The sequence below is a fragment of the Roseateles sp. GW821-FHT09G09 genome (genome assembly GCF_059415965.1).
The window spans coordinates 515,846-569,860 of sequence record NZ_JBWKOG010000005.1 but is presented as its reverse complement, the minus strand read 5'-3'; the positions used below and the strand labels follow the sequence as shown (position 1 = coordinate 569,860).

The 54,015-nt window shown below is 70.4% G+C and carries 55 protein-coding genes (2 of these 55 only partly in view); 25 read left to right on the top strand and 30 right to left on the bottom strand.

Translation table 11 applies throughout. The features are described from left to right. From AC07O8_RS16650 to fusA, 6 genes are all read right to left on the bottom strand, one after another. Nucleotides 1-75, bottom strand: the start of a protein-coding gene (locus AC07O8_RS16650; RefSeq protein ID WP_495049089.1) for a methyltransferase domain-containing protein. The gene continues 537 nt to the left of window position 1, outside the view; only the first 75 of its 612 coding nucleotides appear in the window; its start codon is at nt 73-75; its stop codon lies beyond the left edge, outside the window. A 58-nt stretch (nt 76-133) separates the two neighbouring features. After that, a complete protein-coding gene (locus tag AC07O8_RS16645; protein WP_495049088.1) occupies nt 134-946 on the bottom strand; it encodes an HDOD domain-containing protein in 813 nt (270 codons plus the stop codon). A gap of 207 nt (nt 947-1,153) precedes the next feature. Beyond that, nucleotides 1,154-1,405 (bottom strand): hypothetical protein, encoded by a 252-nt coding sequence (locus AC07O8_RS16640; RefSeq protein ID WP_495049087.1) that lies wholly within the window; start codon nt 1,403-1,405, stop codon nt 1,154-1,156. A 66-nt stretch (nt 1,406-1,471) separates the two neighbouring features. Next, nucleotides 1,472-1,657, bottom strand: coding sequence for a hypothetical protein (locus tag AC07O8_RS16635; protein ID WP_495049086.1), 186 nt, complete (start codon nt 1,655-1,657; stop codon nt 1,472-1,474). A gap of 269 nt (nt 1,658-1,926) precedes the next feature. Continuing rightward, the gene (locus tag AC07O8_RS16630; protein WP_495049085.1) at nt 1,927-2,526 is read right to left on the bottom strand and encodes a hypothetical protein; all 600 of its coding nucleotides are present in this window, start codon (nt 2,524-2,526) and stop codon (nt 1,927-1,929) included. Nucleotides 2,527-2,637: 111 nt separating this feature from the next. Further along, nucleotides 2,638-4,770 carry an elongation factor G gene (fusA, locus tag AC07O8_RS16625; protein WP_495049084.1) on the bottom strand — a complete coding sequence of 711 codons (2,133 nt, stop codon included), beginning with the start codon at nt 4,768-4,770 and terminating at the stop codon, nt 2,638-2,640. Between the two features lie 276 nt (nt 4,771-5,046). Here fusA and AC07O8_RS16620 point away from each other — a divergent pair, with 276 nt between their 5' ends. Next, nucleotides 5,047-6,219, top strand: coding sequence for a PQQ-dependent sugar dehydrogenase (locus tag AC07O8_RS16620; RefSeq protein WP_495049083.1), 1,173 nt, complete (start codon nt 5,047-5,049; stop codon nt 6,217-6,219). 19 nt (nt 6,220-6,238) lie between these two features. On the opposite strand, the gene AC07O8_RS16615 is transcribed toward AC07O8_RS16620, so the two are convergent. Together AC07O8_RS16615 and AC07O8_RS16610 are read right to left on the bottom strand one after the other, a co-directional pair. Further along, nucleotides 6,239-6,748 carry a GNAT family N-acetyltransferase gene (locus AC07O8_RS16615; RefSeq protein WP_495049082.1) on the bottom strand — a complete coding sequence of 170 codons (510 nt, stop codon included), beginning with the start codon at nt 6,746-6,748 and terminating at the stop codon, nt 6,239-6,241. Then, the gene (locus AC07O8_RS16610) at nt 6,739-7,326 is read right to left on the bottom strand and encodes a GNAT family N-acetyltransferase (RefSeq protein ID WP_495049081.1); all 588 of its coding nucleotides are present in this window, start codon (nt 7,324-7,326) and stop codon (nt 6,739-6,741) included. Before AC07O8_RS16610 ends, AC07O8_RS16615 begins: the two co-directional genes overlap by 10 nt. A gap of 49 nt (nt 7,327-7,375) precedes the next feature. On the opposite strand from AC07O8_RS16610, the gene AC07O8_RS16605 reads away from it, so the two are divergent. Further along, nucleotides 7,376-8,200, top strand: a complete 825-nt coding sequence (locus AC07O8_RS16605; RefSeq protein WP_495049080.1) for a TetR/AcrR family transcriptional regulator — start codon at nt 7,376-7,378, stop codon at nt 8,198-8,200. A gap of 79 nt (nt 8,201-8,279) precedes the next feature. Here AC07O8_RS16605 and AC07O8_RS16600 read toward each other — a convergent pair whose 3' ends face one another. Together AC07O8_RS16600 and AC07O8_RS16595 are read right to left on the bottom strand one after the other, a co-directional pair. After that, nucleotides 8,280-8,912, bottom strand: coding sequence for a GNAT family N-acetyltransferase (locus AC07O8_RS16600; RefSeq protein WP_495049079.1), 633 nt, complete (start codon nt 8,910-8,912; stop codon nt 8,280-8,282). Between the two features lie 154 nt (nt 8,913-9,066). Next, a complete protein-coding gene (locus AC07O8_RS16595; protein WP_495049078.1) occupies nt 9,067-10,248 on the bottom strand; it encodes a GGDEF domain-containing protein in 1,182 nt (393 codons plus the stop codon). A gap of 74 nt (nt 10,249-10,322) precedes the next feature. On the opposite strand from AC07O8_RS16595, the gene AC07O8_RS16590 reads away from it, so the two are divergent. Continuing rightward, entirely contained in the window at nt 10,323-11,444 is a 1,122-nt protein-coding gene (locus tag AC07O8_RS16590) for a lactonase family protein (RefSeq protein WP_495049077.1), read from the top strand. A 52-nt stretch (nt 11,445-11,496) separates the two neighbouring features. On the opposite strand, the gene ftrA is transcribed toward AC07O8_RS16590, so the two are convergent. Next, nucleotides 11,497-12,444 carry a transcriptional regulator FtrA gene (gene ftrA / locus AC07O8_RS16585; RefSeq protein WP_495049076.1) on the bottom strand — a complete coding sequence of 316 codons (948 nt, stop codon included), beginning with the start codon at nt 12,442-12,444 and terminating at the stop codon, nt 11,497-11,499. A gap of 100 nt (nt 12,445-12,544) precedes the next feature. Here ftrA and AC07O8_RS16580 point away from each other — a divergent pair, with 100 nt between their 5' ends. Beyond that, on the top strand, nt 12,545-12,997 hold the full coding sequence (locus AC07O8_RS16580) for a rhodanese-like domain-containing protein (protein ID WP_495049075.1): 453 nt from the start codon (nt 12,545-12,547) through the stop codon (nt 12,995-12,997). On the opposite strand, the gene AC07O8_RS16575 is transcribed toward AC07O8_RS16580, so the two are convergent. Together AC07O8_RS16575 and AC07O8_RS16570 are read right to left on the bottom strand one after the other, a co-directional pair. Continuing rightward, entirely contained in the window at nt 12,984-13,838 is an 855-nt protein-coding gene (locus AC07O8_RS16575) for a hypothetical protein (RefSeq protein ID WP_495049074.1), read from the bottom strand. The genes AC07O8_RS16580 and AC07O8_RS16575 overlap by 14 nt on opposite strands. A 144-nt stretch (nt 13,839-13,982) precedes the next feature. Continuing rightward, nucleotides 13,983-14,933 (bottom strand): AraC family transcriptional regulator, encoded by a 951-nt coding sequence (locus AC07O8_RS16570; RefSeq protein ID WP_495049073.1) that lies wholly within the window; start codon nt 14,931-14,933, stop codon nt 13,983-13,985. Nucleotides 14,934-15,050: 117 nt separating this feature from the next. Between AC07O8_RS16570 and AC07O8_RS16565 the strand changes: the two genes are divergently transcribed. Then, a complete protein-coding gene (locus AC07O8_RS16565; RefSeq protein ID WP_495049072.1) occupies nt 15,051-15,974 on the top strand; it encodes an oxidoreductase in 924 nt (307 codons plus the stop codon). Nucleotides 15,975-16,042: 68 nt separating this feature from the next. Here the strand turns inward: AC07O8_RS16565 and AC07O8_RS16560 are convergent, their stop codons facing one another. The 4 genes from AC07O8_RS16560 to AC07O8_RS16545 form a co-directional block, all read right to left on the bottom strand. Beyond that, a complete protein-coding gene (locus AC07O8_RS16560) occupies nt 16,043-16,585 on the bottom strand; it encodes a CreA family protein (RefSeq protein ID WP_495049071.1) in 543 nt (180 codons plus the stop codon). After that, the gene (locus tag AC07O8_RS16555) at nt 16,578-17,768 is read right to left on the bottom strand and encodes an acyltransferase family protein (protein ID WP_495049070.1); all 1,191 of its coding nucleotides are present in this window, start codon (nt 17,766-17,768) and stop codon (nt 16,578-16,580) included. The genes AC07O8_RS16560 and AC07O8_RS16555 overlap by 8 nt, the downstream gene beginning before the upstream one ends. Before the next feature lie 172 nt (nt 17,769-17,940). Further along, nucleotides 17,941-18,288: an antibiotic biosynthesis monooxygenase family protein gene (locus AC07O8_RS16550; protein ID WP_495049069.1), complete on the bottom strand. Its 348-nt coding sequence runs from the start codon at nt 18,286-18,288 to the stop codon at nt 17,941-17,943. Beyond that, nucleotides 18,285-19,271 (bottom strand): cytochrome P450 family protein, encoded by a 987-nt coding sequence (locus tag AC07O8_RS16545; RefSeq protein WP_495049068.1) that lies wholly within the window; start codon nt 19,269-19,271, stop codon nt 18,285-18,287. Before AC07O8_RS16545 ends, AC07O8_RS16550 begins: the two co-directional genes overlap by 4 nt. An 89-nt stretch (nt 19,272-19,360) precedes the next feature. Here AC07O8_RS16545 and AC07O8_RS16540 point away from each other — a divergent pair, with 89 nt between their 5' ends. The 4 genes from AC07O8_RS16540 (at nt 19,361) to AC07O8_RS16525 (ending at nt 24,031) form a co-directional block, all read left to right on the top strand. Next, nucleotides 19,361-20,068, top strand: coding sequence for an ArsR/SmtB family transcription factor (locus AC07O8_RS16540; RefSeq protein ID WP_495049067.1), 708 nt, complete (start codon nt 19,361-19,363; stop codon nt 20,066-20,068). Then, complete coding sequence (locus AC07O8_RS16535) at nt 20,065-20,862, top strand: DUF72 domain-containing protein (RefSeq protein ID WP_495049066.1); 798 nt, start codon at nt 20,065-20,067, stop codon at nt 20,860-20,862. The genes AC07O8_RS16540 and AC07O8_RS16535 overlap by 4 nt, the downstream gene beginning before the upstream one ends. A gap of 2 nt (nt 20,863-20,864) precedes the next feature. After that, entirely contained in the window at nt 20,865-22,751 is a 1,887-nt protein-coding gene (locus AC07O8_RS16530; RefSeq protein ID WP_495049065.1) for a carboxyl transferase domain-containing protein, read from the top strand. An 86-nt stretch (nt 22,752-22,837) separates the two neighbouring features. After that, nucleotides 22,838-24,031, top strand: coding sequence for a GGDEF domain-containing protein (locus AC07O8_RS16525; protein WP_495049064.1), 1,194 nt, complete (start codon nt 22,838-22,840; stop codon nt 24,029-24,031). Nucleotides 24,032-24,055: 24 nt separating this feature from the next. Here the strand turns inward: AC07O8_RS16525 and AC07O8_RS16520 are convergent, their stop codons facing one another. Continuing rightward, entirely contained in the window at nt 24,056-24,661 is a 606-nt protein-coding gene (locus AC07O8_RS16520; protein ID WP_495049063.1) for a YdeI/OmpD-associated family protein, read from the bottom strand. 57 nt (nt 24,662-24,718) lie between these two features. Between AC07O8_RS16520 and AC07O8_RS16515 the strand changes: the two genes are divergently transcribed. Further along, nucleotides 24,719-25,834, top strand: coding sequence for a calcium:cation antiporter (locus AC07O8_RS16515; protein ID WP_495049062.1), 1,116 nt, complete (start codon nt 24,719-24,721; stop codon nt 25,832-25,834). Between the two features lie 6 nt (nt 25,835-25,840). Here the strand turns inward: AC07O8_RS16515 and AC07O8_RS16510 are convergent, their stop codons facing one another. Beyond that, nucleotides 25,841-27,064 carry a serine hydrolase domain-containing protein gene (locus AC07O8_RS16510; protein WP_495049061.1) on the bottom strand — a complete coding sequence of 408 codons (1,224 nt, stop codon included), beginning with the start codon at nt 27,062-27,064 and terminating at the stop codon, nt 25,841-25,843. 24 nt (nt 27,065-27,088) lie between these two features. Here AC07O8_RS16510 and AC07O8_RS16505 point away from each other — a divergent pair, with 24 nt between their 5' ends. Then, entirely contained in the window at nt 27,089-27,772 is a 684-nt protein-coding gene (locus AC07O8_RS16505) for a glutathione S-transferase family protein (protein ID WP_495049060.1), read from the top strand. Nucleotides 27,773-27,847: 75 nt separating this feature from the next. Here AC07O8_RS16505 and AC07O8_RS16500 read toward each other — a convergent pair whose 3' ends face one another. The 7 genes from AC07O8_RS16500 to AC07O8_RS16470 are packed head-to-tail and all read right to left on the bottom strand — an operon-like array spanning nt 27,848 to nt 36,245. Next, nucleotides 27,848-28,918, bottom strand: coding sequence for an ABC transporter ATP-binding protein (locus AC07O8_RS16500; protein WP_495049059.1), 1,071 nt, complete (start codon nt 28,916-28,918; stop codon nt 27,848-27,850). Between the two features lie 55 nt (nt 28,919-28,973). Continuing rightward, on the bottom strand, nt 28,974-29,819 hold the full coding sequence (locus AC07O8_RS16495) for an ABC transporter permease subunit (RefSeq protein WP_495049058.1): 846 nt from the start codon (nt 29,817-29,819) through the stop codon (nt 28,974-28,976). Continuing rightward, nucleotides 29,816-30,649 carry a hypothetical protein gene (locus tag AC07O8_RS16490; protein ID WP_495049057.1) on the bottom strand — a complete coding sequence of 278 codons (834 nt, stop codon included), beginning with the start codon at nt 30,647-30,649 and terminating at the stop codon, nt 29,816-29,818. Before AC07O8_RS16490 ends, AC07O8_RS16495 begins: the two co-directional genes overlap by 4 nt. Further along, on the bottom strand, nt 30,646-31,650 hold the full coding sequence (locus AC07O8_RS16485) for an alkaline phosphatase family protein (RefSeq protein WP_495049056.1): 1,005 nt from the start codon (nt 31,648-31,650) through the stop codon (nt 30,646-30,648). The genes AC07O8_RS16490 and AC07O8_RS16485 overlap by 4 nt, the downstream gene beginning before the upstream one ends. Then, the gene (locus AC07O8_RS16480; RefSeq protein WP_495049055.1) at nt 31,647-32,777 is read right to left on the bottom strand and encodes an ABC transporter substrate-binding protein; all 1,131 of its coding nucleotides are present in this window, start codon (nt 32,775-32,777) and stop codon (nt 31,647-31,649) included. Before AC07O8_RS16480 ends, AC07O8_RS16485 begins: the two co-directional genes overlap by 4 nt. Further along, nucleotides 32,774-33,985, bottom strand: coding sequence for an alkaline phosphatase D family protein (locus tag AC07O8_RS16475; protein ID WP_495049054.1), 1,212 nt, complete (start codon nt 33,983-33,985; stop codon nt 32,774-32,776). Before AC07O8_RS16475 ends, AC07O8_RS16480 begins: the two co-directional genes overlap by 4 nt. A 4-nt stretch (nt 33,986-33,989) precedes the next feature. Next, the gene (locus AC07O8_RS16470; RefSeq protein ID WP_495049053.1) at nt 33,990-36,245 is read right to left on the bottom strand and encodes a TonB-dependent receptor; all 2,256 of its coding nucleotides are present in this window, start codon (nt 36,243-36,245) and stop codon (nt 33,990-33,992) included. A 212-nt stretch (nt 36,246-36,457) separates the two neighbouring features. Here AC07O8_RS16470 and AC07O8_RS16465 point away from each other — a divergent pair, with 212 nt between their 5' ends. Continuing rightward, nucleotides 36,458-37,216 (top strand): DeoR/GlpR family DNA-binding transcription regulator, encoded by a 759-nt coding sequence (locus AC07O8_RS16465; protein ID WP_495049052.1) that lies wholly within the window; start codon nt 36,458-36,460, stop codon nt 37,214-37,216. Here AC07O8_RS16465 and AC07O8_RS16460 read toward each other — a convergent pair whose 3' ends face one another. Then, nucleotides 37,217-38,185 carry a tetratricopeptide repeat protein gene (locus AC07O8_RS16460; protein WP_495049051.1) on the bottom strand — a complete coding sequence of 323 codons (969 nt, stop codon included), beginning with the start codon at nt 38,183-38,185 and terminating at the stop codon, nt 37,217-37,219. A 194-nt stretch (nt 38,186-38,379) separates the two neighbouring features. On the opposite strand from AC07O8_RS16460, the gene purE reads away from it, so the two are divergent. From purE to AC07O8_RS16400, 12 genes are all read left to right on the top strand, one after another. Then, nucleotides 38,380-38,844 carry a 5-(carboxyamino)imidazole ribonucleotide mutase gene (gene purE / locus AC07O8_RS16455; RefSeq protein WP_495049109.1) on the top strand — a complete coding sequence of 155 codons (465 nt, stop codon included), beginning with the start codon at nt 38,380-38,382 and terminating at the stop codon, nt 38,842-38,844. Further along, nucleotides 38,844-40,022, top strand: coding sequence for a 5-(carboxyamino)imidazole ribonucleotide synthase (locus tag AC07O8_RS16450; protein WP_495049050.1), 1,179 nt, complete (start codon nt 38,844-38,846; stop codon nt 40,020-40,022). The genes purE and AC07O8_RS16450 overlap by 1 nt, the downstream gene beginning before the upstream one ends. Further along, nucleotides 40,016-41,044, top strand: coding sequence for an L-threonylcarbamoyladenylate synthase (locus AC07O8_RS16445; protein ID WP_495049049.1), 1,029 nt, complete (start codon nt 40,016-40,018; stop codon nt 41,042-41,044). The genes AC07O8_RS16450 and AC07O8_RS16445 overlap by 7 nt, the downstream gene beginning before the upstream one ends. A 22-nt stretch (nt 41,045-41,066) precedes the next feature. Then, a complete protein-coding gene (locus AC07O8_RS16440; RefSeq protein ID WP_495049048.1) occupies nt 41,067-42,005 on the top strand; it encodes an SGNH/GDSL hydrolase family protein in 939 nt (312 codons plus the stop codon). Between the two features lie 255 nt (nt 42,006-42,260). Then, nucleotides 42,261-43,658 (top strand): alpha/beta hydrolase family protein, encoded by a 1,398-nt coding sequence (locus AC07O8_RS16435; protein WP_495049047.1) that lies wholly within the window; start codon nt 42,261-42,263, stop codon nt 43,656-43,658. A 30-nt stretch (nt 43,659-43,688) separates the two neighbouring features. Beyond that, a complete protein-coding gene (locus AC07O8_RS16430; RefSeq protein ID WP_495049046.1) occupies nt 43,689-44,387 on the top strand; it encodes an OmpW/AlkL family protein in 699 nt (232 codons plus the stop codon). 82 nt (nt 44,388-44,469) lie between these two features. Next, nucleotides 44,470-45,267 (top strand): tRNA (adenosine(37)-N6)-threonylcarbamoyltransferase complex dimerization subunit type 1 TsaB, encoded by a 798-nt coding sequence (tsaB, locus tag AC07O8_RS16425; protein ID WP_495049045.1) that lies wholly within the window; start codon nt 44,470-44,472, stop codon nt 45,265-45,267. After that, nucleotides 45,264-45,761 carry a ribosomal protein S18-alanine N-acetyltransferase gene (gene rimI, locus AC07O8_RS16420; RefSeq protein WP_495049044.1) on the top strand — a complete coding sequence of 166 codons (498 nt, stop codon included), beginning with the start codon at nt 45,264-45,266 and terminating at the stop codon, nt 45,759-45,761. The genes tsaB and rimI overlap by 4 nt, the downstream gene beginning before the upstream one ends. After that, nucleotides 45,758-46,726, top strand: coding sequence for a uracil-DNA glycosylase (locus AC07O8_RS16415; protein ID WP_495049043.1), 969 nt, complete (start codon nt 45,758-45,760; stop codon nt 46,724-46,726). The genes rimI and AC07O8_RS16415 overlap by 4 nt, the downstream gene beginning before the upstream one ends. Further along, nucleotides 46,727-48,832, top strand: a complete 2,106-nt coding sequence (locus AC07O8_RS16410; RefSeq protein WP_495049042.1) for a putative bifunctional diguanylate cyclase/phosphodiesterase — start codon at nt 46,727-46,729, stop codon at nt 48,830-48,832. It abuts the gene before it with no gap. Nucleotides 48,833-48,960: 128 nt separating this feature from the next. Beyond that, entirely contained in the window at nt 48,961-50,046 is a 1,086-nt protein-coding gene (locus tag AC07O8_RS16405; RefSeq protein ID WP_495049041.1) for a class I SAM-dependent methyltransferase, read from the top strand. Nucleotides 50,047-50,216: 170 nt separating this feature from the next. After that, nucleotides 50,217-51,404, top strand: coding sequence for a histidine kinase (locus AC07O8_RS16400; protein WP_495049040.1), 1,188 nt, complete (start codon nt 50,217-50,219; stop codon nt 51,402-51,404). Between the two features lie 13 nt (nt 51,405-51,417). Here AC07O8_RS16400 and AC07O8_RS16395 read toward each other — a convergent pair whose 3' ends face one another. Beyond that, entirely contained in the window at nt 51,418-52,647 is a 1,230-nt protein-coding gene (locus AC07O8_RS16395; RefSeq protein ID WP_495049039.1) for a multifunctional CCA addition/repair protein, read from the bottom strand. Between the two features lie 171 nt (nt 52,648-52,818). Between AC07O8_RS16395 and AC07O8_RS16390 the strand changes: the two genes are divergently transcribed. Next, nucleotides 52,819-53,094: a hypothetical protein gene (locus AC07O8_RS16390; protein ID WP_297530255.1), complete on the top strand. Its 276-nt coding sequence runs from the start codon at nt 52,819-52,821 to the stop codon at nt 53,092-53,094. A 69-nt stretch (nt 53,095-53,163) separates the two neighbouring features. Here the strand turns inward: AC07O8_RS16390 and AC07O8_RS16385 are convergent, their stop codons facing one another. Both AC07O8_RS16385 and AC07O8_RS16380 read right to left on the bottom strand, forming a co-directional pair. Next, nucleotides 53,164-53,865, bottom strand: coding sequence for a glutathione S-transferase family protein (locus AC07O8_RS16385; RefSeq protein ID WP_495049038.1), 702 nt, complete (start codon nt 53,863-53,865; stop codon nt 53,164-53,166). Between the two features lie 31 nt (nt 53,866-53,896). After that, nucleotides 53,897-54,015, bottom strand: partial view of a lytic transglycosylase domain-containing protein gene (locus tag AC07O8_RS16380; RefSeq protein ID WP_495049037.1) — the final stretch only. The gene runs 1,966 nt beyond the window's last position; 119 of the gene's 2,085 nt are visible here — the last part of the coding sequence; the start codon falls outside the window, past its right edge — the gene reads right to left on this strand; it ends in the stop codon at nt 53,897-53,899.

The following is a 54,015-nucleotide window of genomic DNA, read 5'->3' as shown; positions in this document are numbered from 1 at the left end:
CGGCGCGCCGCGGTCCCAGCCGGTCTGACCGGTCTCGAACCGCTGTTGCCAGAACGCTTGATCGGGGCCGGCCATGCTGTCTCCTCGCGGTGTCCGCGTCGTGTGAAGCGGACAGCGTAACGCCGCGCGCGCGTCAGACGACGCCGTCGACCTCGTGGACCAGCTTCAGCGTGTGGGCCGGAGAAAGGCTCATCAGCTCGCCGATCTCGATGAGGTCGTCCGGCACGGCCGGATTCTCCCAGCTCTGCGCGGTGTGTCGCGCCAGGCGGACCGCCAGCATCACGCTGCGGACCTGCGGGTCGTGGACCTTCTTGTCGTCGACGATGTGGGCGAGCAGTTCCGGCAGGTGCCAGGTGCGCATCAGCGCCTGTTCCAGGTCGCCGAGCTCCACGTTGAGCACCGCGCGCTGCGCCGCGACGCTGCGCAGCGCCGGATCGGCCTCCTGACGGCGCTGGATCTCGAGTGCCAGATCGGGCGCCTCGCACCACAGCAGCATTTCGGAGAAGTCGTGCAACAGCGCGGCACTGTGGATGACGGCCGCGTCCGGATCCGCGCGGTGCGCGGCGAAGCCCAGCGCGAAGCGGGCGGCGCGCTCGGCGCGATGCAGCACCCGCTGCACGCCGGCCAGCGCGTCCGGCCGGTCCGCCAGCCGCTGCTCGACCGTCGGCTGTACGCCGAAGGCCTTGAAGAAGGGGGTGATGCCCATCAGCACCAGCGCGGCCGTGACCGTCTCGGTGTCGGTCAGCAGCCGGCTGGAGCGCTGCGAGGCGGCATGCGCCAGCAGCTTGAGCGTCATCAGCGGATCCTTGCTCAGGAACTCGCCGAGCAGGTGCGCGTCGACCGCGTCCTCATTCGCGCGCCAGAGCTCCAGCTGCTCGGCCGTGCTGGCCAGCACCGGAATCTCCATGTCGCGGAAGCGGGCCGTCCAGGCCGCCAGATCCGGCAAGGGCCGGGTCAGCGGCTGAAACGACGTCTGCAGACTGCCCGGCCCGTTCCCGGATGGGGCAGACGCAGCGGGCGGAGCGCTCTGGGTCATGAAGGGGGGTCGACGCGTGGGCGGCGATGCACGGTGAACGTTGTTCATCGTATATCGGCTCGGCGCCCGCGAGCTTGATCCCCAGCGCGGCCACGGCGACCGCGAGCCAGACCGGCATCACAGCCGTTGCACACCCGCGAGGGTGCCCTGCAGTTGGCCGTCGACGTAGATCCGGCCGGCGCCGTCGGCGTCGGCATGGAACTCCAGCCCGGCGGCCGGTGCTTCCCGACCTGCCGCCGGCGCGACATGCCACGCCCAGCTGATCAGGCGCCCGCCGGCGCTGAGCAGCAGGATCGCCAGCCAGCCGCGGAGGCTCTGCTGGCGGACCAGGCCATGCATGCGGCCCGGCATCAAGGTGATCTCTTGCATTTCTTGTCTCCCTGGGCGGCCTGCGCCGGACCGGGAGGACATCCCGTTCCGTCGGAGGCGGCCCGTTCAAGGACTGGGGTCGTCGTGCCGCTGAAGCGCCCGCTTCAGGGCCTGCTGTTCCTGCTGGCGGCGACCGCCGGCGGAGGGGCCGTGACGGCCCGCGGAACGACCGTGGCTGAGGGCCACGAAGGGATTGCGCGGCTTGCGCGGTGTGATGGCGAGACGCGGACGGGGAGTGGTGAACTGGGCCATGGCAGCCTCCTTCAGATAGACGGACGGACGGACGGAAAAGGGGTCGAACGGCATGAGCGCCTCGGTCCCGGGACGGCGCCTGACTGCGCGGCCGTTGCGGCGGGGGCTCAAAAGTTGCGCAGATGATAAACATCTGATTATCAAGCGCAAGTGATTTTGCCCGGGCGTTGTCCCAGGGCGACGGGACGCGCGCAGGCCGCCGCCGGCCGGATCGGCGTGGCGTGGTCAGGGGGCGGGAGCGGGGGAGCGGGAAGTGCGGCGGAAGCGCGTCAGCGCTTCTTGCTCTTCAGCGGCGCGATGCTCCGCTGCAGCTTGTGCCAGTCGTCGACGTCGGAGGCTGCAGGCGCTGCAGTCTTGGGGGCTAGCACCGGGGGCGCGTTCGGCGCGGGCGGCGTGAGCACCTCGCCCAGGAGGTCCAGCAGGCGCGTGCGCGCCCGTTGCGGATGCCGACGGTAGTAGGTGAGCACCAGGCCGACGATGAAACGCTCATCGTCGTCCTGCGGCATGCTGGAGGAGCTGTCCGCGGAGGCCGGCCGGCTTGCGCTTGATAAAGCCGTGTTGCCCTGCGAGGTACCGCCGACCGCCGGTGCGGCGCTGCCGAGCGGACCGTGCTCCTGGTCCATCCAGCCGTTGGGCTTGTGGGTCAGCTGTTCGAACTGCCGGGCCAGGCGTTCCCCGATCTGCCGCGAACGGCTCTTGATCTGGCTCCAGTAGCTGGGCTGGATCTGCAAGCGCTCGGCGAAGCGGCGCTCAAGGCCGCGCAAGGCGGCGGCATCGGGATGTTTGATCGTCGCGGCAACAAACTCGTCGAACAAGCGCATCGCGTTGTCCAGGCGGATCTGCGCGACGTCTCGGTGGGCGGAACACATCCCCCGATGATAAAGCTTCGTTCACAAACGGCCGGCCCCGCCCCCGGGGCTCGCACCGTGCCCATCGGCGTGGTAGCGCTACGGCGGGGGGACTCGAACCACCGCGGGTGGCTATTCCTCCTCCTTCAGGTGGTAGCCGGCCGCCAGTTGCGCCTGCGTATTGGGGGGCACCGCCTCGTAGTGGGACAGCACCATCGTGTAGCGCCCCTGGCCGCTGGTCATCGCGTTGAGGCGGTTCTGGTAGGCGCTCAACTCCGCCAGCGGCACCAGCCCGTCGACGCCGATCTGCCCCGGCACGCTGCCCCGCGTCCCGAGCACCTGGCCGCGCCGCGCCGCCAGGTCGCCGGTGATGTCGCCGGTGGCGCTTTCCGGCGCGCTGATCTCGACCTGCACGATCGGCTCCAGCACCACCGGCCGGGCCTCGCGCACCGCCGCGATCAGCGCCCGCTTGCCCGCCGTGATGAAGGCGACTTCCTTGGAGTCCACCGAATGGTGCTTCCCGTCGAAGACCGTCACCCGCAGGTCGACGACCGGGTACCCGGCCACGACGCCCTGCGCCAGCGCCTGCCGCACGCCCTTCTCGACGGCCGGCATGAACTGGCCGGGGATGGTGCCGCCCTTGACCTCGTCGCGGAACTCGAAGCCCGCGCCGCGCGCCAGCGGCTCGATGCGCAGCCACACCTCGCCGAACTGCCCCGCGCCGCCGGTCTGCTTCTTGTGGCGGTAATGGCCCTCGGCTGTCGCCGAGATCGTCTCGCGGTAGGCGATCCGCGGCGGCTGGGTCTGGACGTCGAACTTGTAGGACTCCTTGAGCCGATCGAGCAGCACCCGCAGGTGCAGTTCGCCGAGCCCGTAGACCAGCGTCTCGCCGCCCTGCGGGCCGAGGCCTTCCTCCTGGCTGCCGCCGCGTTCCAGGCGCAGGCAGGGGTCTTCCTCGACCAGGCGCGTCAGCACCTCCCACAGGCGCTGCTCGTCGCCGTGCCGGCTGGGCCGGATCGCCACGCCGTGCACCGGCGTCGGCAGCGCGATCGGCGCCAGGTGCAGGTGCTCGTCCTCCTGCGCGTCGTGCAGCACCGCGTCGTAGTGCAGCTCGTCGATCTTGGCCAGCGCGCACAGGTCGCCGGGCAGCGCCTGCTCGATCTCCACGTGTTCCTTGCCCTGCAGCATGAACAGGTGGGCGACCCGCACCGCCTTGCGCGCATGGCCGACGAAGAGCTGGGCGTTCTTCTTGAGCGTGCCCTGATGGATGCGCAGCATCGCGAGCTTGCCGAGGTAGGGATCGGACTGGATCTTGAAGACGTGCGCGACCACGTGCTGCGCCGGATCCATCGCGACGATCAGCGGCTCCGCCTCGTCGCCTTCGCGCCGCATGAACTGCGGCGGGTTGGCCTCGTAGGGGTTGGGCAGCAGCTTCTCGATCACGTCGAGCAGCTCCGCGACGCCCGCCCCGGTGCGCGCGGACACGAAGCACACGGGGATCAGGTGCCCCTCGCGGAAGGCCTGCTCCAACGGGGCGTGCAGCTCGGTGGCGGGCACGTCGCCGTCGTTGAGGTAGCGGTCGACGAAGTCCGGATCGACCTCGACCACCTGCTCCACCAGCGCCCGGTGGGCTGCCTCGACCGAGCCGAAATCGCTCTCGCCGCTGCAGCCGAAGAAGCAGTCCTGCACGCGCGCGCCGCCCGCGGCGGGCAGGTTCAGCGGCAGGCATTCGCGGCCGAAGGCGTCCTGCAGCTGGGCGAGCAGGGCCTGGGCATCGACGCCCGGCGCATCGATCCGGTTGACCACGATCAGGCGCGTCAGGCCGCGTCCCGCCGCCGCGTCCATCATCCGGCGCACCATCAGCTCGAGGCCGTTCTGCGCGTTGACGACGACGGCGACCGATTCGACCGCTTCCAGCGCCGGCAGCGCCTGCCCGATGAAATCGGGCGCGCCGGGCGTGTCGAGCAGGTGGATGCGCAGGCCCTCGTGCGCGATGTGCATCTGCGAGACCTGCAGCGAGTGCAGCATCCGTTTCTCGAGCGGATCGTGGTCGCTGACCGTGCTGCCTTTCTCGATGCTGCCGGCGGTCTTGATGGCGCCGGCCTTCAGCAGCAGGGCCTCCGCCAGCGAGGTCTTGCCGGCGCCGGCCGGACCGGCCAGCGCCAGGGTGCGGATCGCCGCGATGCCGGGATGCCGGGGCAGCGCGGCGCCGCCTGGACTGCCGGCGGGAGCGCCTTCCGGGTCGGGGGAGGGACTGGGGGACATGGCTCGCTCCTCTCAGGAGAGTTGGACGTGGGTCTGGAGCCGGATTGCGGTCAGGGTAGAGGAAGCGCAGGGCCTGCACAAGCAGGGCCATCCGGCCCGGGGGCGGGCGCGCACGGCGATTGCCGGCGTGGGGCATGGCATCGGCGGGGCCGATTTCAAACGCTTGCAACGCCGTCGCGGCGTCGGCCTAGACTCGTCGCCTTCACGGCGTCGTGACGCCGGCGCGGGCGGCCGGACTCCTGGCCAAGCCTCGCGATCAGCACAAGGAGAACGGGCATGAGCGTGGCGGAATGGATGTCGGCATTGGCGGTCGCGTTGGCGGCCACGGCGTGCGGCGGCGGCGGCAGCGGCGGCGGCGACGACACCGCCGCGCCGACCCAACCCGGCGGCGGTGCTGGGGCGCCCACCATGCAGACGCTCAACAGCACGCTCGATCGTCCCTGGGGCCTCGTGCAGCTGCCCGACGGCCGGATGCTGGTGACGCAGAAGGGCGGCACGATCGTGCGGCTCTCCGCGGCCGGCAAGACCGAGGCGACGATCACCGGCCTGCCCAAGGTGCTGGACAGCGGGCAGGGCGGGCTGCTCGGCATTGCGATCGATCCGGACTTCGCGACGGCGGGCAGCAACTGGGTCTACTTCTCCTACTCGGAAGCGGGCACCGGCGCCGAGTCCGGCAAGGCCGGTACCTCCGTCGCACGCGGCCGTCTCGAGGGCGACGCGCTCACCGGCGTGCAGGTGATCTTCCGCCAGTCGCCCAAGGTCGACGGCACGGGCCACTATGGCTCGCGGCTGGTCTTCGCGCGCGACAAGACGCTCTACATCACGACCGGCGAGCGCATGAAGGGCAGCCCGTCGCAGGACCTGCAGCAGACGCTGGGCAAGGTGATCCGCGTGAACCGGGACGGCAGCATCCCGGCGGACAACCCGAGCTTCGCCGCGGGCGCCAGGCCGGGCATCTGGAGCTACGGCCACCGCAACATCCAGGGCGCCGCGCTGCATCCGCAGACCGGCGAGCTGTGGATCACCGAGCACGGCCCGCAAGGCGGCGACGAGGTCAACATCGCGCGCGCCGGCCAGAACTACGGCTGGCCGATCAAGAGCTACGGCTGCGAGTACGGCTCGCCGGTCGGCGACGCCTGCCGCATCGGCGGAGGCACGCACGCGCCGACCTACGTCGAACCGCTGACCACCTGGACGCCGATCTCGGTCGCGCCGGCGGGGCTGGCCTTCTACACGGGCAGCATGTTCCCGGAGTGGCGCGGGCAGTTGATCTCGGGCTCGCTGGCCGGGACGGCGCTGTGGCGCCTCACGCTGAACGGCGACACGGTGACGGGCAAGGAGAAGATGTTCGGGGATCTGGGCGAGCGCTTCCGCGACGTGATCCAGGCGCGCGACGGCGCGCTGCTGACGGTGACCGATGGTGGCAAGCTGATGCGCGTGTCCCGCTGAGGCGCGGACCGCCTGTCGCTTACGCCAGCTGCTTCCAGTACAGCGCCGTGCCGTGCAGCTCCCCGCGCGGGTTCGTGGTGAAGAACGGGATCTCGCCGGCGCGCTGGAAGCCTTGCGACTGGTAGAAGGTTTCCGCGGCCGACCGGACTTCGGTATCGAGGGTCAGCAGGCTGAGGCCCGCTTCCCGCGCGGTCCGCTCCAGCACGTCCATCAGCTGGACGGCCACGCCGCGGCGCCGCGCGTCGCGATGGACCATCAGCTTCATCACGTCCGCCCGATGACGCTGATTGGGCTTGCCGCAGATCGACAGCTGCACCGTGCCGAGCGCGCGATCGCCGTCTCGCGCCACCCACAGCCGGTGGCGCGGGCCGAGCTGACCGAACACACTTTCCCAGTACTCGCGCATCTGCGCCTCGTCCACGTCCTCGAGGAATCCCAGCGAGCCGCCGCCGTCGACGACGTCGAAGAACAGCTCGCCGAGTGCCGGCATCCAGTCGCGGTCGGTGCCGCGCAGTTCGATCAGGTCCATGAGGGTTCCTTGGGTTGCCGGTGCAACGAAGAGACGGTGGGGTCGGCTGCGACGGCTGCGACGGCTGCGATGCTGGCGACGCGCAGCGGCTTGCCGAGGCACACCGCTTCCTCGCGACCGACATAGCTGCCGTAGTTCGGGATCTCGGTGTAGCCGTGCCGCCGATAGAAGCGCAGCGCGCGGTCGTTGACGCGTCGCGTTTCCAGCCACAGCGCGCGATAGCCCATGGCGAGGGCTTCCTGCTCCAACGCGAACAGCAGTGCGGCGCCGACGCCGCGGGTGCCGTCGCGGGCGAACATCCGCTTGAGCTCGGCCACCGGCGCTGCGCCGGCCTGCGCGAGCGGGCGGACCGCGCCGCAGCCGAGGAGGGCGCCAGCTTCGCCCCGCGCGACCAGGAACAAGGACCGCCCCGCCGGCATCGACGCGGCCTCGAATCCGCTGGCGCCGGAATCGCCGCTGAGCGATGCCAACCGCTGGCTGAGCTGATGCATCAACAGCACCGCGTCAGGATGCGTGACGGAGACGGCTTCCAGCTGCGGCCGGGCGGGGAGCGCATCGGCATGGTCAGTCGCAGGCATTTGTGGCATCGTTCAGTCTTCATTGAAACCGTCGATCAAATACTAACCAATGGTTAGCAAATCCACAAGCGGCAGCCGCGCGCCGATGCCGGATCCGCGTCCGAGCGGTCCGAAGGGCCTGCACAACACCTCCGGCGTCGTGCAGGACGGGCCGGACGGCGCGGCGCAGGGGCGACCGTCGGCGAAGCCCCAGCCGCGGGTGCGGCAGAAGGTGGTCAAGCCGGAGGGCCCCCTCAAGCGCCAGGCGCAGCGCAAGGCGTTGAACGAGGGACAACTCGACGGCGACGCGGCGCTGGACCTCGGCGCCGATGCCGGCGTGCCGCCGACCGCTTCCCAGCAACGGCGCGCGGCGCACAAGCTCGCGCTGGAGGCCGGCATCCTGGCTGCCGCGCGCGAACTCTTCGTCGAACGCGGCGCGGACGCCCTGACGCTGCGCGAAGTCGGCGCGGCCGTGGGCTACTCGCACGCGACGCTCTACAGCTTCTTCCACGACAAGGGCGAGCTGCTCGCGCGCCTGGCCGAGGACAGCCTGCGGACGCTGCTCACCCGCCTGCAGGGCGCGGCGGACGGCGCGGCCTCAGGCGGCGAGGCCGCCGCGGTCGCGCGCGCCTTCGTGAACTGGGGACTGCAGCACCCGCACGACTACCGCCTGCTGATGCTCGACACGCCGGTGACCCTGCGCGAGTCGCTGATCGCGGGCCTGGACGGGCTGATCGCCTCGGCGGCCCTGCCCGCCGCGCGTGCGGCAGCGCTCTGGGCCGGACTGCACGGCCTGGTGATGCTGGAGCAGGGCGGGCTCGCCGCGCTGGGCGGCGTCGCGGCGCGAGCGAAGCGCATCGAGGCGTTGCTCGCGGGGATGCTGGAAGCGCGCTGAAGAACGCATCGCCCAGGAAGGGCGCTGCCCGCGGAAGGGGCGCAGGCCCCGCGGACGCCTGCGCGTCCGGGGCCAGGTCTCAGACCAGATGGGGCAGACGCTTGTAGTACATCGCGGCCGCCTGCAACTGACCCTCGGCGCCGTGGCAGTGATCGGGGATCTGGCCGGCGCGCTGCCAGCCGAGGTGCGCGAACACCGCTTCCGCCTGGGAATCGGCGCAGGTCTCGAGCTGCAGCAGGAAGCGGCCTTGCGTCGCCGCCGCGCATTCCAGTCGCGACATCAGCTGTCCGGCCACGCCGCGGCTGCGTTCCTGGCTGTGCACCATCAGCCGTTGGACTTCCCCACGGTGGTGCGCATTGGCCAGCGGACACAGCGACAGCTGGACGGCGCCCAGCAGACGGCCGGGACCTTCGGCCTCGCAGGCGATCCACAGCATGTGGTGCTGGCCCAGACGCGCGAACACGCCGTGCCAGTAGTCGAGCGCCTGGTAGCGCGACAGCGGGGCCAGGAAACCCAGCGTGGCGCCCAGGTGGACGTTGTCGATGAGCAGGGTCGTCAGGGCGGGGAGCCACTGCAGGTCGCGGGAGGTCAGCTTGACGATCTCCATCGGCGCGCGCTGCAGGTGCTGCGACGCGGCGGCATCGCTGGCCAGCGGATTGAGGGCGCGAGGGGCTCGGGCGTGGACGGCCGTGGGGCTGAGGGCGACATGCATGGGCGGGAACTCCAGGTCTTGGTACGACGGTGTCCCGACCGATCGCGGGGCGGGCGGCGGGACCTGGAAAACCCTGACGCAAACGTCATGCCAGTTGGTGGCCGGCACTTGTCGACTGGGCGATTGCCGCGCGACGGCGGCGAACGCGGCGCGTTCAGGCCGGAACGGCCACGCTGAGCTCGGCCTCGAGCCCCGGTTCGGCGCACAGGCGCCCCTTGCCCTGGCGCTTGGCGGCATACAGCGCCGCCTCGGCGCGGTGCAGCAGGTCTTCGATGTTGCGATCGCCGTTGCGCAGCTTGGCCCAGCCGGCGGAGTAGCCCAGCGGGAAGCCGAGCTCGCGCGGCGCCAGCTCGAGCAGCGCATCGCGTTGCCGCCGGTCGAGCGCGGGCGGCCCCACCAGGTCGGAGCGCGCCATCAGCACGGCGAAGCGCTGGCCGTCGATGCGCGCGACGACGTCGCCCAGGCGCTTCTGCTCGTCCAGGCAGCGGCCGAACAGCGCGATGGCCTGATCGCCCTTGGCCTCGCCATGCGTCGTGTTGATCGCCTTGCAGCCGTCGACGTCCATCACGATCAGCATCAGCGGCTCGCTGTAGCGGCGCGCCATCGAGATCATGTCCACCGAGCGCTGCTGGAAGGCGCGGCGGTTGGCCAGTCCGGTGGCCGCGTCGATCTGGGTGAGGCGGCGCAGTTCGGCCTCGCTCTCGCCGCGCCAGGCCACGAGGATCGCGACCGCGGCCGCCAGCACGCAGACGTTCGCGACGACCGCGAACATCATGTTGAGCGGATGCGGCGCGTCGAAGCTGGGCAGGTGCGCCGTGTCGAAGCCGGCCAGGTAGGCGCGCGCCAGGTTGAGCACGGCCAGCAGGCCGAGGCTGACGGTGAACAGCAGCCGCCAGCGCAGGTTGCCAACCGGGCCGCGCTTGACGGGCTGCATCAGGCTCGCGCCGAGCGCGAGCATCTGCAAGCCGATGCAGCCGTTGGACCAGGCCAGGCGCAGCGCGTAGTTGTCCCAGCCGGCGCCGTAGCCGACCATGACCAGCACCGGCATGCCGTACTGGAAGAGCCGGCCGAGCCGGCCGGGCAGCCAGCGGTCGGCGGCCATCCACAGCAGCGTCACGCTGACGCTGAGCAGCCCCAGCGCCACGATCGCCGTCAGGCGCATGCCGTCGGGCGGCAGCAGCAACAAGGCCCAGCCGGTGGCCTGCGCGGCCGCGCTCAGCTGCGCGCGCCGGGCGGCGATGCTGTCGCACCAGCCGAGCAGCAGCGGCAGCAGCAGCGCCAGCGCCAGGGACTGGATCAGCATCAGGCTGAACAGCGTCGGGACGTCGAAACGCATACGCGCGGCGCCCGCCGGCGAGGCGGGCTGGAGCTGGTCATGACAGGGCATTGTGGCCGTAAAGTCGCGCTCCGATGACCCCTGCCGACCCCACCTTCCCCGTTGCCCGGCCCGAGGGCTTGCCGTTCGCCTACGCGGGCGGTTATGCCCCGCAATGCGCCGGCATCCACGCGCTGGTCCGCGATGCCGACGGGCATGTCCGTGCACGACTTGCGGCGGCGTTGCCGGGCAGTCCGACGTGGCTGCATCTCGCCGAAGGCGGGACCCGCCTGCATGTGCTGCTGGAAGACGGTCATGAACTGGCGACCTTGGCCGTCGACGCGGCGGACGGTGCGCTGACGCTGCTGTCCCGGCATGCGACCGGCGGAACCTTGCCGGTGCATCTGGCACTGGATGAGCGGGCGCGCCACGCGTGGATCGCGCATTACGGCGACGGCACGCTGCGCCGGGCGGCGATCGGCGCGGACGGATCGCTCCGGGCACCCGATCGCGTCGTCGCACCGCGTATCGACACCGCCTCCGCCATCGATACCCCGCCCGCCGCCGCCGCCGGCACCGCTGCGCCAACGCCAACGCCAACGCCCGCGCCAACGCATGCGCACATGGTGCGCCGCCATCCGCGATGGCCGCTGATGCTGGCGAGCGACCTCGGGCGTGACCTGCTGAGGGTGTGGCGACTCGACGGGCATGACACGGCGCCGCTGGAACTCAACGGCCTCGCGCTGCCGAGTGGCTCCGGCCCACGCCATTTCGTCTTCCATCCGCGGGCCGAGGGACAGGCCTATCTGCTCAACGAGCAGGCCAACGCGCTCGACTGGCTGGGCCTGGACGAGGACGGCGGGTTGACGCATCGGCTGCGGCTCAGCAGCCTGCCTCCCGGATTCGAAGGCCTGAGTTACGCCTCGGACCTGCTCATCGCGCCGGACGGTCGCCGGCTGTTCGCGCTGAACCGGCTGCACGACGCGATCGCCGTCTTCGACCTCGACGAGGACGGCCGTCCGGCGTGGCGCGGCGAGACCTGGTCGCAGGGGAGCTACCCGCGCAGCGCGACCTTCAGTCCGGACGGCCGGGCGTTGTGGGTCTGCCTGCAACGCAGTCATCAGATCGGCGTGTTCCACCTCGACGGGGACGAACTGCCGCGTTTCGATGGCCGCTTCATCGCCATGCCGGGCGCGGCCTGCGTCGTGTTCCGTTGAACCGCTGAAAGCTGCTGAACGCAGAACGTCAGACCGCCCAAGCGCCTAGCGCTCAGCCGAACTGCCGGCGGTACCGTGACGGCGCCGGCAGCCCCATCAACCGGAAGTGCCGCCGCATCGACTCCGGCGAGCCCAGTCCGGAGAGATCCGCGACCGCTTCGACGTCGAGCGACTCGCGCGTCTCGAGCAGCTCCTTCGCGATGGCGACCCGCTCGCGCGTCAGCCATTCGAGCGGCGCCAGCCCGGTGGCCTCCTTGAAGCGGCGTTGCAGCGTGCGGGCGCTCATCAAGGCGCGGCGCGCCATCGACGCGACGGTGTGCGCCTCGCGGGGATGCGCGCGCAGCCAGTCCTGCAGCACGGCGATGGGGCTGGATTCCTCCGTGGGCATCGGCCGCGGCACGAACTGCGCCTGACCGCCCTCGCGGTGCGGGGACATCACCAGCCGCTGCGCCACCGCGTTGGCGACGCGCGGCCCGTGATCGCGGCGCACGAGGTGCATGAGCATGTCGAGTCCGGCCGCGGACCCCGCCGAGGTGACGAGTCGGCCTTCGTCGACGTAGAGCGCGGACGGATCGACGTCGATCAGCGGGAACGCCTGCGCGAGCCGCTCGGCATATCGCCAGTGCGTGGTGGCGCGTTTCCCGTCGAGCAGTCCCGCGTGCGCGAGCACGAAGACGCCCGAGCAGATCGTGCACAGCCGCGCGCCGCGCGCGTGGGCGGCGCGCACGGCCTTGAGCAGCGCCTCGGGCGGTCGCTCGGCGGCGTCCCGCCAACCGGGGATGACGACGGTATCGGCGCGCCGCAGCATCGCCAGCGTGTGCGGTGCCTCGATGCGCACGCCGCCGGTGCCGCGCAAGGGCCCCGGCTCCGCGGCGCAGATCGCGTGCCGGTACCAGTCGACGCCGAGCTCCGGACGTTCGAGCGCGAAGAGCTCGACCGCGCAGCCGAACTCGAACATGCAGAGCCGGTCGTAAGCCAGGATGGCGACAAGATGAGGCATGGCGCGATCTTACCGATCCACGGCATTCCGGCCACTCGTCGAGGAAGGGGACCTTCGCGACACTGGCCGCCATCGACCCACTCCGCTGAAGGAACGCCCGATGAGCTCGAACCTCTCCGCTGTTGCCGCCGTCCCCGCCGCGCCGAGCGCGCAGGCACTTGTGCATTTCGAACAGGCCTTCGCCTTCGAGACCGACTGCTGGGACGTGCACGACGCGTTCTCACGCGGGGTCGAGGACTTTGTGCTGTTGGACGTGCGCAGCCACGAGCTCTACGGCCGCGGCCATGTGCCCGGCGCCGTGAGCCTGCCGCACGGGAAGATCACCGAGGGCAAGATGGCCACGTACCCGATGGACACGCTGTTCGTCGTCTATTGCGCCGGCCCGCATTGCAACGGCGCGCACCGCGGCGCCATCCGGCTCGCCCGGCTCGGGCGGCCGGTGAAGCTGATGATCGGCGGATTGACCGGCTGGGTCGACGAGGGGTTCGCCGTCGAGACCGGCGCCGGTACGGACACCGGCACCGGCACCGACCGCGCGCTCACAGCTGGTTGAGCACCGGGCGCCACAGCGCGCTGAGCTTGCGGTAGCCCGACGAGGTCGGATGGATCTCGTTGATCCAGTCGGCCGTCGGCCCCGTGTCCTGGGTCGAAGCCGGGGTGAGCGTGCCCTGCGTGTTGACCACGTGCACCGAGCCGTCGGGGATGGTGGCCGCGATCTGGAAGAGCAGCGCCTTCAGTCTCCGGAGCATCAGGGCGGCGACGGCGGCCCATTCGGCCTCCGGGACGCCGAACTTCACGAGCGATGGCTGCAGCCACGGGCCCTTGCCGAAGCCGGCGCCTGATGGACGGGGCACGGCCAGGTCGTAGGTGTGCAGAACGACGGGGATGCCGCGGTTCACGCTCTTGTCCCGCTCGCGGAGCATCTGCTTCACGACCGCCGTCAGGTAGGTGCTGAAGGTCGCCCAGCCCGCGTTGGACAGGAAGCGGTCCTCCGCGAGGCCCTGGCCCCACTCGTCACGGGTGGCCAGCAGTCGACGCTCACGGGGATGCGCCGGGTCGACTGCCGCGGCATCGATGAGGTCGTTGCCGCCGCCCGACAGCAGCAGCCCGCTCCAGGGCTGGCGCATCGGGCCGTTGAGGTAGCTGAGGAACCGTCGCTCGCGGGTGGCGTCCACCATCCGCTGGAGGACCGCGCCGGGCGAGGCGAAGTTGACCGCGCAGGCGGCGATGTCGGTCGCCATGCCGTCGAAGAGATTCGAGGACTTCAGCGGCAGCGCGCCCAGCGAGAACCACGAATCGCCCTGGGCGAGGAACTGCAGGTTGAAGTCGGAGAGCGGCGCCGGGTTCTCCTTGTGTTCGACTTCATCGGGCGTGTAGACGGTGATGACAGTCATGCGCGGCTCCTCGCTGGAGGCCGGTGTCGAAGCGAACCGGACCATCCAGGCTAGCGAGGACGTCGTCGCCCGTCATCCGCCGCCTGTCCCTGGATGACGCGGCGTGCGGAGTGCCCGCCCGGTTGCGGCGCCCACGGGCGCCACTCAATGAGAGGACACAAACGCCTCGTCGACCTGCTCCGGGATGGCGAACGAGGCCTTCAATCGCGCGACCTCCGCCTGCGGCGCCCGTCCGAAGAGCCGGCGGAACTCGCGGCTGAACTGTGAGGCGCTCTCGTAGCCGACACGGTCCGCGGCCGCCGCGGCCGTCATGCCCTGGTGCAGCATCAGCAGCCGGGCTCGATGCAGGCGCGTCGACTTGAGGTACTGCATCGGGGTGGTCTGCGTGAGTGCCTTGAAATGCGCGTGGAAGGCGGCCAGCCCGAGCCCCGCCTCGCGTGCCAGGCGTGAGACGTCGAGACGCTCGGCGTAATCCGCATGGATGCGCTTGAGCGCCAATGCGATGCGGCCCAGGTGTCCGCGCTCGCCGAGCACGCTCCGCAGGGTCGCGCCCTGCGCGCCGCAGAGGACGCGGAAGTACAACTCGCGCAGCAACGCCGGTCCGAGCACTGCCGTCTCCATTGGATCCGCCATCGCTTCGAGGAAGCGCAGCAGGGTGCCCTCGATCCGGTCATCCATGGGCGACGCTTCCAGTCCCAGCGGCGCCGCCGGTCCAGGCGGCGTGTCCTCGCGGTCCATGCCGCTCTGGTCGATCGCCAGCGCGACCTCCGCGGCCAGCGCCGGATCGAGCCGCAGGTACGCGGCCAGCAGCGGCGCTGCTTCGCTTGCGTCGGTCTCCATCGTGAACGGCACCGGCACGGCGACCACCAGATAGTGGCGCGCGTCGTAGACGAGCGTGCGGTCGCCGATGAAGCCGCGCTTGCGGCCCTGGCAGACGAAGACGATGCCCGGCTCGTAGAGCACCGGCGTGCTGTCGAGCGGGCGGTTGCTGCGCAGCCATCGGACCGATGCGATCGGGCTCACGGTGTAGCCCTCGGTCGGCGCGAGCCGGAGCAGCAGGTCGCGGATCTGGCGCTGGCGGGTGGTGTCGGACATGGGATGTCGAGGATTCTCGACGCTCCGAGGGTCGGCTCGTTCCCGCGTGGAGGAATAGGCAAGACCGGTGGGGCCCTGGACCTGCGCAAGCGGGTCGCCAGTTCCTAGCATTCCCTCATGAACACGACCCACCCCTCTCCCTCTCCGTCGTCGTCCTCGTCCTCGTCCTCGTCCTCGTCCTCGTCGTCGTCGTCGGAGCGATCCACCAGGACCTTCCTCATCACCGGCGTCAGCAGCGGCTTCGGCCGCGCGATCGCGGACCGCGCGCTGGCGCAAGGCCACGTCGTGGTCGGCACCGTGCGCAACACCGAGGCGGCGCGCGACTTCGAACAACGGTGCCCCGGCCGGGCGCACGCGCGCCAGCACGACGTGACGTCGCTCGAGCTCGCCGCGCCGCTGGTGGCGGGCATCGAAGCGGACATCGGCCCGATCGACGTCCTCATCAACAACGCGGGCTACGGCCACGAAGGCATCCTGGAGGAGAGCCCGATGGAGGAGCTGCTGCGCCAGTTCCAGGTCAACGTCTTCGGCGCGGTCGCGATGATGAAGGCGGTGCTGCCGTTCATGCGAGGCCGTCGCGCGGGGCGCATCTTCAACACGACGTCCATGGGCGGCTTCATCACGATGCCGGGCATCACCTACTACTGCGGGAGCAAGTTCGCGCTGGAAGGCCTCTCGGAAGCGCTGGGCAAGGAAGTCGAGGGCCTGGGCATCACCGTCACGGCGATCGCGCCGGGGTCCTTCCGGACCGATTGGGCGGGCCGGTCGATGGTGCGGTCGGCGCGCGGCATCGCCGACTACGACGCGATCTTCGACCCGGTCCGCGCGCGGCGTCAGGCCGTCAGCGGTCGCCAGCTGGGCGATCCGGCGCTGGCGGCGGGCGTGATCGTGGACCTCGCCGTCGGCGAGGCCCCACCGCCCGCGCATCTGCTGCTGGGCAGCGACGCGCTCGGGTTGGTGCAACAGAAGCTGGCCTCGATGAGCGCATCGATCGAGGCCTGGCGCGAGGTGACCGTCAGCACCGATGCGCCGATCGCATGAGGCGTCCGGCAGCGCTCACGCGCCCCGCTCGCCGGCGCGTGCAGCGCGGCCTCCACCGAGGAGGGCCGTCACTTCACCGGGATCACCGTTCCCCGGTCCACCGGCACCGCCGTCACGCTGTTCTGCGGCGAGCCTTCGATCACGCGGTCCGAGTAGGTCAGGTAGACCAACGTGTTGCGCTTGGCATCGACCATGCGGACGACGCGCAGCCGCTTGAACACCAGCGAAGAGCGTTCGGAGAACACCTCCTCCTGTTGGGGCAGCGGCTTAGGGAAGCTGATCGGGCCGACGGCGCGGCAGGCGATCGACGCTTCGGACTTGTCTTCCGCCAGGCCGAGACCGCCCTTGATGCCGCCGGTCTTCGCGCGCGACACGTAGCAGGTCACGCCGTTGACGGCGGGATCGTCGTAGGCGTCGACGACGATCTTGTGGTTCGGGCCGATGAACTTGAACACCGTGCTCACTTCGCCGATCTCCTCGGCGCTCGCGGCCAGGGATACGGAGGCGACGAGCGCCAGCGCGGCGGCGGCGACGGACAGGATCGCCGCGCGACGCAACGGACGGGAACGGCGGGAAATGCTGGAAGGGCCGGAGGGAAAAACGCTACGCATGCTGGGGGCTCCTTGGATCCGCCGTTGTAGCACGCGCCGTGTCGACGAACTGCGAAGGGATCCAGCGGTCCCGCAGGCTCAGGAACGGCAGCTCCACCAGCCGGTACAACAGCCAGCCGCCCAGCACGCAGGCCGCCGCGATCACCGGCACCGTCCAGCCCGACGCCCGCATCAGGCCGAGCGCCGCCAGCGGCTTGACCAGCGCGTAGGCGATCGGCTTGTGGGTCAGGTACAGCGCATACGACCAGCGCGCCAGCGCATTCGCACCGGGGACCTGCACGCGCGCCATCGGACCTTGCGGCGCGAGCGCGGCCAGCACCATCAGGCCGAAGCTCCAGGCCAGCGCGCTGTAGCCCCAGCTGCTCATCGCCCGGCCGTAACCGTCGTCGTCGATGTAATAGAAGTGCAGCATCAGCGTCAGCATGCCGAGGCTCGCCGCGGCGCCAGCCGCGAGCAGCGTCTTCGCACGTCGCATCAGCGCGGTCCAGGCGTCCGCATGGCCGTGCTTCAGCAGCGCCACGGCGACGCCGGGCAGGAACTCGTCCAGCCGCGCGAGGCTGCCGTAGTACAGGTGCGGGTAGTAGCCGAGCGACGGATCCTGCGTGCCATACCGGCGCCACAGGTGGTCGCGCCAGAGGACGGCCGCCAGCGTCAGCACGCCGATCAGCGACCAGGCCAGCGCGCGGCGTCGCCGCTTGAGCGCGGCGCCCAGCATCAGGGCCGCGGGCAGCATCAGGTAGAACTGCTCCTCGATGCACAGCGACCACGCATGGGAGAAGGCCGTCCCCGGCGTCAGCGCGATGTTCTGGGTGAAGGTCAGGAAGCGCCACAGCGGCGGCGGCTCGCGGCCGCCCATGACCTGCGGGAACAGCCAGTAGAGCGCCAGCACCACGTAGAAGTTGGGCAGGGTGCGCAGCAGCCGCCGACCGTAGAAGCGCGGCAGCGAGAGCTGGCCCCCGCGCTTCATCCCGCCCAGCAGCTGGTTGGCGATCAGGTAGCCGCTGAGCACGAAGAACAGGTCGACGCCCGTCCAGCCGATGCGGCTGAGCCAGCCGAAGGTCGGCGCGCCGCTGACGAAGACCTGGTAGTGGTACGCGAAGACCAGCAGGATGGCGGCGGCGCGCAGCGCGTCCAGGCCGTGCTGGCGCGGTGAACCCGTGGCGGGCAGGGCAGGGGAGGACATGGGGCAGGGTCCGGCCTCGAGGCCGTGTCGTGTGGGCGGCGGCGATTCTCGGCGCGCTGCCCGACGCCGGGCGGGATCGTGCGACGAAATCGTCGAGTCGGACGACGACATCCCAGTGGAAGGCGCGTTACGGGCGTTACGGGCCTTGCACGCATTCCGCGCGTTATGCGCGTTATGCGCGGTGCCGCTCGCGGCTGTCCGCCGGCGCCTGCTCGCGCTCGGTCATGCCGTAGTCGCGCAGCACCGCGGCGACGCGCAGCCGGTAGTCGGCGAAGACGCCGGCCCGGCCCTCCGATTGCGCGCCGCGATGCGCCTCGATGCGACGCCACTCGCGCACCGCGTCCTCATCGCGCCAGAAGGACAGCGACAGCAGCTTGCCCGGATCCGTCAGGCTCTGGAAGCGCTCGATGCTGAGGAAACCGTCGACCTCCTGCAGCAGCGGCTTGAGCTCCGCGGCGAGTGCGAGGTAGCGGTCGCGCCCGTCGGCGCTGGGGATGACTTCGAAGATGACGGCGATCATGGGTGGGATTCCTCGTCCAGGAATTGCGGAATGTCCATGTTGGGCAGCGACAGCGGCGCGCCCGGCTGCGGCGGTCGCAGCGTCGGCTGCTCGCCGAGCCAGGTCAGCGCCGCCTGGATGCTGCTCAGTGCCAGGCCTTGCCCGGGACAGCGGTGCGCGCCGTCGCCGAAGGGATGCGGGGTGCCGGCGAGGGGAACGCTCACCGGCGTGGCCGGATCCTGCCGCACGTCGAAGCGCCGGGTCACGCGCACGGCGCCGCCTTCGCGGGCGATGCGCAGCAGGTCCTCCCGCGCGGGCATGCGACCCGTCGAACGCCAGTCCAGCAACGCATGCCCGAGCAGCGCGGCGCCGGCCTCGTGGCTCTGCCAGATCAGCGCCAGCCGGTTGGCGGTGAACGCGGCGCGGTCAGTCCAACGCGTCGGCGCCGCATGGCGCAGCAAGGTCCATTGCAGCGGCGCATCCGGCGACCGGCGCTCCGCGTCGTCGAGGGCGTCCAGCAGCGCGACGACGGCCTCGCCCCCCGCGCGCACGGCGTCGGGCTCCGCAGTCGCGCCCAGGCCCGCGGCCATCGCGCGCAGGCTGGCCTGCAGCCGTCGTTGCGCGTCGACATCGGGCAGCTCGATGCCGAGCAGGCTGGCGACCGTCGCAGCCGGCACGGACCAGGACCAGTGCGACCAGCCGCCACCCAGCGCGATCGCGGCCTGCCGCCGCGCATGGGCGCGGACCTCGTCCTCCGACAACGCCTGCAGCGCGCGCGTCAACGCGAGCTTCTCCGGGGGATGGGCGGGATCGTCGCGCTGTCGCAGCCACCGCGCGAAGGCGTTGGCCAGCGGCCCGCCGTGCGCGCGCAAGGGCGGCGGCAGCGGCTCGCCGGGCGGGCGCATGCGCAGGTCGGGATCGAGCAGCGGTGACATCGACGACATCGACGGCGCGGCGGCAGGCGCGTCGGCGCTGGGCCGCGAATGGAAGGGGCAAGCGGACATGAGGGAAGCCTCTGAGGTCAGTGGCGGAAGGTCGGCATGGGGGAATCTTCGCGATGGATCGCCGGGAACGCTTCGCTTAGCATCGAAGCATGATTGACGCCCCCACCGCCGACGAGGCGCTGGCCCACATCGCCGCCAGCATGGCCGAACCGGTGCGTGCGCGCATGCTCTGCTGCCTGATGGACGGCCACGCACGCACCGCGACCGAACTGGCCGCCGTCGGCGACGTCGCCGCGTCGACCGCCAGCGCGCACCTGGCCAAGCTGCTCGGCCAGGGCCTGGTCGGCTGCATGGCGCAAGGCAGGCACCGCTACTACCGGCTCGCCGGGCCCGAGGTCGGACTGGCGCTGGAGGCCATGCTCGTGCTGGCCGGCCTGCCGCGTCCGCGCTTCGAGCCCAGCACGCCGCCCGCGCTGCGCCAGGCGCGGCGCTGCTACGACCACCTCGCCGGCCATTGGGGCGTGCGCCTGCACGACCACGCGCTGCGCCTGCACTGGATGACGCCCGATCCCGACGAGGTCCGCGGCTACCGCTTCACCGACACGGGCCTGGACGCGCTGCGCGGGCTCGGTGTGGATGTCGCCGCCGCCGCCGGCGCGCGCCGACGTCGCCTGGCCTGCGCCTGCATGGACTGGAGCGAGCGTCGGCCGCACCTGGGCGGCGCGCTCGGCGCGGCCTGGCTGCAGGCGATGCTGGCGCAGGACTGGCTCGATCCCGATCCCGGCAGCCGCGCATTGCGCGTGACGCGCCGCGGACAGACCCGACTCGAACGACTTCTGGAGGACACGACGACATGAGCACCTCGATCCACGTGGGCATCGGCGGCTGGAACTTCGAGCCCTGGCGCGAGACCTTCTATCCCAAGGACCTGCCCGTCTCGCGCGAGCTGGAATACGCCAGCCGCAAGCTGAGCGCCATCGAGGTCAACGGCACCTACTACTCGACCTTCAAGCCGGCTACCTTCGCCAAGTGGCGCGACACGGCGCCGGAGAACTTCGTCTTCTCGCTCAAGGCCAACCGCTTCACCACCAACCGGCGCGTGCTGGCCGAAGCCGGTGAATCGGTGATGCGCTTCATCGACAGCGGCGTCGCGGAACTCGGGCCCAAGCTCGGGCCCATCGTCTGGCAGTTCGCGACGACCAAGCGCTTCGATCCGGTCGACTTCGGCGCCTTCCTGAAGCTGCTGCCGGCAGCCTCGGCCGGCGTTCCGCTGCGGCACGCGCTCGACGTCCGGCATGAGAGCTTCCGCTCGCCGGAGTTCCTGGCGATGGCACGCGACCATGGCGCCGGCGTCGTGTTCACCGAGTCGGACGACTACCCGCCCATTCCGGACCTCACCGCCGACTTCGTTTACACGCGGGTGATGCGCACGCGCTCGGAGCTCGTCTGCGGGGTGACGGAGGAGGAGCTCGACGGCCTCGCCGCCAGCGCCTCGCGCTGGGAGTCCGGCGGTCAGCCCGACGGCCTGCCGCTGGTCGAGGCCGACCGTGCGCCGCCCAAGCGGGCACGCGACGTGTTCGTCTTCTTCATCAGCGGCGCGAAGGAACGCGCGCCGGCCGCGGCGATGGCGTTGATCGAACGCCTGTCCTGAGCATGCCCGCGCTCGTTGCTCCGTTGTCCGCCACGGTCCAGCAGTGGCTTGTCGCGGCGGGCGACATCGTGCGACGCGGCCAGCCCGTCGTGCGACTCGAAGCGATGAAGATGGAGCACGAGGTGTCGGCGACGGCCGACGGGTGCGTCGAAGAGCTCTTTGCCGCCGAGGGCGAACTCGTGCGCGAGGGCGACGCGTTGATGGCCTGGCGCATGACTCCTCCCGCGGCGATCGTGGGAGCAGAGCCGATAGCAGAGCCAGTAGCAGAACCGGCAGCGGAGGCCGGGAGCGCTCGAAACGACAAGACCGATGAATCGTCGACGACATGCGAGCGTGCCGACATTCGCGCCTGGCGCGAGCGTCACGCGCTGGTGGCCGACGAGGCCCGGCCTGACGCGATCGCGAAACGGCATGCGCAGGGACAGCGCACCGCGCGCGAGAACGTCGATGCCGTCTGCGATCCGGGCAGCTTCACCGAGTACGGCGCGCTCGCGATCGCCGCCCAGGCCGCGCGCCGGCCGGTCGACGAGCTGCGCGCCCAGACACCGGCCGATGGTGTCGTGACCGGCGTCGCACGCCTGCGCGGTCGCCCGATCGCCGTGATGGCCTACGACGCCACCGTGCTGGCCGGCACGCAGGGCTTCCGCAGCCATCAGAAGACCGACCGCCTGATCGAACTCGCCGAACGCCGCCAACTGCCGTTCGTGCTGTTCGCGGAGGGCGGCGGCGGCCGGCCCGGCGACACCGACATGCCGGTGGTTGCGGGCCTGCACGTCGCGACCTTCGCGCGCCTGGCCGCGCTGGCCGGGCAGGTGCCGACGATCGGCGTCGCGGCAGGGCGCTGCTTCGCCGGCAACGCCGCGCTGCTCGCCTGCTGCGACCTGGTGGTCGCCACTCGCGACAGCAACATCGGACTCGGCGGTCCCGCGATGATCGAAGGCGGCGGCCTCGGCCGCTTCGAGCCTGCGCAGATCGGCCCCGCGCCCGGACTCGCCCGGGCGGGCGTCGTCGACGCGCTGGTCGACGATGAGCCGCAAGCCGCTGCGCTCGTGCGCGCCTTGATGGCCTGGATGTGTCGGCTGCCCGCGGCCGCGGCAGTGGCGACGGTCGAGCCGGATCAGGCTCCGCTTGACGACGCGATTCCAGAGGCCCGGCAGCGCGCCTACCCGGTGCGCGAGATCCTGGCGCGGCTCTTCGACGAGGGTTCGCTGATCGAGCTTGGGCGCGGCAGCGGCGACAGCGTGATCACCGCCGCGGCCTTCTTCCAAGGTCAGGCGGTGGCCGTCGTGGCGAGCGACTGCGCCGTGCTCGGCGGCGCGGTCGACGGCGCCGCGTCCCGCAAGCTGGCGCGCTTCTGGCGGCTGTGCGAGCGCCTCGGTCTGCCGGTGGTGAGCCTGATCGACAGCCCGGGATTCATGGTCGGCCCAGCAGCCGAATCCACCGGGCAGCTGCGCGAGGCCGGCGAGCTGTTTCGCGCCGCAGCGGCCCTGACGGTGCCGCTGGTCGCGGTGGTGATGCGTCGCGCGTTCGGCCTGGGCGCGATGGCCCTGGCCGGCGGCAGCCTGCACCGCCCGATCGGCTGCGCCTCGTGGCCGAGCGGCGAATTCGGCGCGATGGGGCTGGAAGGCGCGGTGCGGCTCGGTTATCGCAAGGAGCTGGCCGCCGTGCCCGAGGGGCCGGAGCGGCAGGCCCTGTTCGAGCGGCTGCTCGCCGCGCAGGTGGCGCGCGGCCAGGCGCTGGCGATCGCCGAGACGCTGGAGATCGACGCCGTGATCGCACCGCACCAGACGCGCGCCTGGATCGCTGCGCTGATCGGCCCGTGGGCGGGCGACACGCCGACGGGCCACATGCCGGCGCACGCGGTGACAGATCGGCCGTCGCCCCCGTGATCCCGTGGGTTTGACGCGTTTGTAACGAGCAACGCCCGCGATGTAGGGGGACAGTCGGCCGGCCTCGATCACTACACTCCAGCGTCATGGCGTCGATCCACATCCCCACGCTGATGTTGGCGCTGCTGAGCGGTTTCGCGATGCTCGGCGTCCAGCTGTGGGCGGCGCAGCGCAGCCGCCTGCGCTACCTGGACCTCGGCGTGTGGACCTGGGGCTCGTGGACGCTGCTGGCCGGCTTCGCGATGCTCTCCGCGCGCATCGTGCTGCCGGTCTGGATCTCGGCCTTGTTCGGCAACGGGCTGATCGCACTGGGCATCGTGTTCTACAACGAGGCCATCCACCGGCACGTGCTGGGGCGTGCGCTGCCGCGCTGGATGTGGTGGGGCGCGCCGGCCGTGGCCTGGGGATTGACGGCGTGGATGCTAGCCTGGCCGCTGGCGCTGCGCACGAGCGCGATCTCCCTGGTCTTCGCGGTCCTGCTGATGCCGGCGATCTTCCTGCTGCTGGGGCCGGGCTGGCGCGGCGAGTCCTCGTTGCGCGCGGTCGGCGTCACGCTGGTCGCCGCGGCGGCGAGCCTGATGCTGCGCAGCCTGCACGCGCTGACGAATCCGGAGGAATACCTCGACCTCATGCAGAGCAGCCTGGGTCAGGGGCTGACCTTCCTGTTCAGCTTCATCTCGCTGATCGGCGCGGGCTTCGGTTTCGTGCTGGCCAACTTCGAGCGCATCGCGCGACGCATGGAGGAGGTGGCCTCGACGGACGGGCTCACCGGCTGTCTGAACCGCATGACCGCCGACGCGCTGCTGCGGCACGAGCTGGAGCGGGGCCGGCGCGAAGGCACGCCGCTGGCCTTCGTGCTGCTGGACCTGGACCATTTCAAGGACGTCAACGACTGCCACGGGCATCACGCCGGCGACGACGCGCTGCGCGCCTTCGCGGCCGAGGTGCGGGCGCGCTTGCGCGCGTCGGACGTCGTGGGCCGCTGGGGCGGCGAGGAATTCGGGCTCGTGCTGCCGGCCACCGATGGATCAGGCGCCATGAGCCTGGTCGAGCAGATCCGCGAGGCGGTGGCGACGCTGCGCTTGTGCGACGGCGACGGGCGCGACTTCACGCTGACGGTGTCCGCCGGCATCGCGGTGGCGGAGCCGGGCGGCCAGTTGACCGCCGACCAGCTGTTCATGCGCGCCGACCGCGCGCTGTATCGCGCCAAGGACGGCGGTCGCAACAACGTGCAGGTGCACGACAGCAACTGGGAACTGAGCACGCAAAGCCCGGCCTGAGCGCCGGACCCGACCTTCCGGCGCTCAGCAGTTCTCGTACTTCCAGTTCCGCCGCTTGCCTTCGGCCATCCATTCGACGGCCTGCGCCAGGCGGCGCTCGCGCGTTTCCGCCTTCTTCGCCTCGACGATCCAGTCGATGTAGTCGCGTTTCTGACCGGGCGGGAAGGACGCGAAGGTCTTGTGCGCCGCCGGATTCTCGCGGAGCGCGGCGGCCAGATCGTCGGGGACGTCCGGCGGCGGCCGGGGCGTGGCCGCGCGTGCGGGGCGGGCCTTCACGCCGTCCTCGATGAGCTGCATCGCGCGCTTCAGGATGGCCTTCTGCTCGGCCTTGGGCGGCAGGTCCTTGAGCGAACTCAGCTTGCCGAAGTCGCCCATCGCGCCGTCCTTGGCGTGGTCGGCGCCGACGGCCGCCTCGCCGTGCCAGAAGCCGATCGAGCAGTGCGCCTTGAAGGCGGCCATGCCGGTCAAAATCTTGTCGCGGTAGGTGAAGTTGGGGAAGCCCCACTTGATCGTCTCGACCACGTCGGGGCAGTGCGTGTGCACCGTCGCGCGCCAGTGGCGCAACAGGGGCTGCGCGAACGGGGCGGCGCGATCGATGTAGGCATCGACGCGGGGATCGAGGATCGGCATGGCGTGCGAGCGTAGCGCCTCCGGGGTCGTTCGACCATCGTGGTCTATGCTCGACCCATGCATGTGAAGCGCTCCAACTCCCTCCTTGCCCGCCTGCCGGCGGCCCTGCCCCTCTGGTCGCTGGCGGCGCCGCTGGCCGCGATCCTCGCGTTGGTGGGCCTGACGGCCGGTGCCACTTCGACGCTGGTGCTGGGCGTGGTGAGCGTGCTGCTGATCGCCGCGGTGCTTGCGGCGGTGCACCATGCCGAGGTCGTCGCGCACCGCGTGGGCGAGCCCTACGGATCGCTGGTGCTGGCGGTGGCCGTGACCATCATCGAGGTCGCGCTGATCGTGTCGCTGATGCTGGCCGGCGGCGAGTCGACCAACGCGCTGGCGCGGGACACCGTGTTCTCCGCGATCATGATCGTCTGCAACGGCGTGCTGGGGCTGTGCATCCTGGTCGGCGGCTGGAAGCATCAGGAGCTGGCCTTCCGCGTCGAGGGCACGAGCCCGACGCTGGCGGTGCTGGCCGCGCTGTCGGTGCTGACGCTGGTGCTGCCGGCATTCACGACGAGCTCGGCCGGGCCGACGTTCACGACCACGCAGCTGCTGTTCGCGGGCGGCGTGTCGCTGGTGCTCTACGGGGCCTTCGTGTTCGTGCAGGCGGTGCGGCACCGCGACTATTTCCTGCCGGTGGCCGGCGTCGACGACCAGGACACCCATGCCGCGCCGCCGAGCTGGCGCGTGGCCGGTACCAGCCTGGCGCTGCTGCTGGTGTGCCTGGTCGGCGTGGTCGGGCTGGCGAAGCTGCTGGCGCCGACGATCGAGCGCGGCGTGCAGGCGATCGGCGCGCCGCCGTCGCTGGTGGGCGTGATCGTGGCGATGCTGGTGCTGCTGCCGGAGACGGTGGCGGCGGTGCGCGCGGCGCTGCACAACCGGCTGCAGACCAGCCTGAACCTGGCGCTGGGCTCCGGCCTGGCGAGCATCGGCCTGACGATCCCGACGGTGGCGGTGCTGTCGCCGCTGTTCCCTCACTCGCTGGTGCTGGGGCTGACGCCGCTGAGCATGGTGTTGCTGTTCCTCACCTTCATCGTCGGCGGCCTGACGCTCGGCGGCGGTCGCGCGACGGTGCTGCAGGGCGCGGTGCACATGGTGGTGTTCGTGGTGTTCCTGTTCCTGGCGGTGTTCCCCTGAGCCTGCTCAGCGCGGCCACGCCGCCGCCTTCTCCCCGTACTCCCACGTGAACGGCACGCCGGTCTCGCCGAGCACCCGCCGCACGATCGCCGGATAGAGCCGCTCGGCCATCACGTCGTTGGACAGCAGCACGACGCAGGCGCGGCGTCGTTCGACGCACACCATCGTGTTGCCGGTCTGGTCGTCGTGGCCGCCCTTGAAGTAGCCGCGCCCTTGCGGGCCGTCGAAGACGACGACGCCGATCCCCGTGGCGAGGTCCGCCCGGCGCTGCGTCGCGGGCAGCTCCGGCTGCAAGGTCGGAAACTGCGAGGCGGTCGTGATCGGCGCCTGCGGGCGCATCATCTCCCCCCGGCCCTTCGACGAGAGTCCGTCGCCGCGGACGAGCCCCGCGGCGAAGCGCGCGAAGTCGTCGATCGTCGTGTCCATCGAGCCTGCCGCGCGCACGCGGCTGCGCGGATCGTGCGGGACCCAGCGACGCGCTTCCATCACGCCGTCGGCCAGGTTCAGCGCGAAGTCCGCGCGCCACTTCATGCCCGTCATCGTCATGCCGAAGCGGTCGAAGACGCGGCGCTGCATCTCCTGCCCGAGGTCCAGCTTCAAGCGTCCCTGTTCGAGCACGAACTGCAGCAGGATCAGCCCCTCGCCGGAGTACGCGTAACGGCTCCCCGGATCGAAGTGGAAGCGCAGCTTCCCGTCCGGTTCCAGGAACGCGAAGTTGCCGAAACCGCTGCGATGCGAAAGCAGCAGGCGCGGCGTCAGCGCGCGCCATCGTTCGTCGCCGCGCAGGTCCTGCCACGGGCCGTAGCGCGAATCCTTCGGATAGTCCGGCAACGGCCGGTCCAGCAAGGTCGCGATCGAGGCGTCCAGATCGACCTTGCCCTCGTCGACGAGCTGCATGACGGTGTAGGCGAAGACCGCCTTGGTCAGCGAGGCGCCGTACATCACGGTGCCGGTCTGCAGCGCCTGGCCGTCCGCATTCCGATGGCCGTAGCTGCGCACCGTACGGATCTTTCCGTCCTCGATCACGGCGAGCGCCAGGCCCTTCACGTCGCCCGAGCTGATCGACGCCCGGATCAACGACTCCGCGCCATCGACGTCCGGCGCGGTCGAGTTGACCGGGGACCGCGCGCAGCCGCCCAGCGACAGGGCCAACCCCATCGCGGCGCAGGTGATGAGCGTGGCGAACACCGCGGCGGGTCCGCGCGGGCTTTGCGATAACCTGTCTGTCACGGCAATCTCCTCCAGGTGAATGACATGGCGTTGAGCCTCCACTTCCATCCGCTGTCGTCGTTCTGTCACAAGGCCTTGATCGCCTTGAATGAACTGGACATCGAGGTCGAGCGCCGTTTCCTCAATCTCGGCGACCCGGTCGAGCGGGCCGAGTTTCTCGCACATTGGCCGACCGGCAAGATGCCGCTGCTGATCGACGGGGACCGGGTCGTCCCCGAGACCAGCGTGATCATCGAGTACCTCGCCCGGCACCACGCGCGGCCGGACCAGCAGCTGGTGCCGGCGGATGGCGACGCGGCGCTGGAGGTCCGGCTGATGGATCGATTGCTGGATCTCTACGTGATGCTCCCCATGCAGGCGATCGTCGGGGACCGGTTGCGCGCGGAGGAGGACCGCGATCCGATCGCGGTGAGCGAGGCGCGCGACACCTTGGCAATGGCCTATGGGATGCTCGACGATCGCCTCGCCGATCGCACGTGGGCCGCGGGCGAGCACTTCAGCATGGCCGACTGCGCGGCGGCGCCCTCGCTGTTCTACGCGACCACGCTGGTGCCGTTCGCGTCATCGCAGCAGCGGCTTGCGACCTACTACGCGCGGTTGATGCAGCGCTCCTCGGTCGTGCGCACGCTCGACGAGGCCCGGCCGTTCTTCAAGTTCTATCCGTATCGGGAAGCTCTGCCGGCTGAGTACCGGCCAGAAGACACCTGAGCCCGTCTGACACAGCCTACGCCGCCTACGCCGCCTACGCCGCCTGATACCGCCTGGCGTCGCCCGACGCCGAGGCTACTCCTCGATCCACCGCATCGCCGGCTCCGCGATCGCGAGCTGCAAGGCGCTGCCGGGCGCGAGCTCGGCGTCCTCGTGCCGACGCCACATCGTCAGCGTCTGACCGCCCGGCCCCTCCAGCTCGCAGGCCACCCGCTGCTGGCCCGGATAGCTCGCCCGCAGCGTCGCGGTGAATCGCAGCGCCTCACGCGACATCTCGGCACCGGCCGGTCCATCGGCCAGCACCAGCGCCTCCACCGGCGCGATCCAGTGACCGGCGTCGCGGCGCCAGGCGCCGTCCAGCGTCTTCGCATCCAGCCGGTTGAAGATCCCCAGGAAGTCGGCCACCCGCCGGTTCGCCGGCGCGCGGCGCAGCTCGCGCGGCGACGCGCATTGCGCGATCACGCCGTCGAACATGACCGCCACGCGGTCGGCGATCTCGAAGGCCTCCTCGCGGTCGTGCGTGACGATCACGCAGCTCTGGCCGAGCTCGCGCTGCAGCCGCCGGAACTGCCGCCGCAGGGGCAGGCGGAAGTGCTCGTCGAGCGCCGAGAACGGCTCGTCCATCAGCAGCAGCATCGGCCGCGTCGCCAGCGCCCGCGCAAGAGCCACGCGCTGCCGCTGTCCGCCCGACAGCGCCTGCGGCAGCCGGTCCGCGAGCGCGCGCAGGTCGATGAGGTCGAGCAACTCGTCCGCCCGCGTGTCGGCGAGCGCCGCTTCCTCACCCCGCGCGAGCGGACCGAAGCGGATGTTCTCGCGCACCGACAGGTTGGGGAACAGCGCGTAGTGCTGGAACACCATGCCGATGTCGCGGCGCTGCGGCGGCAGCGTCTGCACCTGCTGGCCGGACATCGCGATCGTGCCCCGGTCCAGCGGCTGCAGTCCCGCGATCGATCGCAGCAGCGTCGTCTTGCCGCAGCCCGATGCGCCGAGCAGCGCGACGACCTCGCCGCGCGCCAGCGTCAGGTCGATGCCGCGCAGGACCGGCCGCCCGCCCAGCGCCAGCTCGGCACCGCGGACCGCGAGTTGCGCCGTCAGGTCGATGTCGGGAGAAGTCGAAGGGGCGGTTGAAGGCGCGGTCGAGGTCATCGCAGGGAGATCGTTGAGGTGGGGCCGGCGCGCGGGGTCATGGTCTGATCCGCGCTCATTGGGGCGATGCGCCCGTGGTCCAGCGCCGGGTGAGCGCTGCCACCGCCGCGACGATCGCGCCGACACCGACGAAGGCCAGCACCATCAGCGCCGCAGCCTGGTGACCGTTGGCGTTGCGCAGGCTGTTCATCAAGGGCTGAAGCAGCTCCAGCTGGCCGCCCAGCAGCAGGTTCGCGATCGCGAATTCCATCGCCGCCGTGACCCATGCGAGCAGGAACGCGGCAAGCAGCGCCGGCGCCAGCATCGGCAGCAGCACGCGTCGCACGGTGTGGCCATCGCTCGCGCCGAGCGTGCGGCCAGCCTCGATCAACGAGGCCGCGTTCAACTGCGCGAGCGCCGATTGCAGCGTCTTGTGGATGAGGGGGAACAGCGTCGGCGCGACCACCGCCACGTAGACCAGCGGGAGCGGCAGCCAGCCGCCCCAGCGGCCGACGAACAGCTCCAGCGCGCTGATCGCGATCACCACCGGCGCGATCGCGAAGGGCAGCAGCGCAATGAGGTCCAGCGTGCGCTGCAGCCGACGCGCGGCCGGGCCGTCGTCGAGCTGCACCGCGAGGGCCGCGGGAATCGTCGCCAGCGCGCCGCAGACCAGCGCCAGGGTCGCGCTCGCCAAGGCGAGCAGCGTCGTGCGCAGCACCGCGCCTTGCACGCGCGGATCGACGACGGCATCGACGATCCAGCGCAGCGTCGGGTCCTCCGGCCACCAGTGACGATCCCACCGTCCGGTGAGGCCGTAGACCAGCAAGGCCGTCATCGGCAGGAGCACCACGACCAGCAGCGCCGCCAGTGCGAGCGCCGAGATCACCGGGCGGTTCGCGGTGGAGGTCGACGCGGCGCTCATGCACGTCCCTGCCTGAGCCGCGCCGCCAGCCATCGCGTGAGGGCGAGCACCACCGCGAGCATCACGAACAGCACCAGCGCCAGCAGCGCCGACAGCTCGGGCTGCGCGAAGATGTCGCCGCTCACGAGCGAGGCGATGCGCACTGCGAGCACGTGGGCGGCCGTGCCGCTCAGCGCGAACGGCGTGGCGAACGCGGCGGCCGCGTTGGCGAAGAGCAGGCCGAAGATTTCCACCAGACTGGGCAGCAGCAGCGGCAGCCCGACCCGGCGCCAATACAGCACCGGCCCGGCGCCAAGCGTGGCTGCCGCGTCCTGGAGCGCGCCGTCCAGCATCTTCACCGGCGCGATGAGCAGCAGCGTCGCCAGCGGCGCCTGGAAGCAGACGTAGGCCAGCAGCAGGCCGTCGAGGCCTTGCAGGTCGATCCACGGCGCAAGCCCCGCGGCCTGCATCGTCGCGGTCACGACGCCCTGTGCGCCGAAGAGCAGCAGCAGCGCCACCGCGAGCGGCACACCCGAGAAATTGGCGCCCAGGCTCGCGAGCAGCGTCACCGGGGATTCGAGGCGAGGGACGCGCAGCAGCGCGATCGCCGCGCCGAGTCCGAGGGCCAGGCCGATCAGCGCCGACAGCGTGCCCAGCCACAGCGTGTTCCAGGCCGCTTCGAGGTAATAGGTGTCGGCGGTCAACTCGCCGACGGCGCAGCCGCCGGCCTGGCCGATGCAGTCGCCCAGCAGGGCGACGGCGCGCCAGCCAAAGGGCAGCAGCAGGGCGGCGGCCGTCAGCAGGAGCAGCGGGCCGGCGAGCCGCGTGGCGGTCCGCGCAGTCAGGCTCATGCGCGCGCGCCTCCGGACGCCGCGGCGATGCCCAGTCGCTCCAGGATCCAGGCCGCGATGTCCGTCTGCCGTTCCGGCATCGCCAGGCCCACCGCGCCGTCATGTGGCACCCAGACCAGCGGGACCTCGCGCTCCACCGGCAGCGGACCGCCGTGCATGCGGTCCGCGTTCATGCCGTGGTCGCTGGTCAGCAGCAGGTCGAAGCCGTCGGCGTGCCAGCGCGGCAGCAGCTGCGCGAGCAGCATGTCGAGCTTGCGCGCGCTCATCGCGTACGGGGTCGATTCACCGCCGTGCAGGTGACCGGCGAGGTCCGGTCCCATCGGATGGATGAAGAGCAGCGACGGCCCCTGCAGCGGCAGGTGCGCGCGACGCAGCGCCTCGGCATCGGCGAGCAGGTGGCTGTCGGGGTAGTCGTCCTCCCAGTACCAGCGTGCGGCCTGGATCCCGCAGCCCGCCGGCACCGCGTCGCGATGGCGCAGCGGGTCGAAGACCTCGCCGGCCAGCAACTCGTAGAACCAGTGATAGGCGGCGACCGCGGCCGGCACGCCTTGCGCGTCCAACTGCTGGAACAGGTGGTGCGAGAGCGCCTGTCCGGCCTGGCCGTTGCCGAGGATGCCGTGCGTCAACGGCGGCTCGCCGTTGATCACCGTCGCGTACAGCGGGCGCGACAGGCTTGGCAGCTCGCAGCGCAGCGAACGCCACTGCGCGCGGCCCGCGTCGTTGAGCGCCTGCAGGTAGCCCATGTAGTCGCGCGCGGTGTCGGCGCGCAGGCCGTCGGCCAGCAGCACGACGAGCTTGCGCGCGGGATCCGCCGCCTGAGCAATCGCGGCCGCTGCCTCGGCGGCGGCATCGATCGACGACGAGGAGGCCGGCAGGGAAGCCGGCGGGGCGCTGGAGATCGATGTGGCCGCAGCCGCATCCGCATCCGCGGCCGAAGGCGTTCCGGCGCTCGTCGACGCGCCGGGGAACGGAGGCGGCAGAGGTCCGGTGCTCGGGGTCATCGCGCGGCTCCCAGCACCTCGCGCTGCCACGCGCGAGGGAGTTTCTTGACCTCTTCGGTCCACACGGCCGGCTTCAGCGCGCGCGCCTTCGCATACTGCGCCTCGGGCACCAGCAGCGCCTTCAGGTCGGCCGGCAGCGGCAGCTGCGCGATCCGGATCGGCCGCGCGTGGCCGCGCGCGAGGTTCATCTGACCGGCGTCGCTGAAGATGTATTCCCTCGCCAGCATCGCCGCGTTGGGATGCGGCGCCCAGCGGTTGAGGAGGGTTGTGTAGCCGCTGGTGATCGAGCCGTCGGACGGGATCAGCACCTCGTAGTCCGCCGCGTTGGGCAGCTTCGCGCGGTAGGAGAGGGCGTTGAAATCCCACAGCAGGAACACGTCGGCCTCGGCGCGCTCCATCAGCGCGGGCGTCGCGTTGGTGCCGATCAGCCGCTTGTCCTTGGCGATCCGCGCGAAGGCCGCCAGCGCCGGCTGCAGCATCGTCTCGTCGCCGCCGAGCGCCACCGCCGCCGCCAGCACCGCCGCGTTGGACTGCGCTGCGCGGCCGACCTCGCCGATCATCACGCGCGCCTTGGACGCGAACAGCGCCTGCCAGCTGCGCGGCACGTCCGGGAGCCGCTTGCGGTTGACCGCGAACGCGATCGTGCCGGTGTACGCGAGCGCCCAGTGACCGTCGGCATCCTTCGCCCAGTCCGGCACCTGCGCCCAGGTCGTCGGCTTGTACGGCTGCGTGATGCCGCGCGCCTTCGCGATCGCGCCGAACTCGAAGCCGACGTCGCCGAGGTCCGCGCTCGCATTGGATTTCTCGGCCTCGATCTTGGCGATCTCCTCGGCGCTGCTCATGTCGGTGTCGACATGCGCCAGGCCGTAGAGCCGCTGCAGATCGGCCCAGGTCGCGCGCCAGTTGGCCCAATCGTCGGGCATGCCCAGGCTGCTCACGCGGCCCTCCTTGCGCGCGGCGGTCATCAACGCGTCCAGCGCGATCGACGCCGGCTGGCCGCCCTGCGCGTGGGCGCCAAACGCAAAAAGCCCGAACGAGGCGGGCAGGAAGGTGGGCAGGGCGGCGGGCACCAGGGCCGGCAGCGAAGCGGGCAGGGTCCGCAGCAGGCTGCGTCGGGACAAGGTCATGCGGTCTTCTCCTTGGCCGGGAAGCGCAGGCCCGACAGCGTCAGTTCCTTCGTCACCTTGGCCTTTCCATTCACGTCGCACAGCGCGAAGCGCAGGCGAAGATCATCCTCCCCTTCGGTGACAGGCTCGACATCGAGCACGCCGAAGTTCAATTCCGCCATCACCGCCGAGCGCCGGTTGCGGTTGGGCGTGGGAATGTCCCAGACCTCGGTCAGACCGCTGGAGGTCGCGTCCCACAGCGGGTAGCCGCCGGCGACGTCCACGCTGGAGAGCTCCGCGTAGTGCATGTCGCCGCTGAGGAAGACGACGCCTTCCGCGCGTGTCGTGCGGATCAGCTCGATCAGCCGGTCGCGTTCCCGCGGGAAGTTGGCCCAACCCTCCCAGCCGCTGCCGTCGGCCGCGAACTGCACGCTGGAGCCGATCAGGCGCACATCCGCCGGCACGCGCAGCTGCGCCTCGAGCCACGTCCACTGCGCCTCGCCCAGCAGCGTGGCCTCGGGCCGCGCATCGGGCACGTACCAGCCGGTCATCGGCTGTCCGCTGAGCTTGGCCCGCAGCACCATCGCCGCGTAGCTCGACTTCAGCGACGGATCCGCCGTCAGCATCGTGCGGTTGAAGCGCAGGTCCGGCAGGATCACCTGGATGCGCTTGCCGAGGGCTTCGAAGAGGTAGCTCTGATAGATCCCGTCCGCGCGCCGGCGCGGCGAGTCGGCCGACTCGTTCCACGCATCGCAGAACAGCTGCTGCGAGAGCTGCTTGAGCGGGTAGTCCGCGCCTTCGTCGTCGTCGCCAAAATCGTGGTCGTCCCAGATCGCGACGTGGCGCGTCGAGCGCCGGAACGCCTGCAGCGGTTCGACCGCCATGAACTCGGCGTAGCGCTGGCGCAGCGTCGCTTCGTCGCGGGCGTCCGCGTACAGGTTGTCGCCGAGGAAGACGAACAGGTCCGGCTTCGCTGCCCCGATCGCGCGCCAGATCGGCTGCGGCTTGGATTGCTTCGCGCAGGAACCGAAGGCGACGCGGAAGCGCCGGGGCGTCTCCGCATCGACCTTCGTGTTCAGATCGACAGTCGGGGCCGCCGGTTCCGTCGTGGCGCAGCCCACCAACGGTACCGCGATCGGCGCCGTCAGCGAACCCGCCAGCAACTGACGGCGTGTCAACCGGGCGCCCGCAAGCGGAGCGCCCTTCACGGCATCGACGTCCCCGGCCATGGCCTCAGAACTTCCCGGTCAGCGTCACGAAGAACTGACGGGGCGCGCCCGGCAGCAGCGTGGCGTAGGTGCCCGTGGGGTCGCTGTTGGTGAAGCCGTTCGAGCCGATCGTCGAGATGTAGTGCTTGTCGAACAGGTTGGTCACGCTGCCCTGCAGGCTCAGCTCGCGCAGCATCGAGACGTTCTTCAGCTTGTAGCCGGCGCTGAGGTTCACCAGCGTGCGGTCCGGGACCGAGGCGTCGTTGGTGTACGAGTAGTAGCGCTTGGACATGTAGTCCACGCCGATGGTGCCGAACAGCGCGCCGTCGTCGTAGCCCAGCTGCGACTTGACCATGGTGTCCGGTGCGTCGGCCACGCGCTTGCCGCGGATCGCGATCGTCGTGGTGCCGCTGACGACGTCGTCGCGGTAGGTCGACTTGGACAGGCTGACGCTGTTGTACCAGGTGAGCGCCGAGGCCAGGCGGAAGGACAGCGCCGCTTCCACGCCGGTGGCGCGCACGTCGCCGACGTTGGACAGCACGACCGGGTTGCCCTGGATGCCGGAGCCCTGCTGCACGCTCAGCAGGCGATCCTCGAAGTTGACGAGGTAGGCGCTGACCGAGCCTTCATAGCCGCGGCCGCTGGTGCGCCAGCCGGCCTCGACGGTGTCGGAGGTCTCGGGCTTGAGGCTGCCCTTGATCGCGTCGAAACCGGCGGTGGTCGTCGCGAACGGCGAGGTGCCGGTCGCCGCGCCCTGGTAGGCGCGCATGTTGCGCGCCAGCGTGCCGTAGAGCTCGTTGTTGGCCGACAGGCGATAGTTGATGCCCAGCTGCGGCAGGAAACCCTTCTCCGCGCTGATCGAGCCCGACGGCATGCCGGTGCCCGCCTGGAGCTGGCCATCGATCTTGACCTTCAGCGCCTTGAAGCCGGCGCCGACGGTCAGGTCCTTGGCGACCGACCAGGTGTCGGACAGCGAGAACTGCGAGGTCTTCGTGTTGAACGCGTACTGCCACTGCGTCAGGAACGGGTTGCTCGGGAACTGGTAGACGCTGGTGGCGGCCGAGGCGGCGTAGAAGCGGCGAGCCTGGTCGAAGTCGTTGTCCTCGAACCAGACGCCGGCCTTGATCAGGTGGTCGCCGAGGTCGAACTCGGCGTTGGAGACCACGCCGCCGCGCTTGATGCCGTACTCGGTCGTGCGCACCGAGATCGGCGTGCCGTCCGGCGAGGCCTGGTACGGCGTGAACCACAGGCCCATGCCCTTGTTGTGGTGGTAGTAGGCGGTGGTCTTCCAGGTGATGTTCTGCGCCAGGCGCAGGTCGGCGGAGACGCCGTACAGCTCGTCGTTGCGCAGGCCGGCACCGGCGTAGTACTGGTCGTCGCAGGCGGCCACGTAGGTGCTGCCGTTGTTGCCGCACAGCGTGTTGGAGGCCTTCACCGCGGCGGCGAAGTCCGGGTAGAAGTTGTCGAGCGTGTCGCCCTTGCGCTTGATGAGGTCCAGCGACAGATCCTGGTAGTCCACTTCCTTGCGGCGCGAAGTGTTGATGAAGGCCGACAGGCGGCTGTCACCGATGGCCTTGGTCCACTTCAGGTTCCACTGTTCCTGCTTCTGCTTGCCGTCGCCCTTCCACTTGTCGGCGTCCTGGTTGGTGTAGCTGAGGTAGAAGTCGCCCACCACCGTGCGGCCGCTGTCCACGCGCACGAAGGTGCGGGCGGCGGAGTCGCTGCCGATGGTCTGCGAGGCGCGGAAGCCGAACTTGTCCAGCGGATCGCTCGAATAGAACTGCAGCGTGCCGCCCAGGTTGCTGGACGAGGCCGCTTCCAGCGCGCCGGCGCCTTGCGACAGCGAGGCGCGGCCGACGTTCTCGCTCGAGATCGCGCGGCTGATGTGCAGGCCGTTGAAGTTGCCGTAGGACATGTCGCCCAGCGGCACGTCGTCGAGCGTGAAGCCGAGCTGGTTCTGCGAGAAGCCGCGCACGGTGAAGCGGGTCGACCACTCGTAGTTGCCCAGGCCGTCGGCGGACTGGAAGTTCACGCCCGGCAGGCGGGCCACGGTCGCCAGCGGGCTGCTGCCGGCCAGGGCGTTGTCGAACTCGGTCTGGCTCAGGCTCTGCACGGAGCGCAGCTGGCCGCGACCGACGGAGACGGTCACGCGCTCGAGCTCGGAGCGCTCGGACGACGACGCGGCGGCGCTCGTGTCGGCGGACTTCGGCGCGTCGACGGACTGCGCGGCGGCGGGGACAACGTAGGCTAGGCTGAGGGCCAGGACCAGGGCGGTGGGCATCGGGTGCTTCATGGTGGGGACCGGGTGCGTTGGGAATGGCCCGCACTGTCACAACCGTCCACGACAAGACAACGACAAACACGAAAAACCACAGCCCGTCGCGCGGCGGCTGCTGGCTATCCACAACATCACAGAAAAATCCTCAAACTGTCATGAAGGCGCTGCGTGGATCTGGGTGAATGCGAGGTCCATGCAGGGAGAACAAGCGATCCATGTGGTCCCAGGAACGACACGACAAGATCCTCTTGCTGCTGCGAGAGCGGCACCGCCTCACGACGGACGAGGCCGCACGCGAGCTCGGGGTGTCGCGCGAGACGGTGCGACGCGACCTGATCGAGCTGGAGCAGGGCGGCAAGCTCGCCCGCGTGCACGGCGGCGCGGTGCAGTCGGAGGTGCCGGCCGAGGCCAGCTATGCCGAGCGGGCGCAGTCGCGCCGGCGGCAGAAGCAGGCGATCGCTCGGCAGGCGATGGCGCTGGTGAAGCCGGGGATGAGCCTGTTCATCGACGCGGGATCGACGACGCATGCGTTGGCGCAGGCCTTGGCCCAGGCGCAGGCGCTGCGGGTGATCACGAATTCGGTGGCCGTGTGCGATGCGATGGCCGGGCGGCAGGGGCACGAGCTGCTGATGCTCGGTGGCGCGTACGTCCCCGAGACGTCGGGGACCTTCGGCGAGTTCACCGTCGCGGAGATCGCGCGGCATCGCGTGGACATCGCGCTGATCTCGCCAACCGCGCTCGATGCGCGGCAGGGCGCGTCAAGCTACCTGTGGGCGGAAGTCGCCGTCGCGCAGGCGATGCTGGCAAGGGCGAGGCAGCGGGTGCTGCTCGCCGATGCCAGCAAGCTCGGGCAGGGCAGCCGGATGCAGGTCTGCGATTGCGCCCATATCGACGTGCTGGTCACCGACGACGAGGCCGATCCGCAAGAGCTGGATCGGCTGACCCGCGCCGGGGTGGCGCAGGTGGTGTTCTGATCAGAACAGCGCCATGCTGAGCTTGCGGCGGTACTGGTCGACCAGCGGGTCGGAAGGGGCCACGGTGTTGTGGCCCGACAGCTGCAGGCCGCCCGCCTGGGGCGCTCCCGCGGCGCCGTGGCCATGCGCGGGTTGCGCCGGCTTGGTCATGATCTCGAGGATCGAGACATAGGTCTTGCGCGCCAGCTGGTCGTTCCAGGTCTTGTCACGCATGATGATCTCCAGGAGTTCTTCCATCGCGCCGGTGAAATCCCGGCCGGCGAAGAGCCCCTGCGCCAGCGCGAAGCGCGCGTCGAAGTCCCGCTTGTTGTTCGCGATCGCCGATTGCAGCGCGGCCGGATCCAGGCCTTGCTCGGCACGATCCGCCGCGGCGATCCAGGCGGCCAGGGCCTGGAATCTCGGATGCGGCGTGATCGTGTCCGCCGCCTGGTGCGCCACCGGCGCGAACGCCGCCTTGGCGTGCGCCAGCTGGTCGTCCTCCAGCAGCGCGCGGATCAAGTCGAAACGCGCCACCTCGTTGTTCGGGTCGGCCTGCACCGCCGCCTGCAGCTTCTCCAGCGCGCCGTCGGCGTCGCCTTCCTCGAGCAGGGCCTGCGCCTCGGCCAGGTCCTCCTCGGCCTCCAGCGCCTCGCCCGTGGGCACGTGACGGTCGAGGAACTCGCGGATCTGCGCCTCGGGGATCGCGCCGACGAATCCGTCCACCGGCTGTCCGCCGACGAACATCACGCAGAACGGGATCGACCGCACGCCGAAGGCCTGGCTCAGCTGCGTCGCGATCTCCGGCTGGTCGTCGCTGTTGAGCTTGGTCAGCTTCCAGCGACCCGCATACGCCACCTCCAGCTTCTCCAGCATCGGACCCAGCGTGCGGCAGGGGCCGCACCACGGCGCCCAGATGTCGAGCAGCACCGGCTGCTGCATGGAGGCCTGCAGGAGGTCCGCTTCGAAGTTTTGGAGGGTGATGTCGGTCATGGTGGGAGCAAGGACGGAAGCAGGCGGGCGGCGGGCGGGCCCCGTCGGCCGGACGGGAGTCGAACGCCAGGAACGGCAAGAACGGCACCTGAGGCTGCCCGCCTACAATTCAAGGTTTCACGATTTGACAGATCGAGGACCGACCCGTGAGCAGCGCCACCACTCCCGACATCGCCCCCGTCATCGGCGTGGTCATGGGCTCCAGCAGTGACTGGGAGACCATGAAGCACGCCGCCGACATTCTCACCGAGTTCGGCGTGCCGTTCGAGGCGCGGGTCGTTTCCGCCCACCGCATGCCCGACGAGATGTTCGCCTATGCCGAACAGGCCGAAGGCCGCGGCCTGCGGGCGATCATCGCCGGCGCCGGCGGCGCCGCCCACCTGCCGGGCATGCTGGCCGCCAAGACCCTGGTGCCGGTGCTCGGCGTGCCGGTCGCCAGCCGCCACCTGCAGGGCGTGGATTCGCTGCACTCGATCGTGCAGATGCCCAAGGGCATCCCCGTGGCGACCTTCGCCATCGGCAACGCGGGCGCGGGCAACGCCGCCCTGTTCGCCGTGGCCGTGCTGGCCCGCGACAACCCGGCCTTGCGCGACCAGCTGGACGCCTTCCGCAAGCGCCAGACGGCCGCCGCCACCGCGATGACCGAGGAGCTGCGCTGATGCCGCTGCTGCCGGGTGAAGCGACGCTGGGCGTGCTGGGAGGCGGCCAGCTCGGCCGCATGTTCGTCCACGCCGCCCAGGCGCTGGGCTACCGCTGCGTGGTGCTGGACCCGGACGCGGCCAGTCCCGCCGGCGCCGTGGCCCACGAGCACCTGAAGGCCGATTACCTGGACCCGGCGGCGCTCGACGACCTCGCGCGCCGCTGCGAGGCGATCACCACCGAATTCGAGAACGTGCCCGCCCGCGCGCTGGAGCATCTGGCACGGGCGCGCGTCGTCGCGCCCGGCGCGTCGGCCGTCGGGATCTGCCAGGACCGCGCCCGCGAGAAGGCCCACTTCGACGCCAGCGGCGTGCCCTGCGCGCCGTATGCCGTGCTGCGGGGTGGCGCCGATGCCGATTCAGACGCCGATCTGGCCGCCGTGCCCGCGTCGCTGCTCCCCGGCATCCTCAAGACCGCGCGCCTCGGCTACGACGGCAAGGGCCAGCGCCGGGTCGCCGACCGGGCGCAGCTCGCCGCCGCCTTCGATGAACTCGGCCGCGTCGACTGCGTGCTCGAGCAGATGCTGCCGCTGGCGCTGGAACTGAGCGTGCTGGTCGTGCGCGGCGCCGATGGCGAGGTCGTGACCTTCCCGGTCCAGCAGAACCTGCACCGCGACGGCATCCTCGCGGTCACCGAGGTGCCCGCGCCCGATGTCGACGAGGCGCTGCAGGCGCAGGCGCGCCGTTCCGCCGCCGCGATCGCGACCGGCATGGGCTACGTCGGCGTGCTGTGCGTGGAGTTCTTCGTGCTGAAGGACGGCCGCCTGGTCGTCAACGAGATGGCGCCGCGCCCGCACAACTCGGGCCACTACACGATGAACGCCTGCGACGTCTCGCAGTTCGAGATGCAGGTCCGCGCGATGACCGGCCTGCCGCTGCGCGAGCCGCGCCTGCATTCGCCGGTGGTGATGCTGAACCTGCTGGGCGATCTGTGGTTCGACGCGAACGGCCAGGAACGCGCGCCCGACTGGTCCGGCGTGCTGGCGCTGCCCGGCGCCGAGCTGCACCTGTACGGCAAGGCGCAGGCGCGCCACGGCCGCAAGATGGGCCACCTGAACGTGATCGGCGCGACCGCCGAGGACGCCCGCGCCAGCGCCCGTCGCGCCTGCGCGCTCCTCGGCCTGCCCGACACGTGGTGACGACGGGGGACGGCGGGGTGACGGGGTCCGGCTTCCAGGTGCTCGACGGCCAATCGCCCGAGGCGGTGCGTGCCACGGCGCGCGTCCTCGCCGCGGGTGAACTCGCGGGCGTGCCGACGGAGACCGTCTACGGCCTGGCGGCGCGCGCCGACCAGGACGAGGCCGTCGCGAAGATCTTCGCCGCCAAGGGCCGTCCGAGCGACCATCCGCTGATCGTGCACGTGCTCGACGAGCAGGGCGCCCGCGTGTTCGGGCAAGACCTGTCGCCGGTCGCCCACCGGCTGATCGAGGCCTTCTGGCCCGGCCCGCTGACGCTGATCGTCCGGCGCGTGCCCGGCATCGCCGCCGCGGCCGCCGGCGGGCAGGACACGGTGGGACTGCGCTGCCCGTCGCATCCGGTCTTCCGCGCGCTGATGGCCGAGTGCCGCGCCCTCGGCGTCGAGGGCCTGGCCGCGCCGAGCGCAAACCGCTTCGGCCGTGTCAGCCCGACCACCGCCGCACACGTCGCCGACGAGTTCGACCCCGGTCTGACGGTGCTGGACGGCGGCCCCTGCGACGTCGGCATCGAATCGACGATCGTCGACGTCAGCCGCGGCGGCCTGGTGCTGCTGCGGCCCGGCGTGCTGACCCCGGAACAGCTGGAAGCCGCGGCCGGCCTCGCTTTACACGCGCCCGACGCCCAGGCGCCACGCGCCTCGGGCACACTGGCTGCGCATTACGCACCGCGCGCGACGGTCCGCCTGATGGACCTGGAAGCCTTGCGCGCCGCGCTGGCGGACAACCCTCCGGCGGGGCTGGCGGTATATTCCCGCTCGTCCTTCGACGGGACGGGCGCCCCGGCGCTGCACCGGGCCATGCCGGCCCAGGCGCGCGCGGCGGCGCGTCAGCTGTTTGCCGTCCTGCGCGAGCTGGACGCGGCCGGCGCGACGGAGATCTGGATCGAGGCGCCTCCGCAAGAGGCCGCCTGGGATGGGGTGCGGGACCGCTTGTCCCGCGCGGCGGCGGCCTTCGCGCCCCGCTGAGTTTTCGAGATTTGGAGAGTTCATGAAGAGTGTGAAGCGCCACCTGGCCGTGCTGCTGGGTGCGACCGCGATGCTGGCCGCCTGCGGCGGCGGCGGCGAGCAGATCGACCCCTTCCGTCCGACGCGCCTCATCGCCTTCGGCGATGAAACCAGCGCCATCCGCACCGACGGCACCAAGTACACGGTCAACGGGACCGACGCGACCAGCGGCGCCGTGACCTGCACCTTGAACCAGGTGTGGACGCAGCAGCTCGCGGGCCACTTCGGCCTCGTGTTCGGCGAATGCAACCCGGACAAGCTGGCCACGCCGACCGCGCGCATGTACGCCGCCCTCGGCGCCAAGACCGCCGACGTCGCCGCGCAGATCGACCGCCAGTTCGCGCTGGACGGTTTCAACCCGAAGGACCTGGTCACCATCCTGGTCGGCGCCAACGACGTGCTCGAGCTGTACGCGCAGTACCCGGCGCAGGACGCCGGCACGCTGGGCAACGCCGCGCAGGCGCGCGGCGAGGCGCTCGCCGCGCAGGTCAACCGCATCGTCGACGCCAACGGCCGCATCATCCTGTCCACCGTGCAGGACATGGGCCTGTCGCCGTTCGCGATCCGCGAGAAGTCGGTCCACGCCGACACCGACCGCGCCGCGCTGCTCACCGAGCTGTCGCGCCGCTTCAACGCCGGCATGCGCCTGAAGATCCGCAACGACGGCCACTACATCGGCCTCATCCTGACCGATGAGCTGATGGGCACGATGAGCCGTTATCCGACGATCTATTCGGCCTCCAACTCGACGGACGCCGCCTGCCTGGCGAGCTCGCTGCCGCCGGTCTGCACCGACAAGACGCTGGTGGCCAACGCCACCTCCACCTCCCACATGTGGGCCAGCGACCAGTTAGTCGGACCGGTGATGCACACCAACATGGCCTCCCAGGCCGTCAACCGGGCCAGCAACAACCCGTTCTGAGGCCGACCTTCGCGCGCGCATCGCGCGCACCCGGATGACAGAAGTGTTGCAACCGCGCCTCGATGGGGTCAGGTTGTGCGTCCGTCGTCCCCCCGACCCTGGCATGCTGTGGCGTGTCAGGGTTTTCCTTTTGTAAGCGCCGCCGGACGTGCGCTTAAAGTGATCCCTGAGAAAAACGAACGACCGTTCGATTTAGTGCCGACCGCGATCGCCGGGACGGTGCAGACGACGGAGACAACCCCTGGAGAAGTCCGAATGAACAGCCAATTCAAACTGGCCAGCCTGACTCTGGCTGCCGTGGCCATGCTGAGCGCCTGCGGCGGCGGCAGCGATGCGTCGAGCGACGATCCCCCGCCGGCGCGCGGCACCCTGGAACTGGGCCTGAAGGCCGGCGCGGCGACCGCCGCCCAGATCGACGCGGGCACCGCGGCGAAGGGCGTGCAGGCGATCAGCGGCAAGGCCGCCTGCGACGTGGACGTGCGCTACGTCTACTACTGGACGCGTGATCCCCAGGGCCTGCCGGCCACCGCCTCCGCCGCCGTGCTGGTGCCGGCCGGCACCGGCGCCGCCTGCACGGGCAACCGCCCGGTGGTGCTCTATGCCCACGGCACGACGACGGACCAGGCCTACAACATCGCCGACATCCAGAACAACGCCGAAGGCTCGCTGGTCGCGGCGTTCTACGCCGCCCAGGGCTTCATTGTCGTGGCGCCGAACTACCTCGGCTACGACCGTTCGGGCCTGCAGTACACGACCTACCTGAACGCCGAGCAGTCGGCGATCGAGATGGTCGACGCGATGCGCGCCGCCCGGACCCACCTGGCCGCCGAGAGCGCGGTGAAGCCGTCGGCCAAGCTGCTGCTGGCCGGCTACTCGCAAGGCGGCCACGTGGCGATGGCGACGCAGAAGGTGATGGAGCGCGACTACGCGACCGAGTTCCCCGTCACCGCCGCCGCGCCGATGTCCGGCCCGTACAACCTGGTGGGCTTCAGCGACCAGATCGTCAACACCGGCCCGGTCAACGCCGGCGCGACGCTGTTCCTGCCGCTGATGCTGACCAGCTACCAGAAGGCCTACGGCAACATCTACGCGGCGCCGACCGACGTGTACGCGGCCCAGTTCGCGGCGACCGCGGAAACGCTGTTCCCGTCGAAGAAGTCGATCACCACGCTGATCCAGGAAGGCAAGCTGCCGAACGACCCGACGTTCACCAACCTGTTCGGCACGGGCGGCCTGCTGAACCCCGCGTTCAAGACGGCGTATCCGACCTCGAACTTCCGCAAGGCGCTGCAGACCAACACGCTGCTGGGCTGGACGCCGAAGGCGCCGGTCGCGCTGTGCGGCGGCTCGGGCGACCCGACCGTGTTCTTCACCAACACGCTGCAGGCGCAGGCCGACTTCGCGTCGCGCAACAAGCTGTACCCGGCGTCCAACCTGGAAAGCGCGGCCTCGATGGCCTGGGCCGGCCAGGTGACGGCGGCCACGATCGCGGGCGGCTTCGCGCAGGCCAAGGCGGCCACGTCCGCCGCGGCGGGCGGCGGTGCGGCCGGTGCGGCAGCGGTGCAGGGCGCCTATCACGGCACCCTGGTCCCGCCGTTCTGCAATGCGCTGGCACGCGGCTTCTTCCAATCGGTCCTGGCTGCTCAGCCGTAATCGCCGACGACCAGCACGGAGACATCATTCATGAAGAAGAACATCACCCTCATCCTGGCCGCTTCGCTGATGGCACTGGCGGGCGCCGCCCGGGCCGAAGAGCCGGCGGTCGGCACGCACTCGGTCTACCTCGGGCTCGCGCACATCGACGTGAACAGCAAGGCCGGTCCGCTGGAAGGCGGAAGCCGCCAATTCCCGGCGCCGGGCGCGCAGATCCGCGTCGGTGACGCGACCACCACGGGCTTCGGCTACACCTACCGCTTCCTGCCGCGCTGGAGTGGCGAGATCGCGCTGGGCGTCCCGCCGTCGCACAAGATCTACGGCAATGGCGTGCTCGCCAACGCCGGCCAGATCGCGGTCGTGCGCCAGATGCCGCCGACGGTGTTCGTGAACTACCACCTCGGCGAATGGATCCCGAAGGTCCATCCCTTCGTCGGCGTGGGCGTGAACTACACCTACTTCGAGAAGAAGCGCAGCACGCCCACCGGCGACGCGATCAGCGGCGGCCCGACCCGCATCACGCTGGAGAACTCGTGGGGCGCCGCCGCCCACGCGGGCTTCACCGTGGCCTACACGAAGCAGTGGTCGCTGAACGCGACGGTCGCCTACGCGGACGTGCGCAGCAAGATGCGCTCGTACACGACGACCAAGGACGGTGTGGAAGAGCTGCACACGGACATCAACTTCCGTCCGGTGGTGTACACGCTGTCGCTGGGTTACTCGTTCTGATCGGACTCCTGATCGAACACGGGCCCCGCGGGGCCGGGGGATCTCCCCGCCTCGCGACGTCCCGGGCCACTACACTTCGGACATGAGCGTGTTGCTGGCCCTGGATAGCTCGACCGAACACATGGCTCTGGCCCTCGTGGGCCAGGGCCATGCTGCTTTTGTGGACGCCGATGGCGGGGCGCTGGCCTCCCAGCGGCTGGTCCCGGACGTGATGGCGCTGCTGAAGCAGGCCGGCCTGCCGCTGGCCGCGGTGGATGCCGTCGGCTTCGGCCGCGGACCGGGCGCGTTCACGGGACTGCGGACCGCATGCTCGGTGGCGCAGGGACTCGCGTTCGGCGCCGGCAAGCCCGTGCTGGCCCTCGACAGCCTGATGCTGGTCGCGGAGGACGCGCGGCAGCAACTTGCCGATGCAGGCGATGCAGTGGACGCCTCCGGACCGCTCGACGTGTGGGTCGCGATGGACGCCCGCATGAACCAGATCTACCTGGGCCGCTATCGATGGCACGGCGTGCAGTGGTCGACGGTGCTGGAGCCGCTGTTGACCGATCTCGAGCCGCTGCGCGCGCTGTGGCGCGAGGAGCCGCCGACGATCGTCGCCGGCTCCGCGCTGAGCGCCTTCGAGCTGGAGACCGGCACGGCCCGCCGCTTCCCGACCACCGTCTCGCGTGCCCGCGCGCTGGGCGCGCTCGCGCAGCAGGCCTTCGACGCGGGCCGGGCCGAAGACGCCGCCAACGCGCTGCCGCTGTACGTGCGGGACAAGGTGGCGCTGACCACCGCCGAACGCGAGGCCGCGAAAACCGCCGCCGCAGCAGCACCCGCCGCTGCGGCAGTCGCCGACAGCCACGATGGCCACGATGCCGGGGGAGCGGTCCCGAGATGAGCGCCCAACCCCGAGACCTTGCCTGGCCGCCGTCGCTGCAATCCCTGCAGCCGCTGCGCGCGCTGGACCTCGACGAGGTGATGGCCATCGAGGCCGTCTCCTACAGCCATCCCTGGACGCGCGGCAACTTCATCGATTCGATGGCCGCAGGCTACGCCGGGTTCGTCATGCGTGACGAGCAGGCGAGGCTCTGCGGCTACTTCCTCGCGATGCAGGTGGTCGACGAGATGCACCTGCTCAACATCACCGTGACCGAGGCGCGGCAGGGGCAGGGGCTGGCGCGGCGCATGCTCGACGCGCTGGGCCTGCTGGCGCGGGCGCGCGGCTGCCACCAGGTGTGGCTGGAGGTCCGCGAGAGCAACCTCCGCGCGCGCCGCCTGTACGAGCGCTACGGCTTCGCGCAGAGCGGCCTGCGTCGGGGCTACTACCCCGGCACGGAGGGTCGGGAGGACGCGGTCCTCATGACGCTGCGCCTCACGGAGCCCGCCGCATGAGCTGGAACGAACGTCAACGCGCGATGCTGGAGGCGATGGGCCTCAAGCTGTGGACGCCGACGGGGCCGGGCGACTCGCCCGAGAGCGCGGCTGCACCCGCCGCGCCCGCGATGCGCATGCCAGGGGGCGGGTCGGACGTCATCGTCGTTGAAGCACCCGCGCCGCGCCGCGCGGCGGAGCTGCCGGCGAGGACGCCCGCCGTCGCGCCCTCTGCGGCGCCCACGGCGCCACCTGTTGTGGCGCCCGTGACTGCGGCCGCCGCGGTCGAGGTCGCGCTCACCCAAGCGCTCACCCACGCGCGCGGCCTGGGGCGCGAGGCCATCGCCCGGCTGGACTGGCCCGGCCTGCGCGACGAGGTCGCGTCCTGCCGCGCCTGCGGGCTCTGCGAATCGCGCAGGAACACCGTGTTCGGCGTCGGCAACGAACGCGCGCACTGGATGGTCGTCGGCGAGGCGCCGGGCGAGCAGGAGGACCTGCAGGGCGAGCCCTTCGTCGGCGCCGCCGGCAAGCTGCTTGACAGCATGCTGCGCGCGGTCGGCCTGGGCCGCGGCGAGGGGCCGCCCGAACGGCAGGTCTACATCGCCAACACGCTGAAGTGCCGGCCGCCGCGCAACCGCAATCCGGATCCGTCGGAACTGGCGCAGTGCGAGCCCTTCCTGCAGCGCCAGATCGACCTGATCCAGCCGCGCATCATCCTGGCCATGGGCCGCTTCGCGGTGCAGCAGCTGCTGCGCAGCCAGGAGCCGATCGGCCGGCTGCGCGGGCGCGTCCACACCTACCAGGGCGTGCCGCTGGTGGTCACCTATCACCCGGCTTACCTGCTGCGCAACCTGCCGGACAAGGCGCGGGCGTGGGAGGACCTCTGCCTGGCGCTGAGGACGCTGGAGGAGTCGCCTCCACGTGGTGACGGGGGCGTCGCCGCGGGCGTGCAGCCGGCCACGCCATCGACGGCCGGGACGGACTGAATGAACGCGCCGGTGCCGCCGCTGCCGCCGGCCTGCCCGGCGCCCTCGGCCGACGACCAGGACGCGCAGTTCCGGCTGCTCGCGGACAACGTGCCGGTGCTGATCGCGGTCTTCGACGCGGCCACGCGCACCTGCCGCTTCGCCAACCGCCAGTACGCGCGCAGCTTCGGCCTGGACGAGGTCAGCGTGCTGGGCCGCACCTTCGCGCAGATCATCGGCGAGGAGGCCTCGCAGGAAATCGAGCCCCACGTGCAGCGCGTGCTGCGCGAGCGGGTCAGCGTCAGCTACGAACGCCGGCTGGAGCGTCGCGACGGCAGCCCGCGCTGGATCGAGGTCAACCTGATCCCGTACGTGCCGCCCGGCGCGGACGAGGTGCAGTCGAGCTTCGTGCTGATCTCCGACATCACCCGCTTCCGCGAGGCCGAGCTGGCCGTGCGCGACTCCGAGGAGCGGATGGGCAAGTTCATGCAGGCGTCGATGGAGGGCATCGTCTTCCACCGCGACGGCGTCATGACCGACGTCAACCCGCCGCTGTGCGAGCTGGTGGGCTACGCGCTCGAGGAACTGGTGGGGCGGTCCGCCCTGTCGATGATCGCGCCGGACCAGGTCGACACCGTGCGCGACGTGATGATGACCGGCCGGGAGACGCGCTACCCGACCGCGATCCTGCATCGCAGCGGCGAACGCATCGACGTCGAATTCATCGTGCGGACCCTGTGGCGCAACGGCGAGCGCCTGCGGATGACCATCGTCCGCGACCTGCGTCCGCACCTGGAGGCGCTGGCGCGCATCCAGCACCTGGCGCAGCACGATCCGCTGACCGGGCTGCTGAACCGCGCGACCTTCATGGAACGGCTGCGCGAGCGGCTGTCCAAGGGCAACGCGCGGCGCGCGGCGCTGCTGTTCATCGACCTCGACAACTTCAAGCGGGTCAACGATTCGCTGGGCCACCTCGAGGGCGACCGCGTGCTGCGCACCGTCTCCGAGCGTCTGCGCGGCGGACTGCGCGGCAGCGATCTGGTGGCGCGTTTCGGCGGCGACGAGTTCGTCGTGTTGCTCGAGGACGTGCATCAGCGCAAGGACGTGCAGACGGTGCTCAACGCCCTGTTGAGCGTGGTCGAGGTGCCGGTGCAGGCGGACGGCCGCGACCTGTCGGTGACGCCGTCGATCGGCGTGGCCATGTATCCGGAGCACGGCGACTCGCCCGAGGAACTGCTGCAGCACGCCGACACCGCGATGTACCTCGCGAAGACCGCGGGGCGGGCGACCTACCAGTTCTTCGAGCACGCGATGGCCGAGAACGCCTACGCGGACCTGGTGCTCGAGACCGAGCTGGCGCAGGCGCTGACGGCCGACCAGTTCGTGCTCTTCTATCAACCGCAGGTCGACGCGCGCACCGGCGAGCTGGTCGGCGCGGAGGCGCTGCTGCGCTGGCGACATCCCGAGCGCGGTCTGCTGACGCCGGACGCGTTCATCGTCGTCGCCGAGCGCCACCGCCTGATGCTGCCGCTGGGCGAGTGGGTGATGTACGAGGCGGCGCGGCAGACGCGCGCCTGGCATGAGCGCGGCGTCGCCGCGATTCCGATCGCGGTGAACCTGTCGAGCATGCAGTTCCGGCTGGCCAGCTTCTCGAAGTCGGTGGCCCATGTGCTCAAGACGGCGGGCGTGCCCGGCGAGTGGCTGGAGCTCGAGCTGACCGAACGCATGCTCACCGAGGAGATCGACCGCCTGCCAGAGCTGCTGCAGACCTTGCGCTCGCAAGGACTGGCGATCTCGATCGACGACTTCGGCACCGGCTACACGGCGCTGAACCAGCTGACGCGGCTGCCGCTGGACAAGCTCAAGATCGACCAGAGCTTCGTCGCCGTGCTCCCGGACGATCGCGGCGCGGCCGCGATCACGCGCGCCATGGTGCAGATGGCCAAGGGCCTGGGCCTGCGGGTCGGGGCCGAAGGCGTGCGCAACGCGCGGCAATGGCACCTGCTGGCCGAGTGGGGATGCGACGAGCTGCAGGGCGAGGTGATCGCGCCGGCGATGCCCGCAGGGGAATTCGAAGCCTGGCTGGCCGCGCGTGGCAAGCCGATGCTTCCCGGAATCGACACATGACTTCAAAGACAACAGATTCCGCCCGCCTGAATGGCGTGGCGTCCGCGCCGAACGGCGCTTCCGGTGCCGGGCATCGCGCTTCGGGCGATGCTTCGGGCCGTGCTTCGGGCCATGCCACCGATCCGGCCATGGCCGCGCTCCTGCGCGACGAGATCGCCGCCGCTGGCGGCTGGTTGCCCTTCGACCGCTACATGAGCCTGGCGCTGTACGCGCCCGGCGTCGGCTACTACGCCAACGCGCGGCGCAAGTTCGGCACGATGCCGCAGCAGGGCTCGGACTTCGTGACGGCGCCGGAGCTGTCGCCGCTGTTCGGCCGGGCGCTGGCGAAGCAGGTCGCGCAGGCGCTGGCGGTCAGCGGCACGGACACGGTGATCGAGTTCGGCGCCGGCAGCGGCGCGCTGGCGGCGCAACTGCTGGAGACGCTGGACGCGGCCGGGACGCCGGTGGCGCGGTATTTCATCGTCGACCTGTCCCGCACGCTGCGCGAACGGCAGGCCGAACGGCTGGCGCGCTTCGCGCCGAGGGTCGAGTGGCTGGACCGCTGGCCCGACGAGATCCACGGCGTGCTGGTCGCCAACGAGCTGCTGGATGCGATCCCGGTCGAGCTGCTGCGCTGGGACGGCGAACACTGGTTGCAGCGCGGCGTGACGATGGACGACCAGGGCGCGCTGTCCTTCGAGGACCGGCCCGGCGAGGCGCGTCTACCGACACCGCCCGAACACGATGTGGGCTTCGTGCCCGGCACCGTGACGGAGATCCATCCGCAGGCCGAGGCTTTCGTGCGCACGCTCGCGGAGCGCCTGAAGCGTGGCGCGGCGTTCTTCATCGACTACGGTTTCCCGGAGTCGGAGTATTACCACCCGCAGCGTACCGGCGGCACCTTGATGTGCCACCACCTGCACCGGTCCGACCCCGATCCGCTGGCCTTGCCCGGGCAGAAGGACATCACGGCGCATGTGAACTTCACCGGCATCGCGCTGGCGGGGCAGGACGCCGGGCTGATGGTGCTGGGCTACACGAGCCAGGCCAACTTCCTGATCAATTGCGGCCTGGTCGACCTGATGAGCGGCGCCGATCTCGCGCAGCGCGGCATGGCGCACCGGCTCATCGCCGAGCACGAGATGGGCGAGCTGTTCAAGGTCATCGGCTTCGCGCCGGGCGAGGGATTCGACGCGCTGGGGTTCAGCGCGGGGGATCGGTCGCACACCTTGTGAGCGCCGCGCGACAACGGGAGTGACTCATGCTGATGGGAATTCGAGCGAGCCTGACTGACATCAGTTAGCCGCGGGTCCCGAAGGCGTTCGAGCCTCCGCGGGCATTGTTCAATCACCTCTCCATTCGAAGGTGCCGCATCGGCGCGAAGCAGCGAATGAAGCGAGGTGTCATGCAGCCAGAAGAATTTCGAATCGAGGTCCAGTCGAGGATCGCCGGGCGAAAGCCGATCGACTTGAACAAGCATCACGCCCGTTTGATCGCGGCGCAGGAAGCTCGCAGCTTCGTCGCCGAATGGAAGGCGGAGAAGATCTACCCTTTCCCCGACGTCGAACCCGCGACCCAGCTCGAGTTGATCGAGCGGCAGGTCTTCGACATCGTCGCCCTCCATGTCGCCCGCTTTCTCCCAGACTTCGAAGGTTCAGCGCCGCGGAGCAAGGCTCTCCACCTCCGGATGCTCCGGCAGGCCATCGAAAGGGGTCCTGAGGATCTTCAACTGATCCTGACCGAGGTGTTGAATCTCCCCCTCCGACAGCAGGAAGAGCTTGCCGAACTGTTGCGAGAGGGCTCGCTGTCTTCGATCATCAACGGGACGAAGGTCGTCTCTGACCGGCTCAAGTTCTTGAACGGCCTTGAAGCGATCCTCTTCGACAGGGGGCCGAAGCAACGCTTGAAGGAGCGGTCACAACTTCATCGGATCCTCGCCAAGAATCCCTGGATTTTCGGGGAGGAGTTCCATCTCTCCGTCAGCGACATGTCGCTGACGGAGGTGCTTCGCAAGCACAAGTCGATGTTGGGCGACGAGATCGTGATCGACGCACCGGTCAAGCATGTTTGCCAGACGCGCGGCATCGTCGACCTGATGCTGTCGAGGCAGATCCGGCGCCATCGCGTCAATGATCTGACCCATCTCGTCGTGGAACTCAAGGCGCCTACCGTCAAGATCGGTCGCGACGAAATTTCTCAGATCGTCGGCTACGCCGCCTCGGTGACCGCTGACCAGCGGTTCCGGAACGTCGAAACCCGATGGGAGTTCTGGGTCATCGGCGACGATGTCGACACGGTCGGCAGGTTCACGATTGGAGACAACGCCACGACTGGCCTGATTCACAAGAATTCGAATGTCTCGATCTACATCAAGACGTGGGCCCAGGTGCTTGACGACAACCGGTGCCGCATGCAGTTCTTCCAGGAGCGGCTGGCCTACCAGGCTGACAAGGGCGCAGCGCTCAAGCATCTGCATGAGCGTTACGCGGACTATCTGGAGGGCGTCCTCGACGTCGACGTCGACGATCGCGAGCTGCACATTCACGTCGAACCGACATCTTCTGAGGCAGCGGCTCTGAAGTCCCAGGAGTAGAGGCGCTCAGGCTTCAGTGCGATCGATCGTTCTCACACGCGCTGAGCGCCGCCTTGCGCGCCTCATGGATCGCCTGTCCGATGGCCGGCCCCTTCTTGCCGGCGGCCAGCGCGGCCGCGGAGATCGCCGCCTGATCGACCGACTGCACCGCGCGCAGGTCATGCAGCAGCGCCGGGCGCTGCGGGTAGGGACGCTCGCGCAAGCCCGCGCGGCCGCGGGCGTCGCATTCGCAGGCCAGCAGCAGCTGCGCGAAGCGCTCCGGCCGGCGCATCGCATCGCATCGCTCGATCAGGCGCAGGCGCGCCTCGACGCTGAAGTCCAGGCTCTGATGCACGTGCGTGTGCTCGCGCGCGACCAGCTCCGCCAGCTCCTTGCAGTCCGAAGGCACGCGCCAGCGCTGTGACAGCGCTGCCGCCAGCTCGACACCGCGCGATTCGTGCTTCAGGTGGCGCGGCCACTCTTCCTTCGGCGTCATGCCCTTGCCGAGGTCGTGGCACAGCGAGGCGTAACGCACCGGCAGCGGCGCCTCGACGCGCGCGCATTCCTCCAGCACCATCAGCACGTGGACCCCGGTGTCGATCTCCGGGTGGTGAGCCTCCGGTTGCGGCACGCCGAACAGGCGTTCCAGCTCCGGCGCGATGCGCGCGAGCGCGCCGCTGTCGCGCAGGATCTCGATCATCCGCGCGGGGTGGCCCTCCATCAAGCCGCGGGAGATTTCCTGCCAGACGCGTTCGGCGACCAGCGCGTCGGCCTCGCCGGCGGCGACCATCTCGCGCATCAGCGCCATCGTCTCCGGCGCCACCGTGAAGTCGCCGAAACGCGCCGCGAAACGCGCCAGCCGCAGGATGCGCACCGGATCCTCCGCGAAGGCCTCCGACACGTGGCGCAGCACCTTGGCCTCCAGGTCGCGTCGCCCCCCGTAAGGGTCGACGATCGTCCCGTCCTCCCCCTGGGCCATGGCGTTGATCGTCAGGTCCCGGCGTGCCAGGTCCTGTTCAAGCGTGACATCGGGGTCCGTATGGAACTGGAACCCGTGGTAGCCGGCGGCGGTCTTCCGCTCCGTCCGGGCCAATGCCACCTCTTCATGGGTCACCGGGTCGAGGAACACCGGAAAATCCTTGCCGACAGGCACAAATCCCTTGTCGATCAAGGACTTGGGCGTGGCGCCGACGACCACCCAGTCGCGGTCCTGCACGGGCAGGCCCAGGAGCGCGTCCCGGACGGCCCCGCCAACGAGATACATCTGATCACTCATGTTGCGGCGCAGCATCCCTGATTAAGGGGATACCTCAAGTAGGCTATCTATCCGTATATTCACCAATGCCACCTGCACACCAGTGCCTGTTCAAACGGGCCAGCTACCGAGAGAGACACGTAGTCAGGCAGGCCGGCATAGCAGTAGGGAGTATCTTGAATGAAGTCTGTTCTTCTCCTCCTGCTGGGCGGAATTGGTCTCGCCGCCCAAGCGCAGGAGCAGCAAGCGCCGGACACGAACTCCGTGCACGTCGCTGCTGACACCAGTTTCACCCGGCAGAGCCAGCCCGCCCCCGCGCAGCTGGCCGATGTCAACGAACAGGAAGGCGTGGACACCGTGGTCCCGTCGTTCGTTTCCGAGCCCACCAACCAGGCCATGATGCTGGGCGGCCTTCTCGCCGCCGGTTTCATGGTCCGCCGCCGCCGCGACAACTGACGTCTCGCCGGCCCACCTCGCCGCTTTCCGCCGCCTGCCCGCACAGGCGGTCGAAGGCGGTTTTTCATTTCAGGGCTTCAGCACCGGCACCGGTCCGCTGACGTCGCGGTAGGGCTCCTCGAAATCGAGGAAGTCCTTCTCCGCCATCGCATCGGCGATCCACTCGCGCACGCCCGGCGCGGCTTCCACGGCGTCCGTGTAGGCTTTCAGTGGCGCCGGCAGCGGCAGTCCGTAGCGGGTCACCCGCATCACGACCGGCGCGAAGAAGGCATCCGCCGCACCGAACTCGCCGAACAGGAAGGGCCCGCCGCTCTGCGTCAGCGCGTCGGTCCACAGTTCGACGACGCGGGCGAGGTCCTTGCGCAGGCCCGCCTCGGTCTGCAGCAGCCGCGCCCCGACCGTGGACAGGTCCGCGTCGATGTTCATCATGCAATGGCTGCGCAACTGGCCGAAGCCGCTGTGCATCTCGGCGCAGAGGCAACGCGCCCGTGCGCGGCGGCGCGCATCGCGCGGCCAGACGGCCTTGTCGGGGAAGCGGTCGGCCAGGTACTCGACGATCGCCAGCGAATCCCAGACCGCCAGGCCGTCGTCCACCAGCACCGGGACCTTGCCGGCCGGCGTCACCGCGCCGATCTCGCGATAGAACGCCGAGTCCGGCGTGAAGTCGAAGCGGACCTTCCGCTCCTGGAAGTCGATGCCCAGCGCCTTCATCAGCACCCAGGGGCGCATCGACCAGGACGAGTAGTTCTTGTTGCCGATGATCAGCTGCATGCGGGAAGCTTTCTGCAAAAGGGGGGCGGGGTCAGTTCGTGCCGTTGGCCGGGATGTCCGGCGCGGCGGCCGCGGCCGGCCCGATGACGCTGCCGAGCCGGTCGCGCAGCAGGATGCCGCGCTCGCGGCCCATCAGCTGCGCGTAGATCG

Bases quoted from the DNA above. Each gene is read 5' to 3' on its own strand.
- AC07O8_RS16640 (WP_495049087.1), bottom strand. From the start codon at position 1,405: ATGCAAGAGATCACCTTGATGCCGGGCCGCATGCATGGCCTGGTCCGC.
- AC07O8_RS16635 (WP_495049086.1), bottom strand. From the start codon at position 1,657: ATGGCCCAGTTCACCACTCCCCGTCCGCGTCTCGCCATCACACCGCGC.
- AC07O8_RS16630 (WP_495049085.1), bottom strand. From the start codon at position 2,526: ATGTGTTCCGCCCACCGAGACGTCGCGCAGATCCGCCTGGACAACGCG.
- fusA (WP_495049084.1), bottom strand. From the start codon at position 4,770: ATGTCCCCCAGTCCCTCCCCCGACCCGGAAGGCGCTCCCGCCGGCAGT.
- AC07O8_RS16620 (WP_495049083.1), top strand. From the start codon at position 5,047: ATGAGCGTGGCGGAATGGATGTCGGCATTGGCGGTCGCGTTGGCGGCC.
- AC07O8_RS16615 (WP_495049082.1), bottom strand. From the start codon at position 6,748: ATGGACCTGATCGAACTGCGCGGCACCGACCGCGACTGGATGCCGGCA.
- AC07O8_RS16610 (WP_495049081.1), bottom strand. From the start codon at position 7,326: ATGCCTGCGACTGACCATGCCGATGCGCTCCCCGCCCGGCCGCAGCTG.
- AC07O8_RS16605 (WP_495049080.1), top strand. From the start codon at position 7,376: ATGGTTAGCAAATCCACAAGCGGCAGCCGCGCGCCGATGCCGGATCCG.
- AC07O8_RS16600 (WP_495049079.1), bottom strand. From the start codon at position 8,912: ATGCATGTCGCCCTCAGCCCCACGGCCGTCCACGCCCGAGCCCCTCGC.
- AC07O8_RS16595 (WP_495049078.1), bottom strand. From the start codon at position 10,248: ATGCGTTTCGACGTCCCGACGCTGTTCAGCCTGATGCTGATCCAGTCC.
- AC07O8_RS16590 (WP_495049077.1), top strand. From the start codon at position 10,323: ATGACCCCTGCCGACCCCACCTTCCCCGTTGCCCGGCCCGAGGGCTTG.
- ftrA (WP_495049076.1), bottom strand. From the start codon at position 12,444: ATGCCTCATCTTGTCGCCATCCTGGCTTACGACCGGCTCTGCATGTTC.
- AC07O8_RS16580 (WP_495049075.1), top strand. From the start codon at position 12,545: ATGAGCTCGAACCTCTCCGCTGTTGCCGCCGTCCCCGCCGCGCCGAGC.
- AC07O8_RS16575 (WP_495049074.1), bottom strand. From the start codon at position 13,838: ATGACTGTCATCACCGTCTACACGCCCGATGAAGTCGAACACAAGGAG.
- AC07O8_RS16570 (WP_495049073.1), bottom strand. From the start codon at position 14,933: ATGTCCGACACCACCCGCCAGCGCCAGATCCGCGACCTGCTGCTCCGG.
- AC07O8_RS16565 (WP_495049072.1), top strand. From the start codon at position 15,051: ATGAACACGACCCACCCCTCTCCCTCTCCGTCGTCGTCCTCGTCCTCG.
- AC07O8_RS16560 (WP_495049071.1), bottom strand. From the start codon at position 16,585: ATGCGTAGCGTTTTTCCCTCCGGCCCTTCCAGCATTTCCCGCCGTTCC.
- AC07O8_RS16555 (WP_495049070.1), bottom strand. From the start codon at position 17,768: ATGTCCTCCCCTGCCCTGCCCGCCACGGGTTCACCGCGCCAGCACGGC.
- AC07O8_RS16550 (WP_495049069.1), bottom strand. From the start codon at position 18,288: ATGATCGCCGTCATCTTCGAAGTCATCCCCAGCGCCGACGGGCGCGAC.
- AC07O8_RS16545 (WP_495049068.1), bottom strand. From the start codon at position 19,271: ATGTCCGCTTGCCCCTTCCATTCGCGGCCCAGCGCCGACGCGCCTGCC.
- AC07O8_RS16540 (WP_495049067.1), top strand. From the start codon at position 19,361: ATGATTGACGCCCCCACCGCCGACGAGGCGCTGGCCCACATCGCCGCC.
- AC07O8_RS16535 (WP_495049066.1), top strand. From the start codon at position 20,065: ATGAGCACCTCGATCCACGTGGGCATCGGCGGCTGGAACTTCGAGCCC.
- AC07O8_RS16530 (WP_495049065.1), top strand. From the start codon at position 20,865: ATGCCCGCGCTCGTTGCTCCGTTGTCCGCCACGGTCCAGCAGTGGCTT.
- AC07O8_RS16525 (WP_495049064.1), top strand. From the start codon at position 22,838: ATGGCGTCGATCCACATCCCCACGCTGATGTTGGCGCTGCTGAGCGGT.
- AC07O8_RS16520 (WP_495049063.1), bottom strand. From the start codon at position 24,661: ATGCCGATCCTCGATCCCCGCGTCGATGCCTACATCGATCGCGCCGCC.
- AC07O8_RS16515 (WP_495049062.1), top strand. From the start codon at position 24,719: ATGCATGTGAAGCGCTCCAACTCCCTCCTTGCCCGCCTGCCGGCGGCC.
- AC07O8_RS16505 (WP_495049060.1), top strand. From the start codon at position 27,089: ATGGCGTTGAGCCTCCACTTCCATCCGCTGTCGTCGTTCTGTCACAAG.
- AC07O8_RS16500 (WP_495049059.1), bottom strand. From the start codon at position 28,918: ATGACCTCGACCGCGCCTTCAACCGCCCCTTCGACTTCTCCCGACATC.
- AC07O8_RS16495 (WP_495049058.1), bottom strand. From the start codon at position 29,819: ATGAGCGCCGCGTCGACCTCCACCGCGAACCGCCCGGTGATCTCGGCG.
- AC07O8_RS16490 (WP_495049057.1), bottom strand. From the start codon at position 30,649: ATGAGCCTGACTGCGCGGACCGCCACGCGGCTCGCCGGCCCGCTGCTC.
- AC07O8_RS16485 (WP_495049056.1), bottom strand. From the start codon at position 31,650: ATGACCCCGAGCACCGGACCTCTGCCGCCTCCGTTCCCCGGCGCGTCG.
- AC07O8_RS16480 (WP_495049055.1), bottom strand. From the start codon at position 32,777: ATGACCTTGTCCCGACGCAGCCTGCTGCGGACCCTGCCCGCTTCGCTG.
- AC07O8_RS16475 (WP_495049054.1), bottom strand. From the start codon at position 33,985: ATGGCCGGGGACGTCGATGCCGTGAAGGGCGCTCCGCTTGCGGGCGCC.
- AC07O8_RS16470 (WP_495049053.1), bottom strand. From the start codon at position 36,245: ATGCCCACCGCCCTGGTCCTGGCCCTCAGCCTAGCCTACGTTGTCCCC.
- AC07O8_RS16465 (WP_495049052.1), top strand. From the start codon at position 36,458: ATGTGGTCCCAGGAACGACACGACAAGATCCTCTTGCTGCTGCGAGAG.
- AC07O8_RS16460 (WP_495049051.1), bottom strand. From the start codon at position 38,185: ATGACCGACATCACCCTCCAAAACTTCGAAGCGGACCTCCTGCAGGCC.
- purE (WP_495049109.1), top strand. From the start codon at position 38,380: ATGGGCTCCAGCAGTGACTGGGAGACCATGAAGCACGCCGCCGACATT.
- AC07O8_RS16450 (WP_495049050.1), top strand. From the start codon at position 38,844: ATGCCGCTGCTGCCGGGTGAAGCGACGCTGGGCGTGCTGGGAGGCGGC.
- AC07O8_RS16440 (WP_495049048.1), top strand. From the start codon at position 41,067: ATGAAGAGTGTGAAGCGCCACCTGGCCGTGCTGCTGGGTGCGACCGCG.
- AC07O8_RS16435 (WP_495049047.1), top strand. From the start codon at position 42,261: ATGAACAGCCAATTCAAACTGGCCAGCCTGACTCTGGCTGCCGTGGCC.
- AC07O8_RS16430 (WP_495049046.1), top strand. From the start codon at position 43,689: ATGAAGAAGAACATCACCCTCATCCTGGCCGCTTCGCTGATGGCACTG.
- tsaB (WP_495049045.1), top strand. From the start codon at position 44,470: ATGAGCGTGTTGCTGGCCCTGGATAGCTCGACCGAACACATGGCTCTG.
- rimI (WP_495049044.1), top strand. From the start codon at position 45,264: ATGAGCGCCCAACCCCGAGACCTTGCCTGGCCGCCGTCGCTGCAATCC.
- AC07O8_RS16415 (WP_495049043.1), top strand. From the start codon at position 45,758: ATGAGCTGGAACGAACGTCAACGCGCGATGCTGGAGGCGATGGGCCTC.
- AC07O8_RS16410 (WP_495049042.1), top strand. From the start codon at position 46,727: ATGAACGCGCCGGTGCCGCCGCTGCCGCCGGCCTGCCCGGCGCCCTCG.
- AC07O8_RS16405 (WP_495049041.1), top strand. From the start codon at position 48,961: ATGGCCGCGCTCCTGCGCGACGAGATCGCCGCCGCTGGCGGCTGGTTG.
- AC07O8_RS16400 (WP_495049040.1), top strand. From the start codon at position 50,217: ATGCAGCCAGAAGAATTTCGAATCGAGGTCCAGTCGAGGATCGCCGGG.
- AC07O8_RS16395 (WP_495049039.1), bottom strand. From the start codon at position 52,647: ATGTATCTCGTTGGCGGGGCCGTCCGGGACGCGCTCCTGGGCCTGCCC.
- AC07O8_RS16390 (WP_297530255.1), top strand. From the start codon at position 52,819: ATGAAGTCTGTTCTTCTCCTCCTGCTGGGCGGAATTGGTCTCGCCGCC.
- AC07O8_RS16385 (WP_495049038.1), bottom strand. From the start codon at position 53,865: ATGCAGCTGATCATCGGCAACAAGAACTACTCGTCCTGGTCGATGCGC.